The organism is Nonomuraea sp. NPDC001636 (assembly GCF_040298265.1).
GTDB lineage: Bacteria > Actinomycetota > Actinomycetes > Streptosporangiales > Streptosporangiaceae > Nonomuraea.
The window spans coordinates 57,672-114,385 of sequence record NZ_JBEOZT010000021.1; the positions used below are offsets into that span (position 1 = coordinate 57,672).

A 56,714-nucleotide genomic window follows, 5' to 3' on the forward strand; every position below is an offset into this window, starting at 1 on the left:
GTCCCGGTCTGGGCCGAGGGCATCAAGGAGTACTACAGCCCCGAGAAGGCGGACATCGCGGGCGACCTCCTGCTCGGAGAGTCCAGCTGACAGCCGCCACGAGCCGGCGCGTCCGGTCTTCGACGACGAAAAGGGGAGCAGTAGTGGAACCAGTCATCGGACTTGCCATCGGCCGGGGAACGGGCCCCGAGCTCGCGGCCGTCTTCGAGCGGGTGCTGGCCGGGATCGCCGACGCCTGCGGCACGAAGGTGGCCCTCACCCGCTCTGAGCGCATCTATCACTCCTACGTGTCCTTGAAGGCCGGCGCGGGAGCCGACGAGATCCGCGAGAGCACGCGGCAGGACGCCGACCACTACACGCACTTCTGCCGCTCGCTGGCCGCCGCCGGCGTCCCCGCCGTCTTCCGTACGGCGATCAACGCCCAGTCGCTCTACCTGGTCCGCCAGCGCCTCCAGGCGGTGAAGATCGACGCCATCACCACGGCCGGGGCGTCGCTGCTGCTGGTCAGAGATCAGGCCCAGGGCTTCTACACCGGCGAGAACGTGCATCTTCCCGGCGCGCTCGTCCGCACGATGACCTTCAGCAGGGAGATCACCGAGAAGGTCATCGCGCTGGCCGTGCGCCGGGCGCGCCAGGAGTGGCCCGACGGCCGCATCGACGAGATCGTCATGGCCTACAAGTTCCACCTGCTCGACGGAGCGCTCGACGAGTGGGTGGCCGAGAGCGCCGCCCGCCACGGCGTGCAGATCGGCCTGTTCCAGCCCGACACCGTCAACCGCAACCTCATCGAACGCGGCCCGCGCCCCCGCACGGTGATCATCGCGGGCAACGAGTGGGCCGACATCATGCACGTGGTGCTGCTCGACCGCTTCGGCTCCGAGCGGCAGGAGAACCGCTGCACCGAGAACGTCTACCTGCATCCCGACGCGTGCGGCCTGGTCGAGTACCAGACCGTGCACGGCTCCGCCGACGACCTGGCGGGCACCGGGAGGGTCAACCCGGTGGCCACCGTCCGGGCCGCGGCGGCCATCGCCGAGCGGCACGCGGGATGCGCCGGAGCGGTGCGGATGGTCGAACGCGCCCTGATGGCGCTCGACCGCCACGGCGTCGCCACCCCTGACGCCGGCGGACGCCACTCCACCACCGGCGTGGTCGACGCCCTCCTCGACGCCCTGGAGCCCGTGGCCCGGCCGGTCTCGATGGCGGACTCATGACCGACGAGCAGTCACAGCCCCAGAAGGAACGTTCCATTCTGGGGCCGGGGGAACATCAGGAACGTGCCGCCGTCCCGGCCGCCGAGAAGCACCGGCCCGTGCAGCAACGTGCTGGCCTGGCCGCCGAGGAGCGCCCGTCCGTCCAGGAGCGCGTCCTTCCGGCCGCCGAGGAGCGCCCGTCGGTCCAGGAGCGTGCCGGCCTGGGCGTCGAGGTGCGTCAGGCGTTCGCCGAGCGTGCGGCTCTGGTCGTCGTCGATCTGCAGAACGACTTCTGTACCGGCTCCACCGCCCGTGCCCGTTACGGCGGTGACCCGGCGGTTCTGGAGACGGCCGCGGCCAACACGGCCAGAGCCCTCGCATCAGCGCGAGCCCGCGGCATGGACGTGGTGTTCGTCCGGTTCGTCGGTGACGCCGAGCATCAGGGGCCGAGCTGGCGGCGGCGCGACCTCGCCCAGGGCAAACCCCTCAAGTGCCTCGAAGGCACCTGGGGTGCGCAGTTCCACAAGGTCGAGCCCGCGCCTGGGGAGCCGGTCTTCACCAAGTGGGCCTGCTTCGACGCCTTCCTCAGTGAGGGCTTCGAGCGGCACCTGCGCGGGCGCGGCATCGCCCGCCTGGTGTTCGCCGGCCTGTACACCGACGTCTGCGTGGACAGCACCGCCCGCACCGCGTTCCAGAAGGGCTTCCACATCACGGTGCTGACCGACTGCACCGCCAGCCGCTACCTGCCCGACTCGGAGATCCTGCGCTTCATGGCCGCCCTCTACGGCGCCCATCTCACCTCCCACGACGTCCCCGGCTCGTGGATCCCGGAACAGGAGACCGCCGCGGTGTCAGCGGCCGGTCGACCGGCCCGAGAGGAGAGCACGTGCCGGACAACCGACAGCTCGAGATCGACAGCGGCGTCGGCCTGACCGCGCTCATGGTCGCCGCCGCGCGGGCGATCGAGACCCACCGCCCCGACTCCCTGGCCGCCGACCCCTACGCCGAGCACTTCGTCCGCGCCTCCGCCGCCTCGGCCGCGTGGCCGACCCGTCCGCAGGACGTGCCCGGCGGCGACGCCAACCCTCTGTGGGGCAGGCTCGGGCGCTACTTCGGTCTGCGTACCCGGGTGCTTGACGACTTCCTGCTGCGCGCGGCCAGGGCGGGCATCCGGCAGGTCGTCCTGCTCGGCGCGGGGCTCGACAGCCGGGCTCTGCGGCTCGGCTGGCCTCGGGGACAGGTCGTGTACGAGATCGACCGACCGGGTGTGCTGGCGTTCAAGGAGCACGTGCTCGCCTCGCTCGCCGTCGAGCCGTCGTCCCCGGTTCGGGTCGTCCCGGCGGCACGGCGACGGGTGGTCGCGGCCGACGTGGGCGACGACTGGGCCGGCGCGCTGCTGGCCGCGGGCTTCGACGCGAACACGCCGACCGCCTGGCTGGCCGAGGGCCTTCTGCTCTACCTGGATCCGGAGGTCGAACGGCGGCTCCAGCGGACCATCGACGTCCTGAGCGCCGAAGGGAGCGTCCTGGCGTTCGAGGCCAAGCTCGGGCTGGGGTCGCCGGCGGTCCGCGCCAACCCGGTCTACGCGGCGACCAAGGCGCAGATCGGCGTGGATCTGCTCGCGTTGTTCGACCGGAAGCCGCGTCCAGACTCGATCGGGCTGCTGAGGGGGCGGGGCTGGTCCGCCACCGTCCGTACGCCCTTCGACTTCACCCGCGAGCACGGTCGGGGCCCCCTTCCCGAGCCGGACGACGCCTTGGCCACCAACCGCTGGGTGTTCGCCGAGAAACCACGACAAAGCCATGTGTTGGGCGTCTCGGTGCCGACGTTCCGCGACTGCTGACGGCTGGCTCCCGGGCCAGCCACGAACAGCCGGCGAGGTCCCACCCCTCGGCTGCCCCGACCGGTGGCGACCGCGAACGGTCGGGGGGCGGGGCGGCCCAGGTGGCGGGGCCGCTAATCGTGCCGTGTGTGGCTGTCGGGGGGCGGGTTCGGTCGGGGCGGGGCTTGGGGCTTGGTGTCTCACATCCGCCGAGCAGGTGCCGCGGGAGTCGTGGCGTCGGCCATGAGAGAGGCGTTCATCAGAAAGCAGCGGTCGGTCGAGGGGTGGGGGTTCTCAGGTGGTCGGGGCGTGTTCTCGTGCTGAGATCAGGATGTCCAGGATTGCGAGGGTTTCGGTCCATGGCACTGGGTTCGGGGCGCCGTCCACCATGCCGAGGAACGCCTCCATCGTCCGGACGTATCCCAGGTTGTGGACCGGGTCGGGGCCGCTTTCGATCACGATCGACTCGCTGCCGTGCCGGCCGTGGAGGGTCACCGTGTAGGCGTTGTCGTCCGAGACGCCCAGGATCTCGACCGTTCCGACTGTCCCGTTCGCCCACTGCAGTGCCAGGACGCCGGTGTCCTCGGACCTAAGCGTCCGGTAGTGGCGTCTGGTTCCGGCTGCACCGACCAGGCGCACGTCCGGGCCCAGCAGGGCGACCAGCGGCTCGACGCCGTGGATGCCCATGGTCACCATCGTCCCGCCGCCCTCGCCGGGCGTGTCCTGCCAGGCGTTGTAGCCGTCGGCCCACTGGCCCACGTCGTGCCGGACCGTCGCCCGTACCGACAGCACGTCCTGCGCGTCGGCGCGGACCTCGGCGAAGGCGGGCGCGAAACGCAGCACCGAGCCCGACATCACCCGATCGTGCACCGGCAGCCGGCGCAGGGCGTCGAGCTGCTCCCTGGTCGCGGCGGCGGGCTTGTTCACGAAACACGGCACGCCGGTCTCCAGCACCCGGCCGAGGGCGGCGGGCACGTGCGGGTTGGGCAGCGTCAGCACGACGCCATCCGGGTTTCCCGTCAGCAGCTCGTCGAGGTCGCCCGCGACCTTCGCCTCGGGATGTTCCTCGGTGAAGCGCCGCAGCCGCTCGGCGTCGGGCTCCCAGACGGCCAGCTCGGCGTGGCGGGTGAGGGTGCGGGCGTCGGTGTAAGGATGGCTGGTGGCGAGCCCGGCGAGCGCGATGCGCACAGCTTTCCTCCAAATGGGCGATATTTCAGGAAATGATCCACATCATGTCAGGACCATGGGAACCGCCCCGGCCCCCTCAGGGGCGAACCCGTCCCGGGGCACCGGGGCACCCCCATTCCTGGCCCCCACCAGCGAAGCCATTCCTGAAGCACGAGGACCGGCGCCCACGAGCTGGTCTCCGGTACGGGAGCGGCCGTGGAGACGGCGGGCCAGGGGCACACAGCGGGGCTGCCCGTAGTTTGTGGATTCCGGCCGTAATGCATGGGGTGCCGGGGGCTGCTCGGCGTGGACGGGCAACTGTGCCAGCCGTCCTGGTCTCCGGTACGGAAGCGGCCGTGGAGACGGCGGGCCAGGGGCGTGCGGCGGGGCCGCCCATATTTGTGGTTTCCGGTCGTGGTCCCGGGGCGGGCAGTTGGGGCCGGTTGTCCTGGTTTCCGGGTCGGGCGTCATCGTCCTGAGTGCGGAAACTCGGTGGACCGGACGGACGGGCGCTGCGAGCATGGGCGGTGATGTCCCGAGCGTAGGAACACGTCGATCACCGGCAGGGGGACGGCCCAGGAGCCGTCGCCCCCTTGTCGGCAGCTCTCTGACTCTTCCCTCAGACGATCGACGTGCGGGCGCCCGAGCGCGCCCGGAGAAGGACTTTCCATGGACATCCATGAGTACGCCAGGTACGACGCCACCGGCCTCCGCGACCTGATCAGGACGGGCGAGGCCGACGCCGGCGAGGTCGAGACGGCGGCCCGCCAGGCGCTGGCGCAGGTCGACGAACACGTGAACGGGCTGGCCCTGCCGGTGTTCTCGCCGGCGCTCGACCACGCAGCCGACGGCCCCTTCGCGGGGGTGCCGTTCCTCATCAAGGACCACGGGCCGGTGGCTGAAGGGGTGCCGTTCACGCTGGGCAGCCGGGCCTATCCCGGCGTCCTCGCCCGGCGCGACACCGACCTGATGACGCGGTTCCGCGCCGCCGGGCTGGTCACGCTGGGCCTGACCACGGTGCCCGAGCTGTGCGTCAGCTTCACCACCGAGCCGGTGCGCTACGGGCCCGTGCGCAACCCCTGGGACCTCGGCCGCACCGCGGGCGGGTCGAGCGGCGGCGCCGCGGCGCTGGTGGCGGCCGGGGCCGTGCCGGTCGCGCACGCCAGCGACGGCGCCGGCTCGACCCGGATCCCGGCCGCCTGCTGCGGGCTGGTCGGGCTCAAGCTGAGCCGTGGGCGCGGCCCCTGCGGCCCGGACGCCGGCGAACTGGTGCTCGGCATGGCGGACGAGTTCGTGCTCACGCGTACGGTCCGCGACGCCGCGGGCCTGCTGGACGCGGTCCACGGGCCGGGGATCGGCGACAAGTACACCGCGCCTCCGCCGCGCGGGCCGTACGCGCGGGAGCTCGTGACGGATCCGGGCCGGTTGCGGGTGGCGCTGACCACCACCTCCTGGATGGGCACGGACGTGGACCCGGAGGTCGCCGCGGCGGCGGTCGCGACGGCCCGCGTGCTGGAGCAGGCGGGGCACGTCGTGGAGGAGGCGAGCCCGGCGGTCGACCAGGAGGACGCCATGAGGGCGTGGATCATCGAGGCCGTCGGGGTCGCCTCCCCGTGCCTGCTCGCGCCGCGGCTGCCCGACGTGGCCAGGATGGAGGCGGTCTCGCGGGAGTTCCTGAAGGCGGCCAGGCAGGCGACCGCGCTGGACATGCTGGCCGCCTTCGACGCCCAGAACCGGGTCACCCGCTCGGTGGCGGCCTTCTTCGCGGGGTACGACCTGCTCGTCACGCCCACCCTGGGTCGTCTGCCGGTGCCGCACGGCACGTTGCGGTACGACGATCCCGGGCAGACACTGCGGGGATGGCTGGAGACGTTGTCCGGGTTCGGGCCGTTCACGCAGTTGTTCAACACCACCGGGCAGCCGGCGATCAGCCTGCCGCTGGGGCAGAGCGCGGGCGGGCTGCCCGTCGGCGTGCAGCTCGCCGCCGCGTACGGGCGCGAGGACCTGCTGTTCCAGGTCGCCGCGTTCCTGGAACGGGCGATGCCGTGGCGGGACCGGGTTCCGCCGATCTTCGCGGGCGGTCTGTCCGGGTGACGGGTAGGCGGCCGCTCTGAGGCGGTGGGTGCGGGCGGCTCGGCTTCGAGCGGGGGCATGGGGTCATACCCGATCGAGGTCGCGCCGCCCCTGCGGGCCGGTTCCAGGGCCGGTTCCAGGGCCGGTTCCAGGGCTGTTGCGCCGACATGGCGGCGGGCCGTCGCGAGCGCACTGCCGGGTGCCTGCGAACGGCCGCGTCGCGTGAACTCGATCGCCGGCTCGGGTGAAAGACGGGCGACACCACTTCCTCGCAAAGGCTCAACCACATGCCGCCCAGTACAACAATGTCTGACGCAGCCCTGATCGAACGGTCGTGGCGAGATCCCGAGGACTTCGCCCTGCTGTTCGACCGGCACGCAGGACACATCCACCGTTATGTGGCCCGCCGGCTCGGCGACGACACGGCCGACGACGTCGTCTCCGAGACGTTCCTCGCGGCGTTCAGGCAGCGCCGGGACTACGACACCGCCCGCCCGGAGGCTCTGCCCTGGTTGTACGGCTTCGCGACCAACTTCATCCGCCGGCACCAGCGCGCCGAGATCAATCGCTACAAGGCGTACTCGAAGGTGGGCGCGCTGCCCGACGCGGACGACGTCGCGGAACAGGCACTTGAGCGGGCGAGCGCCCAGGCCGTACGCCGCCCGCTCGCACGGGCGCTGGCCGCGCTGAAGGCCCGCGACCGTGACGTCCTCTTACTCGTGGCCTGGGCCGACCTCACCTACGAGGAGGTGGCCAACGCCTTGTCCATCCCGATCGGAACGGTTCGTTCCCGCCTCAGCCGCGCGCGGGCCATCGTCCGCGACGCCCTCGGCAGCACCGACCCCACGATGGAGCAGACCTCATGAACGACCAGACCGACCTGACCGAGCTGCGTGACCTGTTCGCCGACAAGCCGTACCCGACGGCGGATCGCCTCGCCCCCGCCCGTGCCGCGCTCCTGGCCGAAGCCCGTACGAAGCGCCGGTTCCGGCCCCGGGCGGTCGGGGTGCGGCGGCTGGTGCCGGCAGCGGGCCTGGTCGCGGCGATGGCCGCGGGGGTGATCGTCGTCCAGACGGTCAACTCCTCCGCGCCCGCGAGCGCCGCCGAGGTCCTGCGGCTGGCGGCCGAGGCCGCGACCGCCGCGCCCTGGCCGCAGCCCCGCGACGACCAGTACCTCCACTACGAGCGCATCGCGGAGTCGCACAGCGAGAAGGGGGTCCGCAACGTCGTTCCGCGCCACAACACGGGTGAGGTCTGGCAGTCCGTCGACGGCTCCCGCACAGGGCTCCACTGGCACAAGCCGGCGAAGACCGTCCCCCGAGGGGGCGAGTACAAGGAGCTCCTGATCCGGTGCGCCGGACGCGGCTCCGGGTCTCCCACCTACGCCGACCTCCGCGAGTGGCCGGTCGACCGGGAGCAGCTCCGGCGCAAGCTGGCCGAACGCGGTGACGAGATGGTCTCCGGCACGGACATGGCGACCCGGACCTGGTACGGCGTCCGCTCCGTCCTCGGCGGCCCGGTCCCGCCCGCGCAGCAGGCGGCCATCTTCGAGATCGCCGCGACCCTGCCGGGCATCGAGATGGAGGAGCTCAAGGACGTTTCCGGCAAGCCGGGCATCGCCGTGACCCGGGTGGACAACCTGGGGCCCGGAGGCACCGTCTCGCGGGAGTCCCTCATCTTCGACAAGACCTCCTACGTCCTTCTGGGCGGGCAGGACTTCGTGCCGGGGCAAGGGCGTGAAGTGTGGTCCGTCACCCGTCCGCAGCTCACCGACACCCTGCCGGCCTGGTCCAAGACGGTGAAGCGGAAGTCCTGCGCCTGAGCCCGCGTCCAGCGGACCACGGACCACGGACGGACCGCGGACGGACCGCGGTCGGACTACTCCCGGCGGCGTAGCCGGCCGCGCATCGGTCCCCCGGCGGTAGCGGCAGGTCACTCCTCCGGCAGGACGCCACCGGGCGGGCGGCGCGGCCATCATGGCGGGCATGAGATCAGCAGTGAATGACCGGGAGAGGTCGGAGGTCCTGGGTTCCGCGCTGGACGGCGTGCGCCGCGCGGGCGTGCCGGGCGTGTACGCCGAGGTGCGCGACGGCGGCCGGGTGTGGCGGGGCGCCGCCGGGGTCGCCGACGTGGAGACCGGCCGTCCCGTCGAGCCCGGGATGGTGCAACGGGTGGGCAGCATCACCAAGACCTTCGTCGCGGCCGCCGTCCTGCAGCGGGCCGAGCGGGGCGACCTCCAGCTCGACGCGCCGATCGGCCGCTACCTGCCCCGGCTGGTGCCGGGCGGCCGCGGGCAGCGGATCACCGTCCGGATGCTGCTCAACCACACCAGCGGCATCGCCGAGTACCTTCCCGCCGCGTTCCCGTCACTGGGCGGGTTCCCGTCCCTGCCGGACGTCTCGCCGGCGAGCCTGGACGGCAACCGGTTCACGTACTTCCCGCCGGCCGAGCTGATCAGGATGGGGCTCGCGGCGCCTCCGACCGGCGAGCCCGGCGGCTCTTCCGGCGTCTACTCCAACACCAACTACATGATCCTCGGCCGGCTTCTGGAGCACGTGACCGGCGCCACGGCCGAGGGGTACGTCACCCGGCACGTCATCGAACGCGCCGGGCTGCGCAACACCGCCTTCCCGGGCGGGCCGAGGATCGAGGAACCGCACCCGCGGATCTACGAGTCGTTCTTCGGCATGATCGACCCGCCCCGCGACTACAGCGTGTACGACATGTCCTGGGTGCGGACGGCCGCCTCCCTGGTGTCCACCATGGAGGACCTCAACACCTTCTACGGCCTGCTGCTCTGCGGCGAGATCGTCGGCCTGTCCATGCTGGCGGAGATGCACCGCACGGTCCCGGTCCGCGCCCACACCGGGGAGATGATCGACTACGGTCTCGGCCTGCAGAGGGTCGAGATCCCGGGAGGCGGCACCTGCTGGGGCCACGGCGGCACGGTCTGGGGGGCCACGACGATGTCGCTGACCCGCGACGACGGCAGGCGGCAGATGTCCATCACCACGAACCTGGCGAGATGGAACAGGCCGGACTCGTCGGGCAGGCCCCAGCCCCATCCGATCGACGCCGCCCTGGCCGCCTTCAGCCGGCAGGTCATGGGTCCTCGCAGCAGAGGCGGCAGCCGTGCGTGACCGTGCCCCTGCCGCCGCCCGCCGTGGCCGGACGCGGCGGCGGGGTCAGTCCGCGCGCCGGTACTGGAAGTCGTCGAAGTAGTCGCGGAGCCGCTTGTCGTGCCTCTCCACGGCCCCCGGATCAACGATCCAGAACGCGTACGCCTCCGCGAACAGCTCCCCCGCCGAGGTCTGCGCGTACGGGGTGAGGTCCTGTCGCACGTTCTCCTTCTTCACGAACAGCACGAAGTTGCGCAGGCACGGGGTGATGTCGTTCCCCTGCGGCGTCTTGTACTTCGCCCGCCAGCGGGCCTCCAGGATCTGCGCGTCGCACCACCGGACGACCTCGTCCCGGTAGGTCTGCCAGGTCGTCTGGGTCACCTTGGCCGTCACGTCGCGCTTGAGCTGCTGGAAGGCGCTCTCCTGCGGGAAGACGCCCTGCTCGCCGGCCTCGATCCACTCCTGGACCTTCTCGATCGCGTCGAGCAGGGCGTTGTGCTCGGCCTTGGCGGCGGCGCCGGAGAGCGTGGGGCCGAGCTCGTTCAGCGCGGTGTTGTCGGTCCTGAGCTGGAGGGCCTCGGTCACCGCGTCCTGCGGGACGCGCTCGGCCTGGCGGTACTGCTGCCCACCGACGCTCTGGACGGCCCAGGCCGCGTTGTTCCTGGACTCGGCCCGGCACGCGGCGCTCTCCACGACGTGGCCGACCTCGTGCAGGATGTCACGCACGCTCGGCGGGCAGGCGCGCGTGGCGGCGCCGCCGTAGAAGCCGGTCCCGTCGTCCCGGAAGATCGCGTCGGTTATCTTGAGCGTGCCGAGCGATCCGGACCAGGGGCCTCTTTCGTAGACGAACTTGCCCTTGTTGTGACCGTCCGCGCCGGCGAACTCCCGCACCCGCTCGATCTCGACGCCCTGCAGCGCGGACCGGTCGGGGGCGGGGACGAGCCGCAGCGCTTCGTGCAGCTTGACCAGGTGCTCGACGGTCCAGGGGCCGGTGATCGCCGCGAGGTTGTAGGTGTTCGTGAGTGACCGCGTCAGCTCGTTCAGGTCGCGGCTCGGTGGCTCGGCGCCGGCCGGCAGGCCGCGCCCGACCAGGGTCGCGGTCGCGTGGCGGCTCTGGCCGTAGGTGAGGATCACCTGGCCGACGGTGGTGTCCGTGAGGGGCAGGATCTGGTGGTTGGTCTGGGGGCTGTACTCCTGGGGAGCGTACGAAGCGAGCAGCCAGGTCAGGGCGTGCCGTTCCGGATCGGTCAGCTGCCCGTCCGGGAAGGTGACGGTCGCCGAGGCGAGGCCGCGCTGCCTGACCGCGGCCGCGGCGACGTCGGCATTCAGCGGCTGCGGCAGCCGCAGATCCTGCAGTTTCACGAACGTGTAGTCGATCGGCATGGGGTCTGTCCTCCTGATCCCCGCACCCTGCGCCGGGTGCCCTGCCCTGTCCCGGAGCGGCCCTGAGCCGGTTCTGATACGGCCCGGCGCCTTTACAATGTAGATTCCTTACGCCCGGGTAGATCCAGGCCGCCGGGGTTGCTCGCGGGGTGGTCGCGGATGGCTCGCGATCAGATCACGGGAGCGGCCTCGGGGCCGTCGGTCGGCTAGCGTCACCGGCATGCCCCTCGCCTCGATTCCCAGCCCTTCCCAAGGGGTGTGGTATCTCGGATTCGTCCCGATCCGGGCCTACGCGTTGTGCTTCATCGTCGCCATCGGGTTCGGCATCTGGCTGAGCGAGCGCCGCTGGCGCGCCCGTGGCGGCGAGCGGGGCACGATCGGCGACATCGCGATGCCCGCGGTGATCTTCGGGCTGGTCGGCGGCCGGCTGTACCACGTCCTGGTCGACTGGCAGACCTACTTCGGGCCGCGCGCGATCAAGGAGCCGTACCAGGCGCTGTTCGTCTGGGAGGGCGGGCTCGGCATCTGGGGCGCGGTCGCCCTGGGCGGCGTGGGCGTGTGGCTGGCCTGCCGCCGCCGGGGGCTGCCGCTCGGGCCGGTGGCCGACACGATCGCGCCCGGCATCGCGTTCGGGCAGGCCATCGCCCGGTGGGGCAACTGGTTCAACCAGGAGCTGTACGGCAGCCCGACCACCCTGCCGTGGGGCCTGGAGATCGACCAGGCGCACGGCGGCCTGCCGGGCACGCTCTACCACCCGGCGTTCCTGTACGAGTCCCTGTGGGACGTGGCCCTCGGCTTCGCGCTGATCCTGGCCGGCCGGCGGCTGCGGCCGGACCGCGGCCGGCTGTTCGCCCTCTACGTCGCCGGTTACACCGCCGGACGGTTCTGGATCGAGGGGCTGCGCATCGACCCGGTCGGCGGCGTGGACCACGCGGTGACGCTGCTGGGCCTGCGGATCAACCAGTGGACCTCGATCGTGCTGTTCGCCGGCGCGCTGATCTTCCTCTGGGCGACTCGCCACAAGGAGCACGAACCGGCCCTTGAGCCCAGTCGCTGACGGCCGGGACGGCGTCAGCCGGTCGGGACGCCGAGCAGCCGTCGCAGGTCGGCCACCGGCTGGACCCCGGAGACCGGCGGACGGCCGTCGATCACCAGGCTGGGCACGCCGGTGACGCCGTGCCCGGCCGCGCGACGCCGGTCGGCGCGCACCTGCTCGGCGTAGGCGTCACCGGCCAGGACGGCGCGCGCCTCCGCGCCGTCCAGCCCGGACTGAGCGGCCAGCCGCCCCAGGACCTCCGCGTCGGCCACGTTGAGCCCTTCGGTGTGGTACGCGTACAGCAGCGCCTCCAGCATCTCCTCGGCCCGGCCGCGGGCGGCGGCCAGCTTGACCAGCCGGTGGGCGTCGAAGGTGTTCACCGGCCTGGCCAGGTGCAGGTTCAGCTCCAGGCCCTCGGCCGCGCCCACCTCCCGGATGTGGGCGACGCGGGCGGGAGCCCGCTCCCCCCACCAGCCCGCCATGGCCTCGGCGGCGGTCGGGCCGGGGATGCGGCCCTCGTCGGGCGCGAGTTCGTGGCTGCGCCAGACGACCTCGACGCCGTCGCGGGCGGGGTGCCCGGCCAGCGCGCGGGACAGCCGTCGCTTGCCGATGTAGCACCAGGGGCACAGCACGTCGGCGTAGATCTCAAGCTTCATGAACGTCCTGTCCTGATCGGGGAAGCGGTCGGGGGGCCAGGACATCGTGCAATCTCAACCGCGCTTGAGGTCAACCCGGCCGCGGAAGGCCGCGCCGGGAGTCCGGCGCGGCCTCGCTGAGGGGCGGGCTCAGCGGGTCGTGATCTCGCTGACGGACAGGTTGCCCCAGGTGTGGTTGGCGGCCTTGACGACCAGGCGCACCTGGGTGGTGGTGACCGGCGCGGGCAGCGGCACCGAGCGCCGCTCGACCGTGGCGGTGTTGCTCGCCCAGCTGATCGCCGCGCCGGCCGTCCGGGTCACCCAGGCCGAGCCGTCCCAGGTCTGGACGTCGAGGGAGGTGATGCCCTGGCCCTGGCCGAAGTGGGTGGCCAGCACGACCTCGCCGACCGTCCTGGGGTTGGGGAAGGTGAGCGTGATGGTCCCCGGATAGGTGACGCCGGAGGACGGGCTGGCCCAGGTCGTGTAGTCCCAGCCGTCGGTGAGGGCGGCGGGGGTGGTGCTCTGGCCGTCGCCGAAGGAGGTGGTCACGGTCGCGGCCGGCTCGGACCGGCCCGCGCCCGCCGTCCGCTGGACGGCGCCGAGGTCGGGCATGCCCGAGGGCAGGGCCGTGCCGGAGACGTCGCGGCCGCCGTCGGAGGCGATCTCCAGGCCCTGCCGCAGGACCGGGGACGACGCCGTCGGCAGGTAGCCGGACAGGTCGGCGAGCGTGGTGGCGGCGCCGGGCGCGGTCAGCAGCGGGTTGCCGGACAGGGCCGCCCGGTCGCCGCCGGGGACCGGGCCTGAGTAGTAGAGGTTGCGGTCGTACTGCACCGCGCCGCCGTCGTTGTAGGGCAGGTTGGCGCCGTTGTGGATGACGTTGTTGCGCAGCCGGACGTTGCTCACCGAACTGCTCCACACCTTCACCAGGCTGAAGGAGGCCCGGTCCGGATGGTTCTGGATGAACGGCGTCAGCGGCACCCAGATGGTGTTGTTGTAGGCGTCGATGTTCCTGGTGTTGGTGGAGAAGGCGAAGACCTGGTTGGCGTCGTTCTGGCTGACGTTGTAGCGGATGGTCGCCTCGGCCGGTCCGGTGCCGGTCGAGACGGCGATGAAGAAGCCGCCCTCGTTGTCGTGGCTGAGGTTGTACTGGACCAGGCTGCGGTGGACGGAGGCGTCGGCGTCGAAGGCGTTGCCGTCACTGGCCAGGCCCCAGTACTTCGTCCCGGACACCTCGTTGAACTGGACCACGGTGTCGTCGGCCCCGGCCCACCAGATGCCGACGTTGCCGTGGTTCTGGGCGGTCCTGGCGACCCGGTTGCGTTCGACGAGCGCGCCCCGGGCCTGCATGACGGTGATGCCGCCCGCCGAGATGTCGTGCACGTCGTTGCCGCGGACGACGACGCCCGTGCTCGGCGTCCAGGGCCGGTAGTCGGCGGCGGGGATGCCCATGAGGTCGCTCCACAGGGACGTCCAGCCTTCGCGCTGCATCCACTGCGACCAGGTGACGATCCCGTACGAGCGGGAGTCGGCGACCTCGTTGCCCTCGATGAGCAGGTCCTGGTAGTAGGTGGCGGTGTTCTTGCCCAGCGCGCTGACGATGATCCCGCCCGCCGACGGGTTGGAGGACTGCGAGCCGGAGGTGGCGCCCTGGATGGCGTGCACGTAGTTGCCGCGCACGGTGATCCGGGGGACGGCGCCGAGGTCGGTCGCGGTGACCGCGATGCCGATGCGCGGCGTGCTCCCCGACCCGGTGTTGGTCACCTCGAAGCCGTCCAGGACGACGTCGTGCAGGTCGGCGAGCTTGACGGCCGCGTCCACGACGCCGCCGCCGGCGATGGAGGGCCGGGCGCCGGCGCCGTAGGAGGTGAAGGTGACCGGGCTGCCGGCCGAGCCCGAGCCGCGCGGCGCGAGCCGCCCGGTCCACTGGCCGCCGGCCTTGAAGCGGACGGTGTCGCCGGGCTGGAAGGTCTGGGCGTTGATCTTGTCCAGGGTCCGCCACGCGGTGGACGGGGAGTGCCCGTCGGCGGCGTCGTCGCCGGCGGGGTCGACGTAGTAGGAGGTGGCGGCGTAGGCCGGGGCGGGCGCGGCCACGAAGGTCAGGACCAGCGCGGCGCACGGTAAGAGAACTCGGAACACGGCAACTCCTTGGGAGGTGACGGTCGGGCGCCCGAGTTACTAATTAATCAAGGTTTAATATCTTGCCTGAAGAGGGTCAGGTCAAGAGGGAGATCCACGTCGTAGAGAAGCTCGTCCACGTGGTTGAGCGCGTGCCGTACGGCGCCGAGCACGACGGCCTGGTCGGCGAGGGTGGAGATCTCCAGGGCGGGCGGTTCGAGGCAGAGCGGGTCCAGGTGCCGGCGCAGCGGCTCCATGAGCACGTCGCCCGAGCGCGAGACGCCGCCGCCCACCACCACCAGGTCGGGGTCCACGGTCAGCACGATGGCGGCGATGCCCTCGGCCAGGTCGTGCGCGTACTGCTCGACCGCCCACCGGGCGGCGGGGTCGCCGTCCCTGGCCGCGGCGAAGACCAGCCCGGCCACCTCCTCCGGCGCGGCGCCGGGGGCGAAGCGCGCCAGGTGGTCGGGGGCGCGGTGCCAGCCGACCAGGTGCAGCGCGCCGATCTCGCCCGCCATGCCGCGCCCGCCGCGGTGCAGCTCGCCGCGCACCAGGATGCCGGCGCCGGTGCGCACGCCCGACAGCACGAACACCACGTCGTCCACCTCGCGGGCCACCCCGACCCACCGTTCGGCCAGGGCGGCGAGGTTGCAGTCGTTCTCCACCAGGATCCGGCAGCGGTAGTCGCCGCCCACCTCGGCGGCCAGGTCCAGGCCCGTCCACTCGGGCAGCCCCACGCACAGGCGGACCGTCCCGGACGGGCTCACCACGCCGGTGGTGCCCACGGCCACCGACAACACCTGGTCGGCGGTGACGCCGGCGTCCCGCAGCGCGGCCGCCATCGTCGCGCGGACGGCCGCCAGCCGCTCGGCCCTGCCGTAGTCGGCCTGCACGCGGGTGAAGCCGAGGCCGACGGGGTCGCCCTCCAGGTCGGTCACCTGGGCGCGGACGCTGGAGGAGCCGATGTCGACGCCGACGACGTAACCGGTCGTGGCCCGGAACCGGTAGAGGCGGGCCGGCCGGCCCATCTGGCCGGCCTCGGGGGCGACCTCCTCCAGCCATCCGTGCCCGTGCAGCTCCTCGACCAGGCCCTCCACGGTCGGCCTGGACAGCCCGGCGCGGCGGGCCAGGTCGGTGAGCGGGACGACGCCCGCCGCGCGGATCGCCCGCAGCGTCGCGATCATGTTGATCCGCCGCAAGCGATGTGCGTCGCTTCCTTGGAGCGCGACCTTCCGCATGGACCCCCCTTGACAGTGCTGCCTGGCGACCAATACAAACAGGGACTAATAAAAACAGCTTTAATTACTAAGTGGCAAACCGGAAGGACATCGATGTCGGAACCCGTCGTCACGCTCGCCGTCGCGGGCGCGGGGCTGCGGAGCACGCTGTACGCCCGCCGGGCCCTGACGACCGGCCGCGCGAGGATCGTGGCCGTCGCCGAGCCTGATCCGCGACGCCGCGCCGCCTTCGCCGCCGAGCACGGCATCGCACCCGGCAACGTCTTCGCCGACTGGGCCGACCTCGTCGCGGCGGGCCGGCTGGCCGACGCCATGATCATCGGCACCCAGGACCGGATGCACGCCGAGCCCGCCGTCGCCGCGGCCGACCTCGGCTACCACATCCTGCTGGAGAAGCCGATGGCCCCGACCGAGGAGGAGGCCGCGCGCATCACCGAGGCCGCCGAGCGCAACGGGGTCATCCTGGCCGTCTGCCACGTCATGCGGTACACCGACTACACCCAGGCGCTCAAGTCGCTCGTCGACCGGGGCGCCGTCGGCCAGGTCATGAACATCCAGCACCTGGAGCAGGTCGGCTGGTGGCACCAGGCGCACTCCTTCGTCCGCGGGAACTGGCGCAACGAGGCGGAGTCGGCTCCGCTGCTGCTGGCCAAGGCCTGCCACGACCTCGACTGGATGGCCTACATCAAGGGCAGTCTGCCGCACCGGGTGTCCTCCTTCGGCGATCTCGTCTATTTCCGCGAGGAGCAGACCCCGGCCGGTGCCACGGCCAACTGCCTCGACTGCCCGGTGGAGGCCACCTGCCCGTACTCGGCCAAGCGGCTCTACCTGGGCTGCCTGGGCGACCCGGACAAGGAGTGGTGGCCGCTGTCGGCGGTCACCGCCGACCACACGGAAGCGGGCGTGCTGACCGCGCTGCGCGAGGGCCCGTACGGCAGGTGCGTGTTCGCCTGCGACAACGACGTGGTCGACAGCCAGGTGGTGAACCTGGAGTTCGCCGACGGCGCCACCGCCTCCTTCACCGTCACCGCCTTCGCCGCCCTGGAGCACCGCAAGACCCGGATCTTCGGCACGCACGGCTCCATCGAGGGCGACGGCGTGCGCCTGCGCCTGCACGACTTCCTCACCGACCGGATCACCGAGATCGACACCCGGACCGGCGCCGGGGCATCGATGGCCGGCGGCCACGGAGGCGGCGACGACGGCCTGATGGACGCCTTCCTCGACGCCGTGGCCTGCGGCGACCCGGCGCTGATCCGTTCCAGCGGTCACGAGAGTTTGGCCACGCACCGCGTGGTCTGGGCGGCCGAGCGCGCCCGCCTGTCCGGCACGGTGATCACTCTCGCCGAGCCCTCCCCCCTTGAAAGGTGACAACCATGACCAACGTCCTCTCCCGGACGGCCGCGCTGGTGGCGGTCGGCGCGCTCGCGTTCGGTGTGACCGCGTGCGGCAACAAGAACAGCGGCGCCCCGGCCGGGCAGGCCGGGCAGAAGTCCCTCGTCTACCGCTCCTCCTGGGGTGAGCAGGAGCCGCAGGCCAAGATCTTCAAGGCGATTCTGGACGACTTCGCCAAGCAGAACAACGTCAAGGTGGACGCGAAGTTCGTCGGCCGCAAGGGCACCGAGAACCTGCCCACCGAGATGGCCGCCGGCCAGGGCCCCGACCTGTTCGACGTCGCGACCGACAACCTGCCCGGCTGGCGGGCCCAGAACCTGAACGCCCCGCTGGACGACCTGCTCACCAAGCAGGTGCCCGGCGAGGGCAAGACCGTCGGCGACGTGCTGCCCGACTCGGTCCGGCAGGCCGCCTCCGACGACAAGGGGCTGGGCTTCCTCCCGCACACCGTGATCTCCACCGCCGTCTGGTACGACGCCGCCAAGCGCCCCGAGCTGGCCGCCAGCCCGCCGCGCAGCTGGGCGGACCTGATCGCCTTCCTCGACAAGGAGAAGGCCGCCGGCCGGACCGGCATCGGCCAGGACGGCACCATCCCCTTCTACAACGTCTACTGGTTCTACTCGGCCCTGGTCCGCGCCAACGGCGCCGGCAGCCTGCTGGCGCTGTCGAAGGACGCCGCCGCCTGGGACAAGCCCGAGGTGCTGGCCGCCGCCAAGCAGGTCGAGCAGCTCACCAAGGGCGGCTACTTCCAGAAGGACCACATGGCCACGAAGTACCCGGCCGCGCAGGACGACTGGGCGCAGGGCAACTCCGCCCTGAACATCAACGGCACCTGGCTGGCCAGCGAGGTCAAGGCGAAGACCCCGGCCGGCGCCAAGATCCGCTCCTTCCAGCTCCCGGCCGGCGGCAAGGACTCCGTCGAGGTCGGCGCGCTCGGCTGGGGCGTCAACGTCAAGGGCAGGAACGTGGAGACGGCCAAGGAGTTCCTGGCCTTCGCGCTGCAGAGCAAGTACCTGAGCCGGATCTCCACCGAGGCGCTCAACATCCCCTCGCGCCCCGACATCCCCGCCCCCGACTTCCTCGCCGACGTGCAGAAGGCGATCGCCGAGGCGCCCGCCGTGCACAAGACCTACGACACCCTGGCCGCCGACAAGGCGTACTGGGTCGACCTCCTGCTGCCCCTGGACGACCAGCTGCTGGCGGGCAAGATCGACGCCGCCGAGTTCGTCGCGCAGGGCAAGAAGAAGACCGCCGACTACCTCGCGAACAAGGGCTGACATGGCATACGGCTCCCTCGTTGCGGAGACGGCGCTCCCGTCGCGGGATCCGTACCGCGGCAAGATCCTGCGGCCGGCGCGGGAACGGGCCTTCTGGCCCTTCCTGCTGCCCGCGCTCGCGCTCTACACGCTGCTGTTCGTGCTGCCCTCCTTCTACGGCGTGTGGGTCAGCCTGTACCGCTGGGCCGGTCCGGGCGCCGAGATGGAGTGGCGCGGCCTGCGCAACTACCAGGCGCTGCTGCGCAACGACGCGTTCCTGCAGTCGTTCGCCAACACGTTCCTCCTGGCGGTCGCGGGCGGCGCGCTGGTCTTCGGGATCACGTTCCTGTCGATGATGGCGCTGCGCCACCTGAAGGGACGGGCCTTCATCCGGTCCGTCGTCTTCCTGCCGATGATCATCTCGGCGATCGCGGTCGGCGCCGCGGTCGGGTTCCTGCTCAACCCCGGCGGCGTCGTCAACCAGGTGCTGGGCTGGGCGGGCATCGACGGGCTCCCCTGGCTCGGCCCCGACCTGGTCTTCCGGTGCGTCATCGGCGGGCTGGTCTGGTCCTCCACCGGCTTCTACATCGCGCTGATGATGTCGGCCGTGGACGGCATCCCGCCCCACCTGTACGAGGACGCGGTGCTCGGCGGCGCGACCAAGTGGGAGCAGTTCCGCCACATCACGCTGCCGCTCACCTGGGACGTGTTCGCCGTCGCCGCCGTGTTGTGGGTGGTCAACAGCCTCAAGGTGTTCGAGATCGTGATCGCCTTCACCACCGGCGGCACGCCCGGCGCCCCGCCGCTGCAGGCCAGGACCGTGGCCGTGCAGCAGTACACGGTGATCACCGGGGGCGGCGTGCCCGAACTGGGGTCCGGCGCCGCGATGGGGGTGGTGGTGACCCTGATCACCATCGTGCTGATCGTCCTGGTGCGCCGCATCACCCGCCGAGAGAGCGTGGAGCTGTCATGACGACCGTCCCGGTGAGGCGTCCGCTGGCCCGGCTGCTGGGCGACCTGCTGCTGCCCCGGCTGACCGCCGTCGCGCTGTGGGCGTGGGTGGTCTTCAACCTGGCCCTGGTCGCCTGGGTCGGCCTGCAGTCGCTGAAGTCCTCCGGCGAGGTGTGGCTGCACCCGTTCGCGCTGCCCGACTCCCCCGCCTGGGAGAACTACGACTCGGCCTGGCAGGCCGGCCAGTTCTCGATCGCCGCGCTCAACAGCGTCGTGCTGACCGCGCTCGGCGCGTTCCTCATCGTCGTGATCGCGGCGCCCGCCGCCTACGCGCTGTCGCGGTCGTCGCGGCGGATCGCCGGGCCGATCACCGGGTTCTTCGCCGTCGGGCTGAGCATCCCGCTGCAGACCATGGCGATCCCGATCGTGGTGGCCAAGCTGTCGGTCTACACGTTCATGGAGGACTGGGTCACCGGCTGGTGGGACAACCGCATCACGCTGCTGGTGTTCGAGGTCGTCCTGTCGCTGCCGTTCGCGGTGTTCGTCCTGACCGGCTACTTCCGGTCGCTGCCCAGGGAGGTCGAGGAGGCCGCCGAGCTCGACGGCGCCGGGCCGCTGACGGCGTTCGTCCGCGTGATCGCGCCGCTGGCCCGGCCGGGCCTGACCACCGTGCTCGTGCTCAACGTGATCGGCCTGTGGAACTCCACCCTGCTGGTGCTGCTCATCACCCCGCTGCCCGAGGAGCGCACGCTCCCGGCGGCCCTGCTCAACCTGTACTCGACCATGCAGTACAGCTCCGACTGGGGCGGCCTGTTCGCCGGGATCGTGATCCTCATCTATCCGATGGTCATCCTCTACATCTGGCTCGGCCGGCGGGTCGTCGAAGGCATGACGGCCGGTATCGGCAAATGACCTGGAAAGGACGCCCGCTCTTGCGCGTCATCGTCACCGCTTTAACGCTGTTCGCCGGACTCCTGGCCGCCACCCCCGCGCAGGCCGCGACCGGCACCACCTACTACGTCGACGCCTCGGCCGGCGACGACGCCGCCGACGGGTCGAGCCCGGCCACCGCCTGGCGGAGCCTGGACAAGGCGAGCGGGCTGCGGCTCGGCCCCGGCGACCGGCTGCTGTTCCGGGCCGGGCAGCGCTGGACCGGCCGGCTCACCCTGAAGGGCGCCGGCAGGCCCGGCGACCCGGCGACGGTCGGCTCCTACGGCCAGGGCGCCAAGCCGCTGATCGAGGGCGGCGGGCTCGACGGCGCCGCGGTCACGATCGCCGACGTGCACGACTTCGTCGTGGACGGCCTCCAGGTGACCAACAGCGACGGCCGGGCCGTCTACCGCACCGGCGTCAACCTGTACGCCAAGGACTCCGGCAGGCTGGCGAACGTCACCCTGCGCAACCTCGACATCCACGACGTGGACGGCGCCGGCGGCCACAGCGTCGCCACGGCCGGGCTGCTGATCTCGATCAGGGGCAACCGCACGCCGACCTGGTTCGACCGGCTGGTCATCGAGGACAACGAGATCTCGAAGATCGGCTCCTACGGGATCATCATGTGGTCCACCTGGTCCCGCCGCAACGGCATGACCAGCCTCTACCCGGTCGAGACCGGCATCCCCGACAGCGAGGTGGTCGCCTGGACGCCGAGCACGGGCGTCGCCATCCGCGGCAACCACGTCCACGACGTGACCGGCGGCGGCATCACCCCGATGCACACCAAGGGCGCGCTCGTCGAGGGCAACAAGGTCGAGCGGGCGGTGACCGGCCGCACCAAGCCGACCGGCGGCAACGTCGGCATCTGGTGGCAGGGCAACGACGACCTCGTCGTCCAGCGCAACGAGGTCAGCGGCACCGGGTTCAACGGGCCGGGCTCCGACGGGCACGGCTTCGACTCCGACGCCGACAACAACCGCAGCGTCGTGCAGTACAACTACAGCCACCACAACGACGGCGGGTTCTTCATCGCGGTGTCCTTCGCCGGCGCGCCCACCCGCGACACCGTGGTCCGCTACAACGTCAGCGAGAGCGACGGCTACGAGGTGTTCGGGCTGTCCACCGCCACCCACGGCACCGACATCCACCACAACACCGTCTACGCCGACGGCCGGGTGGTCGAGGTCAAGCCGCCGCTGGCCGGGGCCGGCAGGTACCCCCTGGGCAAGGTCGTGCGGATCTACAACGACGCCGCGGGCGTCACGGTGCGCGACAACGTGTTCCTCAACGCGGCCGGCGCCGGGTTCGACGGCAAGAACGGCGCGATCTACGACCACAACCTGTACTGGGGCACGCCGCAGCCGCCGACGGGGCCCGACCACAAGGCGATCGTGGCCGACCCCCGGCTGGCCTCGCCCGGCTCCGGCGGCCTGGCCGGCTACCGCCCGCTGGACGGCTCGCCGGTGTTCGACGCGGGCGTGAGCGTGCCCGCCGGCTCCGACCTGGCCGGCACGCCCGTCCCGGACGCGGCGCCCGACCTCGGGGCCTACCAGCGGGCCGTCCCGCTCCCCCGGGTGAGCAGCACGTTCACGCCCAGGGGGCACCTGGAGCGGCTGGCCGACCGTGACCCGGACACCTTCTGGCAGAGCGTGCCCCGGCCGCGGTTCCCCGGCACCGTGGACCTGACCTACGCCGTGCCGCGCACCTTCGGCCGCGTCGAGGTGAGCGGCTCGCCGGACATCGCGTTCGACGTCCAGACCTCCGCGGACGGCCGTACCTGGCAGACCAGGGCGAGCGGCGCCAAGCAGGCGGTGACGCTGCCCGAGACGGTCACCACCCGCCGGGTGCGGCTGGTCGTCACGGGCGAGGGCCGCTTCCGGATCGGCGAGGTGCGGCTGAGCGTGCCCGCCGCGACCGAGCCGTACCTGCCGCCCGGCGGAGTGCCGGTGGCCACCTCGTCGTTCGTGTCTGCGTCGGCGCTGGAGAACCTGATCGACGGCGACCCCGGCACGCCGTGGGCCTCGGCCTCGACCGGGGTGACCTTCCCCGGCGACATCACCGTCGACTACCGCACGCCGCGGACCGTCTCCGAGGTCACCCTGCACACCGCCTGGGCCAAGGGCCAGGGCGTCACGGACGTCTCGCTCCAGACCTGGGACGGCGACTCCTGGGTCACCCGGGTCGACCACCATCTCATCGACTGGCCGTCCAGCAGCGCCACCGTCGAGACCAGCACGATGCGGCTGCCCGCGCCGGTGTCCACGCAGAAGATCCGGCTGATCGTCCACCAGGCGAACCTCGAATGGGGCAACCTCGCCCTCTACGAGATCGTCACCCGCTGACCGGATCAGGAGAGTGAAGGCATGACTCAGGTGCTGTCGGGAGCGATGCATTACTTCCGGGTCCTTCCGGAGCAGTGGCGGCAGCGCCTGGCCATGCTGCGGGCCATGGGCCTGGACACCGTCGAGACGTACGTGGCCTGGAACCTGCACGAGCCGCGGCCCGGCCGTTTCGACTTCACCGGACGGGCCGACCTGGGCCGCTTCCTGGACCTGGCGGCCGAGGAGGGGCTGCGGGCGATCGTGCGGCCGGGGCCCTACATCTGCGCCGAATGGGACAACGGCGGCCTGCCCTGGTGGCTGCTCGCCGACCGGGACGCCCCGCTGCGCTGCCACGACGAGACCTTCCTCGGCCACGTCGGGCGCTTCTTCGACGAGGTGATCCCGATCGTCGTCGCCCGGCAGGTCACCCGCGGCGGCAACGTGAGCATGGTCCAGGTCGAGAACGAGTACGGCTCCTACGGCTCCGACCGGCGCTATCTGGCCTGGCTGGCCGACGGGCTGCGGGAGCGCGGCGTGGACGTCCCGCTGTTCACCTCCGACGGCGCGATCGACCACATGCTCTCCGGCGGCACGTTGCCGGGCGTGCGGGCGACGGTGAACTTCGGCTCCGACCCCGAAGGCTCCTTCGCCGAGCTGGCCCGCTTCCGGCCCGAGGACCCGCCGGCGTGCATGGAGTTCTGGAACGGCTGGTTCGATCACTGGGGCGACACCCACACCACCCGGGACGCCGCCGAGGTGGCCGGCATCCTGGAGCGCATGCTCGCCGCGGGCGCGTCGGTCAACCTCTACATGGCCCACGGCGGCACCAACTTCGGCACCTGGGCCGGCGCCAACCTGGGCGGCGACCTGCAGGACGGCGCGTACCAGCCGACCGTCACCTCCTACGACTACGACGCCCCGATCGACGAGCGGGGCGCGCCGACCGAGAAGTTCTGGGCCTTCAGGAAGGTGCTGGCCGCCCACCGGGGGGGCCGGGTGCCCGAGCCGGAGCCGCTGCCGCCGACGCTGCCGCCCGGCGCCGTCGAGCTGACGCAGTCGTTGCGGCTGTTCGACGCGCTGCCGCCGGTCGCGGCCCGCTCGGCGCGTCCGCCGACGTTCGAGGAGCTCGGGCTGGCCCACGGCCTGGTGCTGTACCGGGCCACCGTGCACGGGCCGCGCGGTCCGTACGAGCTGCACGTCGACGGCCTGGCCGACCGGGCCCACCTGTTCGTGGACGGCGACCCGGTGGCGGTGCTCGAACGGGACCGGCTGACCGGCGTGCCCGTGGCGGTGCCCGGCCCGTCGGCGGTGGTGGAGCTGCTGGTCGAGTCGATGGGCCGAGTCAACTACGGCCCGCGGCTGGGCGACCGCAAGGGCATCGTCGGCGGCGTGCGGCACGAGCGGCAGTACGTGCACGGCTGGGAGGCCGTGCCCATCCCGCTGGACGACGTGTCCGGGCTGCCGTGGGGCCGTACGGGCGCGACGACCGGGCCGGTCTTCCACCGCGGCACGCTCACCGTGGCCGAGCCGCGCGACGCCTACCTCGCCCTGCCCGGCTGGACCAAGGGGTACGTCTGGGTCAACGGGTTCTGCCTGGGCCGCTACTGGGACCGGGGCCCCCAGCGCACCCTCTACCTGCCCTGGCCGCTGCTGCGGGCGGGCGGCAACGAGCTCGTCGTCCTCGAACTGGACGGCTGCCGGGAACCGGTCGTGGAGATCCGCGAGGAGGCCGGCCTTGGCTAACCCGTGCCCGGTCGTCGTGCCCCGCCTGCAGCAGTGGGACGGCGGCGCCGGCGTCCTCCCCCGGGCCGCGCTGGCCAGGGTCGTGAGCGACGAGATCGGCCTGCGTGACCGGCTCGTCCGGGAGATCGGGCAGGTCGCCGGCCTGACCCTGGCCGCGGCCGGCGGGCCGGCGGGCGCCGGTGACGTCGTCCTGACCCTCGACCCTGCGCTCACGTGCGAGGCTGGCGGCGCCCGCTTCGCCGAGGAGGGCTACCTGCTCGCCGTCACCGGCGAGCAGGTCCGGATCTCCGCGCCCACGCCCACCGGCCTGTTCTACGGCACGCGCAGCCTGCTGCAGATCCTGCGCACCACCGCCGGCCTGCCGGTGGGCGCCGCCGCCGACTGGCCCGACTACCCGGTGCGCGGCTTCATGCTGGACGTGGGCCGCCGCTTCTTCACGCCGGGCTTCATCCGCGAGCAGCTGGCCGTCATGGGCTGGTTCAAGCTCAACGAGCTGCAGCTCCACCTCAACGACAACGGCTTCCTGGCCCCGGACGGAACCTGGGCGGAGGTGCAGGCGGGCTTCCGCCTGGTGCCGGAGGACCCCGCGCTGGCCGGGCTGGCCTCGGCCGACGGCGCCTACGACCGGGCGGACTGGGACTCCTTCGAGGAGGCGGCGGCGGCCGAGGGCGTCACCCTCGTCCCCGAGATCGACGCGCCCGCCCACTCTCTGGCGTTCGTCCGGTTCCGTCCCTCGCTGGGGCTGGGCGACGACCATCTGGACCTGTCGAAGCCGGAGTCCACGCAGTTCGTCAAGGACGTGTTCACCGAGTTCGTCCCCTGGTTCCGCGGCCCGCACGCGCACTTCGGCGCCGACGAGTACCTGGCCGACGAGCCGCGCTACCGGGAGTTCTTCAACGCGATGGCGGCCCACCTGCGGGCGCTGGGCAAACGTCCGCGCGCGTGGGGCAGCCTGACCAGGATGGCGGGCGGCGTCCCCGAGGGCTACGACCGCGACGTGGTGATCAACTGCTGGGCCACCGTCTGGTACGGCCCGCACGAGGCCGCGCGGGACGGCTACTCCTTCGTCAACACCAGCGACTCCCTGCTCTACATCGTCCCGGCCGCCACCTACTACCACCCCGACGGCCTGGACGGCGAGTACCTGTACGACCACTGGGCGCCGCACGTCTTCCCCGACGGCCAGAGCGTGGCCCCCGGCGATCCGCGGCTGCTGGGCGCCATGTCGGCGGTGTGGAACGACATCACCGCGGCGCCCTACACCGAGGACGACGTGCGCGACCTGGTCGAGCCCACCTTCGCCGTGCTGGCCCAGAAGATGTGGAGCGGCGCGGGCGGCCTGCCGTACGACGCCTTCATGGACGCCGTACGGCAGGCCGGGCGCGGGGACATGCGGCCCTGACGGCGGCACGGGGTACGTCAGGGGTGGACGGCGGGCACGATGCGCCAGTCGCGCTGGAAGACGAGGTTGTGCAGGTCGGCGGCGGCGACGGCGCGCAGGACGGGGACGAGTTCCGCCGCCTGCTCCGCGTCGGTGACGTTGAGCGGCCACTCCCCCACGGTGGCGCCCCGCAGGTGCGGATGGTGGAATCCGGCGCCGTAGTGGGCGGTCAGGGTGATCGGCGCGAGGCCCGCCGCCCGCTGCGCCGGCCACGACAGCGTCCAGGCGGCGAAGCTGCCGCCCGCGGCGTCGGCCCGGGTGCCGGTGGCCTCGACGGTGCCGGCGCCCAGCAGGAGGTGCCGGTCGAACTCGGCCAGCACCTGCCGGGCGGGCGCGTCGAGGAGTTCGACGGCCCGCCGGAAGGCGTCCTGCTTGCCCCGGCGGGTGACGTGCCCGGCGTGGGTGCCGTCGCGCAGGTCGGCGAAGTGGCGGACGAGCGCCTCAAGGGGGGCGGGGGGAACGTTCATCGGTGGTCCTCTCGATGGTCGGACGGGTCCGGCCCGCGCAGAGCCCGCGCGAGCAGCCGGAGAAGGGGACGGCCGGGGCGCAGCACGTCGCCGTGGACGGCGCCCGGCGGGCGGAGCAGCCGCACCGGGACGCCGTCCGCGCGCAGCCGTCGCGCGTAGGACTCGACGTCGTCGTGCACGGGGTCGTCGCGGCCGACGGCGAGCACGGCGGGGGCGACCCCGGCCAGGGTGGGCGCCTCCCAGTGCGTGGTGTACAGGCGGGTGCCGTCGGCGTCGCGGACGGCGGCCGGCCGGTCGCCGCGCCAGGCGCGCCAGGCCCGGCGCAGCGGCTCCGCCTGCGGGAACGCCGACGGCGAGCGCTGGTAGGACGCGCCGGCGCAGTCGGGGTCGAACGGCGGGTAGGCCAGCACCTGCGCGGCCAGCGGCAGGCCGCGGTCGCGGGCGGCCAGGGCGGCGACGGCGGCCAGCGTGCCGCCCGCGCTGTCGCCGCCCACCGCGAGCGGGATCCCGGCCGCCCGGCCGCGGGCCCAGGCGAGGGCGGCGAGCACGTCCCGCACGGCGCCGGGGTGGCGGTGGCGCGGCGCGAGCCGGTAGTCGACGCTGATCACCGCCCAGCCGGACCAGGCGGCCAGGGCCGCGGTGGCGTCGTGCCAGCCGGCGGCCGAGCCGCGCTGCCAGCTGCCGCCGTGCGCCCAGACCAGCAGCCCGGCGGGCGGCAGGCCCCGCGGCCGATGGACGCGGACCGGCACGGGATGCGAGCCGGGAAGGACGAGACGCGACCACGACGGCTCCCGGCGTCCGCCGGTCACGGCGATCACCGCGCCGCTGGGCTGAGGATCCATGAGGTGCTCCGCGGAGAGAGGGATCGGCGGGTCAGGCGGGCGCGCGGTCGCGCCGGCCGCGCAGGAAGATCGCCGCGACCAGGACGCCGAGCAGGACGAGCGCGGCGTTGACCGCGATCGCGACGGTGACGCCGTGCAGGACGGCCGCGCCGGTCACGGCCCCGGCCGTGACGGCGGTGACGATCGCGGACATGATCGGGGTGCCCATGGTGATGCCGATCTGCTGGGACATCGAGGCCAGACCGGTGGCCAGGCCCTGCTCGCGGTCGGGCAGGCCGGTGGTGGCGGTGACCATGAAGCCGACGATGACCAGCATGTTCCCCACGCCGCCCAGGAAGGTGGCGGGCAGCAGCAACGCCATCGAGCCCGAGGTGCCGCCGAGGAGCAGCAGCGCGCCGGTGCTGACCGCCTGCAGCAGCCCGCCGCCGACCAGCACGGTCACGGTCGAGGTGCGGGCGATCGCCTTCGGGGCGAGCAGGCCGCCGGCCACGGTGCCGAGACCGAGCACGCCGAACGACAGCCCGGCGGCCAGGGCGGTGAAGCCGAGGGTCTTCTGCAGGTAGAGGGTGAGCAGGTACACCAGGGACGTCTCGGTGACGAAGGCCAGCAGGCCGAGCAGGTTGCCCCACGCCACAGTCGGCTTGCGCAGCACGTGCAGCGGCACGAGCGGCGCGGCGGCGCGCCGTTCGACCAGGTGGAACAGGCCGAGCAGGACGGCTCCGCCCAGCAGCCCGGCCAGGGCGAGCGGGTGGGTCCAGCCGTGCTCGCCGGCCTGCGTCAGGCCGTAGACGACGCCGAGCAGCCCGAGGGTCACGCTGAGCGCGCCGGGCAGGTCGAGCCGGGGACGGTCGGCGGGCCGGGACTCGGCGATGACGGCGGGCGCGACGATCAGCACGGCGAGGGCGACGGGCACGTTGACGAAGAACGCCCAGCGCCAGGAGAGCAGGTCGGTCAGGACGCCGCCGAGCACGGCCCCCGCGGTGAACCCGGCGGACATGAGGGCTCCGTTGAGGCCGAGCGCCTTCTGCCGCAGCGGCCCTTCGGGGAAGGACGTGGTGAGCAGGGCGAGCCCGGCCGGGGTGGCGGCGGCCGTCGCGAGGCCCTGTGCGATGCGGGCCACGATGAGGACGTCGGGGGTGGGGGCGAGCCCGCCGGCGAGCGAGGCCGCGCCGAGCAGCGCCAGACTGCCGAGGAAGATGCGCTTGCGGCCGACCAGGTCGCCGATGCGGCCGAAGAAGAGGGTGAAACCGGCCGCGCACAGGGCGAAGGCGGTGGCGATCCACTGGAGGCCGGACAGGGAGAAGCCGAGGTCGTCGCCGATGGCGGGCAGGGCCACGTTGAGGATCGAGAAGTCGACGGCCAGCATGAACTGGGCGACCAGGAGCACCGCGAGGACGAGGCGCAGGCGGCCGGTCAGGCGCGGTGGCGGGGCCTGGGCGGCGGACGTGGGCAGGGGTGTGGTGGTGGTCATGGCGGGGCTTTCTCTCGGGCGTGCCGGTCGGCATGCCGCCGTAAACGGTTCTTTAGTTCCGTTAAGATGCGAGAACAGTAGCACCGAATCGCCGTTAAGGGAACTATGGTTCCGATAAGGGTTCGCACGAGGAGGAGTCCGTATGGCCGCCGTCCCACCGCCGGGTGCCGTCCGTCCTGGTGGGCGTACCGCCCGCGTCCGCGAGGCCGTCCTGCGGGCCGCCGGCGACACCCTGGTCGAGAAGGGCTTCGCCGGGCTCGACCTCGCCGACATCGCGCGCCTCGCGGAGGTCGGCAAGACCACCGTCTACCGCCGCTGGGGCACGCCCGGCGCGCTCGCCGCCGACCTCCTGAAGGACATGGCGGAGACCTCGCTGCCCCGCGCCCGCAACGGCGACGTGCGGGCCGACCTGCGCGACAACGCCCGCCTGGTCGTCAAGACCCTCACCGACCCCCGCCAGGGACGCCTGTTCAGGGCGCTGATCGCCGCCTCGCTCTGCGACGGGGAGGCCGCCCGGGCGCTGCACCGCTTCTACGCCGTCCGCATCGAGGAGTGGGCCGGCTGCGTCACCGACGCGATCGAACGCGGCGAGCTGCCGCCCGGCACCGACCCGCGCCGGGTGATCGCCGCCGTGTCCGCGCCCCTGTACTACGCCCTGCTCAACACCGGGGAGGCCCTCGACGAGGCCGCCGCCGACCGCGCCGCCGCGGCGGCGCTGGCCGCGGCCCGCGCCGGAGCCCTGTGAGCCCCGTGAGCCCTGTCAGATCTTGAGCTCGGCGTAGACGGTGTCGAGGTAGCCGGTGAAGTCCGCGGTGTACTCCCGGTACCGCCTCCGCCAGCGCTCCAGGTCGGCGGCCGACACCGCGGAGCCGAGCACCGCCGTCAGGTGGGCGATGAGGAAGGTGTCGTCCTGGCCCGCCTCGAACCGCACCCGGCTCTCGACGATCTCGAACCGGCGCATGAGGTCGAGGCGGAGCAACTGGTAGAGGAAGGACTCGGCGGCGAACCTGAGGGACTCCGGCATCTCCTTCGAGATCGACTGCGGGCCGTGGTACCAGGACAGGTAGACGGCGTCGTCGAAGATCTCGAACCGGTACGTCGCGGTGTCCTCGATGTAGGCCAGGTCCACCGGGCAGATGTGCCGGTAGTCGAACAGCGCGACCGTGCTCATGACGAGCTCCTCGCGCAGCTCCTCCGACAGGGTGGAGTTGTCCTTGCCCGCCAGCCTGGCCCAGCTGGTGCGGTCGGTGGCGCGGCGTGAGATGGCCAGCTTGTCGCCGGGGTTGAGCATCGCGACCCGGACCTGGTGGGGGAAGTGCCGGGACCTGGTCAGCCGGGCCGACACGTAGCGGGCGCTCGGGCCGCAGAAGGCGTAGAAGCCGGTGGCCTCCAGGCTCGCGGTCACGTTGAGGCCGAAGGCGTACCAGCTGAGGGTGTTGCGGAGCTTGCGCGGGGGCGTAGGCATGCACAGATCTCGCTTCGTCGCCGAGTGTCGCCACGATCCCCGATCCCGTTCCATGCTAACCGCACCGTCGGCGCCGTGTCGCAATCACGACATGGCAGACAAACGGCACGGGTGACACCTGGCGCGGCGCGTGTCCGATCACCCACTCTCATGTGCACTGGTTGTTGCTACGAGAGGTTTCACCCCCATGCACTGGTCCGCCCATGTGACGGTGGCAGGAGTCACCACGGCCGCCCTGTTGAGCTCCCCGTTGGCGGCGGCCTCGGCCGCGGCCGAGCCCGGCGGCGGGAGCGTCCACCGCGTCACGCTGATCACCGGGGACGTGGTGACCGTCAGGCAGGCCGGGCCGGGCAGGCAGGCGGTGGAGGTGAAGCCGGGGCCGGGCCGTGAGCGGATGGCGTTCAGCACCACCGAGGAGAACGGCGAGCTGCGCGTCCTGCCCAAGGACGTCGTGCCCCTGCTGGCGGCCAAGCGGCTGGACCCGGCCCTGTTCTCGGTCACCCGGCTGATCGCCCAGGGGTACGACGACGCCAGGTCCGACAAGCTGCCGCTGCTGTTCCTCTACGACGGCGCCGCGCCGAAGAGCGCGTCCGCGCCCGAGCTGGAGAGCGTCAACGGCCGGGTGGTCGCCGCCGACAAACGCACGATCGGCGGGTTGTGGAAGTCGCTCGACGGGCAGCGGGCCACGCTGTCGCAGGGCGTGTCGAAGATCTGGCTGGACGCCAAGGTCAAGGCCACCCTCGACCACAGCGTGCCGCAGGTGGGCGCGCCGGAGGCGTGGCAGGCCGGGTTCGACGGCAAGGGCGTCAAGGTCGCCGTGCTGGACACCGGCGTCGACGCCACCCACCCCGACCTGGCCGGACGCGTCAAGCAGAGCAAGGTGTTCACCGGCGAGCCGAGCGTCCAGGACGGCAACGGGCACGGCACCCACGTCGCCGCCACCATCGCCGGCGGCGACGGCAGGAAGGGCGTCGCCCCCGGCGCCGAGCTGATGGTCGGCAAGGTGCTCGGCGACGACGGCTCGGGCACCCTGTCCGGCGTCATCGAGGGCATGGAGTGGGCCGCCGCCGAAGGCGCGTCGGTGATCAGCATGAGCCTCGGCGGCAGCCCGACCGACGGCACCGACCCGCTCAGCGAGGCCGTGAACACCCTCACCGAGCGCACCGGCGCGCTGTTCGTGGTCGCGGCGGGCAACGACGGCGCGGCCTACTCGATCGGCACGCCCGGCGCGGCGACCTCGGCGCTGACCGTCGGCGCGGTCGACGGCAAGGACGCGCTCGCGGAGTTCTCCAGCCGCGGCCCGCGCCTGGACGACGCGCCCAAGCCCGACCTGACCGCCCCCGGCGTGGCCATCGTCGCGGCCCGCGCGGCGGGCACCAGCATGGGCGAGCCGGTGGACGAGCGATACACGGCCGCGTCCGGCACCTCGATGGCCACGCCGCACGTGGCCGGGGCCGCCGCGATCGTCAAGCAGCGCCACCCCGCCTGGACGGCCGGACAGATCAAGGACGCGCTGATCGGCTCGGCCAAGCCCGTCCCCGGCCAGCAGATCGACGACGCCGGCGCCGGCCGCCTGGACGTGGCCCGCGCGGTGCGCCAGGGCGTGACCGCGACCGGCGTGGTCGACCTCGGCAAGCACCAGCAGGGCCAGGGCCCGGCCACGGCGCAGGGCGCCATCACCTACGCCAACGGCACGGCCGCCCCGGTCACGCTGCAGCTGGCCGCCACCCTCGACAAGGCCGAGCTCAGCGCCGCGTCCGTGACGGTCCCGGCGGGCGGCACCGCCGACGTCAAGGTCACGGTGGACCTGGCCGGGCTCTCCTTCGGCCGGTACGGCGGGCTGGTCACCGCCACGGCGGGCACGGAGCAGGTGCACACCACGCTGGCGCTGACCTGGAAGGGACCGCAGCACAAGGTCCGCTTCACCGCCGTCGACGCCGCGGGCAGGCCGACCGGCGCCGACACGCTGTCGATGTTCGGCGCCTCGCAGCAGGACGACCTGTTCACCTGGCTGCCCCAGGAAGGGCTGACCGTGGAGGTGTCCGAGGGCACCTACATGACGCAGTCGCTCAACCTGGGCAGCGGCTGGGGCCGCACGCACCCGCGGGACGGCATGGTCGTCATCCCCGAGCTCAAGGTCGACCGCGACCTGGACGTGGTGCTCGACTTCCGCAAGACCACCCCGGTGACCATCAGGACCAGGGAACCCGCCGAGCAGGTGGGCATCTACACCTACTTCACCTACCGCGCGTTCGGCTCGCGCAAGATCTCCCAGGGCGTGATGAACTTCGACGTCATCGAGGGGCTCAACGTCTCGCCGACCCAGCCCGTACGGGACGGCTCGTTCGAGTTCGCCTCGCGCTGGCAGCTCGTCGCGCCGAAGCTCACCGCCCGCGTGCCCGGTTCCGGCGAGCCGTACCCGATGGGCTTCCTGGGCCGGTCGCCGGGCGTGGACGGGCGGCACATGTGGCGGCTGGCCGACGGTGCCGCCGGGTCCAAGGGCAAGGCCGCGGTCATCCGCAGCGAGGACATCGACTGGTCCGACCCGTCCGGGGCCGCGATCAAGGCGGGCGCGGTCGCCGTGATCCTGGTGCTCTCCCCCGACGACGCGTTCGGCCACGGCTGGCGGCCGGTCGGCGCCGACCTGCCGATCCCGGCGCTGGTGGTCGCCAGTGACGACGGGCAGCGGATGCTGGAGCGGATGCGGAAGGGCAACGCCAAGCTGGAGGTCACGGGACAGATGGACTCGCCCTACCTCTACGACGTCATGCAGGTCTCCGACGGCCGGGTGCCGGACAAGATCGTGCATGAGGTGAACGACGGCAACACCGCCCGGATCACCACGACCTATGCCGACAACGGCGGTTTCGGCTGGGCCAAGGAGCAGCGCTTCGGCTGGCGTCCCTGGCAGTCGTACGCGCTGGGCCAGCAGATGGAGACCCAGCGGATCGTCAGGACGCCGCTGCGCCGCACCGAGTACGTCAGCGCCGACGGCTCCTTCTGGCAGCACCTCGTCAACCACCAGTACGTCTGGGACGAGATGGGCCGCCTGCTCGACGGCATGACCGAGCAGCCGCGCAGCTACCAGCCCGGCGCGCGGATCAGCGAGAGCTGGCACGCCCCGGTGGTCCGCCCGGCGATCCCCGGCTGGCTCAAGCCGTCCACCCGGGAGGGCGACACGATGGAGATCCGCGTCCCCGAGTTCGTGGACTCCTCCGGGCACGTCTCCCGCGCGGGCGTCGACAACGACACCGCCTCGGCCCGGTTCTTCCGCGACGGCACGCTGGTGGCCGAGCGCGACGCCGCCTGGGGCGCGTTCCCCGCGGCGCCGCAGGAGGCCGCCTACCGGCTGGAGCTGTCCACCAGGCGCACCTCGGAGGAGTGGACCACGGCCACCGCGACCGAGACGGCCTGGACGTTCCGCTCCAAGCCGGGCGACCGGGTGCTGCCGCTGCTGCAGGTCGACTATGACGTGCGCCCGGAGCGCCCCGGTCTGGTGGGCTTCGCCGTACGGCATCAGGAGGGCGTGACCGGGGCGCGCGCGAAGGACCTGAAGCTGGAGCTGTCCTACGACGACGGCGCGACGTGGCGGCGGCAGCCGGTGATCCCGCTCGGCGACGGCCGCTACGACGCGATCGTCCTGCGCCCGCACCCGTCGCTGCGGGTCACCGCCACCGACTCGGCCGGCAACACGGTCCGGCAGACGGTGATCAGGGCCTACTGATCGGTCAGAGCCAGTTCTCGCGGGCGGCGTGCCAGGCCAGTTGCATCCGGGTCTGCGCACCCGCCCGCTCCATCAGGTAGGCGATCCTGCGCTGCACCGTCCGCTGGGAGATCTTGAGCTGGGTGGCGATCGACTTGTCCGGGACGCCGGCGACCAGCAGCGACAGCAGGTAGAGGTGGTCGGCGTCGAGCGGGCTGCCCGGGCTGGTGAGGCTGACCGGGGTGGCCCGCTCCCACAGGCTCTCGAACAGGGCCTTGAGGGCGTCGAGCAGGCTGCTGGGCCGGATCAGCGCGGCGGTCAGCTGGGTCAGGCCGTCGGTGTGCTGGATGAGCGGGAGCACGCCGAGCTCGCCGTCCGCGATGATCATCCGTACCGGCAGGACGGGCAGCGCGCGGGCCTGCTCCCCCAGCGTGATGCCGTCGGCGAGGTTGACCAGCATGCCGGGTTCCTCCAGCAACGCCCCTTCGTAGATGACGCGGTAGCCGACGCCGCGCCGCAGCGCCGCCAGCTCCTCGCCGTTCTCCTGCGAGCTCATCGCCACGTGCCCGGCCCGGCACAGGCTGAGCACCTCGTGCCGGGCGCCGTCCTGGAGCAGCCGGAGCTGCTCGCGCAGCGCCGCCCGGCTGGTGATCACCTCGATGAGCTGCGCGGCCTCGCGCCGCCTGGCGTGCGCCAGGTACTCCCCCGTGAGCTGCTCCATGGCGTGCCGCGCCCGGTCGACCTCGGCCTGCCGCCGGTGCAGCCGGGCCGCGAGCGCGACGTCGGGGGCGACCGCCGTGAACCGGCCGGGCTCGCCGGGAACGGCGCGCGCCAGCCCCTTGGCCAGCAGCGCGCCGAGCGCCTGCCGCGCCGTCTCGACCGGCACGCCCAGCTCCTCGGCCAGCGCGTCGGGCTCCACCTCGGTGGTCCTGACCAGCAGCCGGTAGGCGGCCTCCTCCTCCGCGCCCAGCCCCGCCGCGCTCAGCACGTGCCGCACACGGCCCGATCAAGATTCATCCGGCCATTGTAGGGAGCGGCCGCCGGGGCGACGGCCGGGCCTGTCACGTCACCAGTTCGGTGCGCAGTTCATGGCTGTCGTCGGGGAGCCGGGCCTCGTAGAAGATCCGGTGGCTGCCGTCGGGGAGCGGGAGCACGTCGAGGTAGCGGACGCCGGCCACCGGCGGCCCGTCCGCCGGCGCCAGCAGCGGCGCTCCGCCGGCCCCGGTCGCGCCGGCGGGCGTGGCGAGGCCGGTGCGTTCGCGCCAGTTCTCCGCCGCCGAGGCGCGCCCGTCGTAGCAGGCCCGGCCGTCGGGCAGGACGCTGGTCAGCCGGGCGCCGCGGGCGTCCCACGAGCCGGGGCGGCCGGTGAGGACGGTGCCGCGCGGCCGCCAGTTCAGCCCGTCGTGGCTGGTGGCGTACGCGGTGCTCATCCGGTCCTCCGCGCCGGGCGTCTCCAGCGGGTGGCAGCAGATCCAGGCCCGCCATCCGGTGCCGTCGTACCGGATCACCGGGTCCTTGACGCCGGTCCGGGCGTCGCCGGTGAGCACCGGCCGGACGTCCGCCCCGGCCAGGCCCTCCGGGGACGCCGCCTCCACGACGCCGATCCACCAGTGCCTGGTCCCCGGCGTGGCGCAGCTGACGTACAACCGCCACCGGCCGGAGGGCAGGCGTACCAGGGCGGGGCGCTCCACCATCGCGGCGCCGAACCGGCCGCGCGGCAGGACGGCGACCGTGGTGAACCGCTCGCCGTCCGCGGAGCGGGCCACCGCGTTGTGGTCCTCGCCGCCGGCGCGTACGCGGTAGGCCAGGACGTACGTGCCGTCGGCGTCGAGCGTGGCGCTCGGCGCGCCGGCCCACTGCTGCGGCCCGCGACCGGGCGCCGGAACGGCGACGACGTGCCGCTCCTTCCCCGGGTCGGGCAGCGGGAAGGAGGGCACGAGCGGAGAACGGGGGCAGGCGCTTGCGGTCATGGTCCGAGTCTGCGCGGGAGCGGGATCGCGCGGCAGTGGCAGTACTGCTCATGTACGGGAATTTCCTGCCATACTCGGTGACCGGGATCCGGCATCCCTCACGAAAGGGCGACATGACGGCACGATCGGCACGACAGCCCGCTCCGGCCCGCGCGGGCAGAGCGGCGGACAGGCCGGTTCCGCCCGGCTGCCACCTCCCCACGGCGGGCGCGTCCGCCGGGCGTGGACGGTCGTCGTGACCGCGGGCCTCGACGTGCCCGACGGGCGTGGCCGTACCGGCCTGGACCAGGCGGGCCGCGACCTGACCGGCAACCCCCGGGTGCGGGTGCGCGACGTGCGGCTCCTGGCCTGCAACTGGTACGTCCTGCGCACCACCACCTTCGACTACCAGCACGCCGACGGCCACTGGAGCACCCAGCAGCGGGAGACCTACGACCGCGGCAACGGCGCCACCGTGCTGCTGTACGACCCCGCCCGCCGCACCGTCCTGCTGACCCGGCAGTTCCGCTACCCCGCCTACGTCAACGGGCACCCCGACGGGATGCTCCTGGAGACCGCGGCCGGGCTGCTGGACGACGACGCGCCGGAGGAGGCGATCCGGCGCGAGGCCGCCGAGGAGACCGGCCACACCGTCGGCGAGGTCGAGCCGGTCTTCTCCGTCTACATGAGCCCGGGATCGGTCACCGAACGCCTGCACTTCTACGCCGCGCCGTACAGCGCCGCGACCCGCACCTCGGCGGGCGGCGGGGTCGCGGCGGAGGGCGAGGACATCGAGGTCGTGGAGCTCGACTTCGACCACGCACTCGACCTGATCGGGCGGGGCGAGATCGCCGACGCCAAGACCATCATGCTGCTGCAGTGGGCGGCGCTGAGCGGCCCCTTCTCCCCCGCCCGCACGCCGGACCGGACCGCCGCGCGGCCGTAGGGATCGGCGTCACGGCAGGCGGCGGAAGGCGCGGCGGTAGGCGGCGGGGGCGACGCCGCGGCGGGCGGCGAAGTGGTGGCGCAGGGTGTCGGCGCCGCCGAACCCGGCGCGGACGGCCACGGCCTCCACGCTCAGCTCGGTGGTCTCCAGCAGCTCCTCGGCCAGCTGGAGGCGGCGTTCGAGCAGCCAGCGGTGCGGGGTGGTGCCCGTCAGATCCTTGAACCGCCGGGCGAACGTGCGCGGCGACATGGCCGCGCGCGCCGCGAGCGTGTCCACCGTCAGCGGCCGGTCGAGGTGCTCCTGGATCCAGTCGAGCAGCTCCGCCAGTTCGTACGGGGTGCGCCGCGGCGGCATGGGCGCCTCGACGTACTGGGCCTGCCCGCCGGCGCGATGGGCCGGGACGACCAGGCGCCGGGCCAGGGCGTTGGCCGTGGCGGCTCCGTACTCCAGCCGGATGAGGTGCAGGCAGGCGTCGATCCCGGCCGCGGCTCCGGCGCTGCTGAGCACGGGGCCGTCCTCGACGTACAGGACGCCGGGCTCGACGGTGATCCGGGGATGACGGCGGGCGAGCAGGCCGGCGAACTGCCAGTGGGTGGTGGCGCGCCGGCCGTCGAGCAGCCCGGCGGCGGCCGGCAGGAACGCGCCGGTGCAGACGGTCAGCACCCTGGCGCCGCGCCCGACCGCGTCCCGCAGCGCCGCCAGCAGGGCGGCGGGGACGGGCGCGTCGAGCCGCGGCCAGGCCGGGACGGCCACCAGATCCGCCTCGGCGAGCCGGTCGAGCCCGTGCTCGACGTGGACGGCGAACCCCGAGGTCGTGGGGATGGCGCCGGGCTCCGCCGCGCAGACCGCGAAGTCGTGGACGGGCAGCCCGTCGTCGGTGCGGTCCAGCCCGAACACCTGGCAGACGATCCCGAGCTCGAACGCGGCGACCACGTCCCCGACCACGGCCGCGACCCTGCGCATCACGCCCGCCAGTATGGCAGGAACTTCCCGGACCCCGGCATTTCCGCCGCGCGGCCAGGTGAGTGCCCGCACTGCCCGGACATAGCCCCCGGACCACCGGCGGGCGGCTCGGCGTTTGCGGCGCGCTTCCTCGGGCATGGCGTGCTGACCCAGGAGAACGTGAGTTCGAGGAGAGTCAGCATGAGTCACGGACCGGTGGAGAAGGACCCCGACGAGTGGACGACCGGTGACGAGCCCATGACCGGCCCGCAGGAGTCCTACCTGCACACCCTGGCCAGGGAGGCGGGCAGGGAGGTGCCCGGCGGGCTGAGCAAGGCCGAGGCGTCCCGGTTGATCGACGAGCTCCAGGAGAACAGCGAGCGCCTGCGCGCGTCCGGCGCCTCGCCGGAGGGCGCCGGCTGATCCGCCGGGCGCTGCCCCGCCAAGGGGAGGCGGTTCCCCCGCGAGAGGGAGATCGCGGGCGGGCCGCGCGGCCTACCGTGGGCGGCCATGAGATCACTGACACGGCCCGCGCTGCTGGCCGCAGGCTGGGCGGCGGCGGCCGCGCTCGTGCTGGTGGCACCGGGGAACCTGGTCATGCGGCTGGCGTTCGGCAAGCTCGACGACCCCGCGCTGGCCCGGCAGTCGCTGCTCGCCGCGCTGGGGGTGCTGCTGGCGCTGGCGGCCGTCCGCTTCGGGACGCGTACCGCCGCGCGGCCGCACCGGCGGCGGGCCGACGGGACGGTCCGGCCCGCCCGCTGGGCCAGGGCGGCGACCTGGACGGCGGCCGTCCTGCCGGTGCTCGGCTTCTCGGTGCCGCACCTGGCGTGGGGGCTGGGCCTGCCGCTGGGCGTGGCGGAGGGCTCCCGCGCGGGCCTGGCCGAGCTGGGCGGCTCGGCGGTGTTCTGGGTGCTGCTCGTCGCCGGGCCGGTGGCCGGGGGCCTGCTCACCCTGGGACTGATCGCCCGATGGGGACAGATCGTCCCGCGGTGGGTGCCCCTGGCGGGGGGACGGCGGGTGCCGCGCGCCCTCGCGGCGGTCCCTGCGGCGGCCGTGGGCATGCTGGTCGGCCAGTACGGCGCGATGATGACGAGCTGCCTCGCGTTCGGCGTCACCCGCAGGTGCGCGCCCGGCGGCGGCGTCGAGGTCCTGGACGGGAGCTGGGGATTCGCCGGGACCTACCCGGTCTTCCTGCTCTGGGGGACGTCGCTGCTGGCCGCCGCCGCCGGCTACCTGGACACGACCGCGCGGGCGCCGGTCAGTGGCTCATCCAGTGGCTCATCCAGTGGCTCATCCAGTGGCTCATCCAGTGGCTCATTCAGTGGCTCATGACGTGCCGGCGCTTCGGGGGCTTGCCGTAGCCGAGCAGGCCCATCATGCCCTGCTCCTGGTGGTAGAGGTTGTGGCAGTGGAACATCCACTCGCCGGGGTTGTCGGCGTGCACGTCGATACTGATCCGCTTGTACGGCATGACGTTCACGGTGTCCTTCCGCGGCCCGCCGCGCTCGGTCGTCCGGACCTGGAAGGTGTGGCCGTGCAGGTGCATCGGGTGCCACATGTGCGTGTCGTTGTGCATGACGATCCTGATCGTCTCGCCCCGGTCGACCCGCAGGCGCAGCGGGTCGTCGCCGAGGTGCCCGTTCATGGGCCACTCGCTGCCGGAGGTGCCCTGACGCCAGCCGAGCGTGACGGTGACCGTCCTGGACGGCGGGCGCAGCTGGTCGCGGCGGCGCGCCTGGAGGTCCTGGTAGGCGAGCTGCCGCCGCTGGAGCTCCGGCACGGCGCCGTCCGCTGACGGCGTGCGCGCGCCGGGCGTGGTGCGCACCACCGCGAACGCCCGCCCGGCCTTGCCCTCCGCCATCGCCATCAGCGGGAACGCCCCCGCGTCGAGCGTGACGACGAAGTCGTAGCGCTCCCCCATGCCGATCACGACCGTGTCCACGGTGACCGGCTTGACCGGGAAACCGTCGGTGTGGGTGATGGTCAGGCGGTGGTCGCCGAGCGCCACCCGGAAGGCGGTGTCGGCGGCCGCGTTGATCACCCGGAACCTGGCGCGCACGCGGGGACGGCTCATGAAGACGGTGGGCTCGTCGGCGGTGCGGCCGTTGACCAGGTAGTACGGGTAACGCGCGTGCCCGGACGTGCCGCCGAGGACGTGGCTGCTCAGGGTGTCGTCGTGCGGGGTGGTGCTCAGGGCGCGCAGCGTGTCGTCGGGCGTGCCGTTGACGCCGTCCTGCCAGTCGTCGAGGACGACCGTGAACTCCTGGTCGTATTCGAGCGGCTCGTACGGGTCCTCCACGATCAGCGGGCCGTACAGGCCGCGGTCGCTCTGCATGCCCACGTGGGAGTGGTAGAAGTAGGTGCCCGGGTCGGGGACGGTGAACACGTAGTCGAACGTCCCGCCGGGCTGGGTCGGCCGCTGCGAGAGGCCGGGCGCGCCGTCCATGTCGGCGGCGATCCTGATGCCGTGCCAGTGCACGGTGGTCGGCGCGGGCAGGTCGTTGACGAGCCTGGCCCGTACCGTGCCGCCGGCCGTGGCCCGGATGGTCGGGCCGGGCAGCAGGCCGTCGTAGGCCCAGGTGGACACCGTCCGTCCGCCGAGGGACACGGTGGCGGGCGCGGCCCGCAGCACCCTCCGGCCGGCCGTCTCGGCGGCCCTTCCCGCCGACGGCCCGGCGGACGCGCCGGCGACGGCCGACGGAACGGCGCCCAGGGCGGCGAACATGCCGCTGACGAACAACCTGCGGGACACGGTCCCACGCGAATCAGTCACTACGGATCCCCCTCATCCACCTCGCAAAATAACGGAGAGTCACCGCGGAAGGACGACGCCACGCGCGGCGGGCGGTTCAAGATCGCCGTACTCCGGCCGGGGACGGCCCGCACCCCGGCCCCGGCGCCGTCGCGACGCCGAGATCCCGGCATACTGGGCCACCGGATCGTCACTTTCCAGGGAGATCATGCGCATGAGCACCCCGTCGCCGCAGCCGGGGACGAGCGGGCCGTCCGTCCGGATCGGCGCGCTCGTCCCGCTCACCCCGCCCGGCTGGGTCGAGGCGGGCCGCCACCTGCTGGCCGGGCTGGAGCTGGCCGCACGGGACGTCAACGACGCGGGCGGCATCGGCGGACGGCCGCTGGAGCTGGTGGTCCGCGACACCGCGGCCGACCCGCGGAAGGCGGCGGCGGCCGTGGACGAGCTGGCCCGGCTCGGGGTGGCCGCGCTGGCCGGCGAGTACCACAGCGTGGTCGCCCGCGCCGCCGCCGCCCGCGCCGAAGCCGTCGGGCTGCCGTTCCTCTGCTCCTCGGCGGTCCTCGACGCGCTCACCGAAGAGCCCGCGACGTGGGTCGCGCGCCTGGCCCCCGCGCAGTCGCGCGGCTGGCGGATCTTCGCGGACTTCCTCCTCGGCGCGGGCCACGAGCGCGTCGCGGTGGCGACGCAGCCGAGCCTCTACTGGGCGTCGGGGCTCGGCGTCCTGCGCGACCGCCTCGCCGCCCGCGGCGGCACGGTCACCGAGCTCGACCTGACCGCGCTCACCCCCGCGGCCGTGTGCGACGAACTCGCCCGCGACGGCGCGACGGCGCTGCTTCTCCTGGCCGGCCACCCGGAGCCGGCGGTGCCGGTCGTCCGGGCCGTGCGCCGCGACCGGCGGCTGGCCGGCACCCTGATCGGCGCGCCGGCCGGGCAGCCGGAGTTCCCGGGATGGGCCGAGTCGCTGGGCGACGACGGCGCCGGGATCCCGTTCCTGCGCTACCTGCCCGAGAGCCTGAGCCCCCTCGGCGGCCGGGTGGCGGCGGCCCTGCGCGAGCGGCTGGCCGCGACGCCGTCGTTCGTCGCCTTCGAGGGCTACGACACGGTCACCGTGGTGGCCGAGGCGCTGCGGTCGCACGGCGTGGACCGGGCGGCCGTCGCCGGATCCTGGCCGCACGTCGCGGTCGAGGGCACCCGGGGGACGATCCGGTTCTCCCGCGCGCCGGGCGTCGGCGTCTGGCAGTGGGCCTGGCCCCCGATCCAGGTCGCCGACCGCGACCCGGCGAACCCGGCGCGCTTCCGCACCCTGCACACCGCCTGACCGTCGCGCGGGATGCCTCAGGAGGGGTGGCGGGACACGTCGTGTCGCTCCGTCAGCTGTTCGAGGCCGGCCGACCGGTAGGTGGCGACGCCGCCGGTGTTGGAGCTCGGGCAGCACACGAGCACGCTGGACGAGCCGGCCTCCCGCAGCGCGCGCGCCGCGGCGACGGTGATCGCCCGGCCGTGCCCGCGCCCCCGGTGGGCTTGGTGCACCCCCATCGGCTCGATCAGCCCCGGCCTGCCCGCACCGGCCGACCACACCGCCACGGCCGCCACCGCCGCGCCCTGGTCGTCGCGGGCGAGCAGGCACCGCGCGCCGGTGTACGGGACGCCCGCCGCCATCGCGTGCCAGCGCTCCTCGGTGAAGGTCGAGCCGTCGAACGACGCCCGGATGACGGCGGCCCACTCGTGCGCCTGCTCCGGCCCGGCCGTCTCGACGTGCACGCCGGGATCCGGGACAGGCGCGGCGAGGTCGCGACCGAGGACCGTCCACGGGTCGTCGGCCGCCCAGCCGTCCTTCAGCAACAGGTCCCGGACCAGCGCGCCCGGCGGCGACTCGAGGTACACGCGCCCCTCGGGCAGCACCCCGCGTCCGGGCTCCGACACGTCGCCGGCAATCCGGCGGGCCAGATCCTCGTCCTGCGAGGCCCCCGGCGCGAACGCCAGCCGCAGCAGGTCGGCGCCGTCCAGCAGCCCGGCCGCGACGACCTGCCCGGCCCGGCGCCAGGTCAGGGTGGCCGCCGCCGTGCGCTCCGGGCCGAACCGCCAGAACCATCCCAGGTCACCCGGATGCAGTTGCACGGGCTCTCCTTCGCGCTGCCACTCCCCCAGCAGCCGCACCACGTCGCCGAGCCCGTCGATCCCCGCCCTGCCCGTCTCGATCGTCATCCCCCGATCACACACCACCCCGCCCGCCGCCCGCACCCGGTTTTCCCGCGGGCCGGCCGGGCGGTTCTGCCGGCTCAGGCCACGTCGGGGTGGACGCGGAAGCGGTCCCAGACCCGGTGCAGGGGCAGCAGGGCGAGCACGTCGCGCAGCACCCCCTCGCCGTCCTGGCCGGTGACGACGCCCGGCGCCTGCGCGGGGATCCCGGCGGCCTGCAGCGCCTGCGCGGCCGTGCCCCAGCCGCCGACGGCCTTGGCGTGCCGGTACGCCTCCCCGACCAGGAGCAGCACGCGCGGGTCGACCGGGGTGCCGCCGTCGCCGGCCTTGGCGTCGCGGGCGCCGTACGCGTCGTCGCCCGGGGCCGGCGCCCCGGCCAGCAGCACCGCGTCGAACTCGACCGAGCGGGCCGTGGCGAAGGTGCGCTGGACGGCCAGCGTGCCGCCCAGCATGCCGCCCTTGGGCGCGATGACGAGCGGCGTCATCCCGCCGTCGAGCACGGCCTGGCGGACGGCGCCCACGACGCCGAGGTCGCTGGCCTCGTCCGCGACGATGCCGATGATCCGGCCGTCCAGCGGCCACTCCCGGCCCACCTGCGACAGCGCCGGGCTCGGCGCCTGGTCGGCGAGCGGCACGGTGGGCTCGGGGACGGGCAGCCCGAGGCCGTCGGCGACCTCCCGGCACAGGACCGGGTCGATGTTGGCCAGCACCCGGAGCTGGCGTTCCTTGACCGCCTGCTCGTAGCACTTGCCCAGCTCGAAGGTGTAGGCGCTGATCAGGTGCTCGCGCTCGACCGGGGACAGGCTCAGCCAGAACAGCCGCGGCTGGCTGTAGTGGTCGGAGAAGGTCGCCGGCGCCTCGCGCACCTTGCGTCCGGCGACCTCCAGCGGCACCTCGACGTAGGCGCCCTGCTCGGCGCCGGCCTGGAAGGGGCAGCCGCCGTCCAGGGAGTTCGGCCGGTACGGGGCCACCCCGCGGTGGACGGCCGTCTGGTGGAAGCCGTCGCGCAGCATGTCGTTGACCGGCGCGTGCGGCCGGTTGATGGGGATCTGCGCGAAGTTCGGGCCGCCCAGGCGGGTGATCTGCGTGTCGAGGTAGGAGAACAGCCGCGCCGCCAGCAGCGGGTCGTCGGTGATGTCGATGCCCGGCACGAGGTGCCCGACGTGGAAGGCGACCTGCTCGGTCTCGGCGAAGAAGTTCGACGGGTTGGCGTTGAGCGTCATCAGGCCGACCGGGTGGACGGGGGCCAGCTCCTCGGGCACGATCTTCGTCGGGTCCAGCAGGTCGATGCCCTCGAACATCTGCTCGGGCGTGTCCGGGAAGACCTGGATGCCCAGCTCCCACTGCGGGTGCGCGCCGGCCTCGATGGCGTCGGCGAGGTCGCGCCGGTGGAAGTCGGGGTCGACGCCGCCGGCGATCTGGGCCTCCTCCCAGGTCAGGGAGTGCACGCCGAGCTTGGGCTTCCAGTGCCACTTGACCAGCGTCGTCTCCCCCGCCGCGTTGACCAGGCGGAAGGTGTGCACGCCGAAGCCTTCCATCATGCGGAACGAGCGCGGGATGCCGCGGTCGGACATGTTCCACATCGTGTTGAAGGTGGCCTCGGTGTGCAGGGAGACGAAGTCCCAGAACGTGTCGTGCGCGCTCTGCGCCTGCGGGATCTCCCGGTCGGGATGCGGCTTGCCGGCGTGGATGACGTCGGGGAACTTGATGCCGTCCTGGATGAAGAAGACCGGGATGTTGTTGCCGACCAGGTCGAACACGCCCTCGGCGGTGTAGAACTTGGTGGCGAAGCCGCGGGTGTCGCGGACGGTGTCGGCCGAGCCGCGCGAGCCGAGCACGGTGGAGAAGCGGACGAACACCGGGGTCCTGGCGCCCTCGGCGAGGAAGGCCGCCTTGGTGATGTTCGAGGCGGTGCCGTACGCCTGGAACACCCCGTGGGCGGCGGCGCCGCGGGCGTGCACCACCCGCTCGGGGATGCGCTCGTGGTCGAAGTGCATGACCTTCTCGCGCAGGTGGTGGTCCTGCAGCAGCACCGGGCCGCGCGGGCCGGCCTTCAGCGAGTGGTCGGTATCGCGCAGCCGCACCCCCTGGGCGGTGGTCAGGTACTCGCCACCCTGGGCCATCTCATCCTGCGAGGCGCCGGTGGGCTGCCCGGTGGGCGAGACGGTGTCGGGCCCGGTCTGGTCCGGCTTGGGCGGCAGCGGTTCCCGCGGTTCGGTCGGCTCCTCAATCTGGGGCGGCAGGCTGTTGGGCACTCCGGGGATCTCGGCCGGCTGCACCGCGTCGTGATCGGTGACGGCGCCGACGACCTTGTCCACGGCGGACTTGAGCGGGTGAGAGTCGTTCATGCTTGGTTCCTTAGGAAGGGCCACAACGGATTGACCAGGTCTGGCGCCTCCCTACCCATGCTCAGCCGTATAACCCGAATCGCCGCACTTCAGGGCGGTTCGCGACCCCGCGCGACCACGATCGGAGCCCCTCCGGAGCAGCACGGGCACCGCCGATCCGGTTTTCGCGTTCTTTGCCCTGCGTTGGGGTGTTCTTGGTTTGGCGGAGGCCGTCCGGGTAGCCACAGGCGGCATCAATCCCACGAGGAGGGCACCCATGAGTGAATACCCGACGGGGACCGGCCAGGAGGGAACGCTCCAGCAGGGCAAGGCCGCCGCGCAGGAGGTCGCCGGGACCGCCAGGCAGGCCGGCGTCCAGGTGGCCGGCGAGGCCAGGGCCCAGGCCAGGAACGCCGTCGACGAGCTGCGCGACCGGGTGCGCGCCCAGTCCGAGCAGCAGAGCCGGCGGGCCGCGCAGAGCCTGCGCGAGTGGTCGGAGGACCTGTCGGCCATGCACGAGCAGGCCAAGCCCGACTCGCCGGTGACCAACGTCGTACGCCAGGCCGCCGACCAGGGCCGGCGCGCGGCCGACTACCTCGACAGGCACGGCCTGGCCGGGGTGGTCGGCGAGGTGCAGAGCTTCGCCCGCCGCCGTCCGGCCGCGTTCCTGGCCGGCGCCCTGGCCGCGGGCTTCCTGGTGGGCCGCGTCATCAAGGCCTCCGGCGACGGCTCGGGGACGGCGTCCCAGCCCGCGACGCCGTCGCCGCCCGCCGACCCCACCCTGCCGAGCGTCGCGCAACCCGGAACGGCGCCGCCGCAACCGCTCCACCGGCCGCTCGGCGACCCCCTCGGGCAGGACGACACCCGCCCGGTGCCGCCGCTCACCACGCCACCGGCCGCCCCCGCCGCTCCCGCCTACGGCGCCGGGAGTGACCTGCCGTGACCGCGCAGCCCGAGGAACCGACGCTCGGCCAGCTGGTCGGCGAGATCGGCGAGGACATCTCCAAACTGTTCCGCCAGGAGGTGGAGCTGGCCAAGATCGAGCTCCGCCAGGAGGCGACCAAGGCGGGCAAGGCGGCCGGGATGCTCGGCGGCGCCGGCTTCGCCGGTTACATGATCGCGCTGCTGGTGACCCTGGCCGTCATGTTCGGCCTGGGCGAGGTGATGGGCCTGGGCTGGGCCGCGCTCGTTCTCGCGGTCGTCTGGGCGGTCATCGGCGCAGTGCTGTACGTCAACGGGCGCAACCGGCTGCGCGAGATCAACCCCAGACCCGAGCAGACCATCGAGACGCTCAAGGAGGACGCGCAATGGGCACGCGACCTGAGGAAGTGAGAAACGAGATCGCCGCCACGAGGGCCGAACTCGCGGCCGACGTGGACCGGCTGGCCGACCGGACGAGCCCGGCGCGGATCGCGCGCCGCCGTACCGAACGGGTGCGGGAGGCGGCGCGAACCTTGCGGGAGCGGGTGATGGGAACCCCCTCCCATGGCGTGCCCCATGCCCCGGGCCGGGCCCGGCACGGCGTCGCCGCCACCGCCGGCTCGGTGGGCGAGGGGGCGCACCAGGCCGGCCAGGCGGTGATGGAGGGCGCCCACCAGGCGGCCGGCACCGTGCGGCACGGCGCCCACGTGGCGGCCGAGACCGTCCGGGCCGCGCCGGAGCAGGCCAGGCGGGGCACCCAGGGCAACCCCCTGGCGGCCGGGCTGATCGCCTTCGGCGCCGGTCTGCTGGCCGCCACGCTCATCCCCGCCACCGAGGCGGAGGAGCTGGCCGTCGGCCAGCTCCGCGACCAGGTCGGCGACGTGCTGGAGCCGGTCGTGGAAGCCGGCCGCGAGTCGGCGCAGCAGCTCGGCCAGGACGCCAAGGAGCTGGCGGGGCAGGCCGTCCAGCAGGTGAAGGACAGCGCGTCGGAGGCGGCCGCCGCCACCGCCGACCAGGCCCGCGAGCAGGCCCGCCAGGTGGGCGGCCACCACTAGACGCCCGCCCGGACGTGCCCGGGCCCGCACAGCCGCGTCAGGCCGTGCGGGCCTGCGCCGTTGTCCGGCGGGTCACCTGGCGTCCCCGGCCTCCTCCGTGGCCGCGGTGTCCGGGGGCTCGAAGGCCAGGGGCAGGCACAGGCCGATCTGCGCGTAGATCTCCAGCTGGTCGTAGTAGAGGCGCTGGCTGGCGACGAGCCCGTCGCGCAGGTCCCAGAACCAGCAGGCCCGCACGGTGATCTGGCGGCCGGTCGCGGCCAGCACCTCGCCGCCGACCGTCAGGTAGGGGCCGGAGTGCGTCCCGGTCGCCGTCAGCTCGGTGGCGATCGTGTCCCCCAGGGCGACGGTGTCCCACAGCGTGAAGTGCAGGTCGGGAAAGCCGTCCCAGATCTGGGTGAAATAGGAGGCGATCTCCTCACGGCCGCCGGCCTCCATCTCGGGGGTCACGACGACCGCGTCCGGCGTGTAACACCGCGACACCGCCTCGACGTCGTGCGCGTTGGCCGCGCCGAGCAGCCGGTGCACGATGTCGTCCGGCGGCGGCGGCACCTCTTCCATGCCAGGGACCGTACCCGGGACAGGGCAGCGCACCGTCAAACGGTCGTCGGCAGCGGCTCATGGATGGGTGGCCGCCGCCGGGGCCGCGGGCCTCCGGAGGGTGCGCAGCTCGCCGAGCAGGTCGCGGATCAGCGCGGAGCCGGCCAGTTCGCGGGTGGTGACGTAACCCACCCGGCGGCGGGGGGCGCCCTCGCCGAGTTCGGCCGTGGCGACCTTGGCCGGGGCGTCCACCGTGGACAGGCGGGGCACGATCGCCGCGCCGAGCCCGTGCCCGACCATCGACATGACGACGCCGTCGTCCTCGACCGTGAGGTCGCCGGGCGGGATCCACTCCTGCGCGGCCAGCCAGCGCCGGGTCTCGCCCGAGCAGTTCTCGTGCCAGTCGATCATGGGGAGCGACCGCGGGTCGGGATGCCCCAGCGGATGGGCCAGCACGTACGGCTCCTCGTACAGCTCCTGGCAGACCAGGCCGTCCACGTACGTCGGCAGGGTCAGGACGCCCACGTCGGCCCGGCCGTCGGCCACCTCGCCCGCGATGCCCCTGCCCAGGTCCGGGACGATGCGCACGTCCACGGTGACCTTGGGGTGCCGCTGCCCGAACCGGACCAGCACGCGCGGCAGCAGGTGGAAGGCGGCGCTGCGGAAGGCGGCCAGCCGGATGGTCCCGGTGGCCTCGCCGCGGGCGGCGGCGCGCGTGTCGGCGCGCATGACCTCCATGAGCCGCAGGATGTGCCGGGCGTGCCCGACCGCGGCCCGTCCCGCCGCGGTGGCCCGCGCGCCGGCGCGGCCCCGCTGGAACAGCACGGCTCCCGTCTTCCGCTCGGCCGCGCGCAGGGCGTGGGAGACGGCCGACTGGGTCAGCCCCAGCCGTACGCCGGCCGCCGTGACGCTGCCCTCCCCGTCGACGGCGACCAGGACGCGCAGTTCCGCGGGGGTGAGATCGTCCACGGCGGCCACAACGTATGAGGACCTCTCATGCATTCCGCGCCGACCCGCCGTCGGTCCGGGCTACGCGATCAGCAGGCGGAGGCCGAGCTCGGCCTCGTCGAGATCGAGCAGGTCCCGGTTGCGTGCGGCCCACCGGCCGGAGTCGAGGTCGGCCCGCAGGTCGCGCACCGCGCGCCGCTCGACGTCCGGCCCGAGCCTGGCCCAGACCGACATCCCGCGGCGGACGTCCTCCTCCAGGTACGCCTCCGGCCGCCGCCAGAAGGCCTCGAACAGGCCGTCGGCGCAGTCCCACGGGATGGGCACGGGTTCCAGCCGGGCCCCGATCGCCGCCGCCAGCTCGGTCACCGAGGGCCGGCCGGCCACGAGGGCGGCGACCTCGGGCAGGTAGTCGCGGGACAGCCAGAACCGGTCGCGCCAGCCGGCGTCGCCGGTGTCGTGGGTGAACACCACCACCCGCCGGGCGACGCGCCGCATCTCGCGCAGGCCGCCGAGCACGTCCGGCCAGTGGTGGACGGAGGAGACGGCCATCGCGGCGTCGAAGGACCGGTCGTCGAACGGCAGGCGCTCGGCCGACCCGGCCAGGCACGGCGCCGCCCCCGCCGGGCGCTGCGAGCGCATGAGCGCCGACGGCTCCACGGCCAGGACGTAACGATCGGGCGGCTCGTAGGACCCGGTGCCCGCGCCGACGTTCAGCACGGTCCTGGCGTCGCCGAGGGCGGCCCAGATGCGCGCGGCGATGCGCGGATCGGTGCGCCGGGTCGTGGTGTAGGCCGCTCCGATGGTGTCGTACAACGGCGCTCCGGACATTCGGCACCGCCTTCCCGGCCGTCACCGTCCGACGGGAGGCCGCTTGATCGTTGTTTTCGAATCGATCGGCAGGTGAAACCTCTTCACGGCCCTGGCTCGGCCGTCCTCACAACCGCCGGACGCGCAACACGGCCGTCAGCATCGGCAGGGTGAACTCGCCGTCGGCGGTCTCGGGCCGGCCGGCGAGGTAGGCGCGGATCCGGCCGAGCCGGGCCGCGCGTTCCCCTTCGGGCATGACGAGCATGCCCGCCCTGGTCGCGAGCGTCTCGGTGAGGGAGTCCGCGGTGCGGCGCTGGCCGTGCGGGAACAGCTCCTGCTCCGGCGTCCCGAACCGGGCGGGCGCGCCCGACCTGGACAGGTGCATCCCGGCCGTCTCGGCGCGCCAGGCGGCGGGCGTGTCGCGCGGGCCGACCGCCTCGCCGCCGCCGGCCCGCGCGAGCCCGGCCACCCAGCCGACGCCGTCGTCGAGCACGTTCCACAGGCCGGCCAGGACGCCGCCGGGCGCCAGGACCCTGGCGATCTCGGGCCCCGCGACGGCCATGTCGAACCAGTGCATGGCGTTGCCGGCCAGCACCGCGTCGACGGACGCGGCCGGCAGCGGGATCGCCTCGGCGCTGCCCGGCAGGGCGCGGACGTCCGGCAGCGCCCGCCGCAGCTCGGCCAGCATCGCCGGGTCGGGCTCGACCGCGACGACCTCGACGCCCAGCTCGACCAGCGTCGCGGTCAGCTTGCCGGTGCCCGCCCCGAGGTCGAGCACCCGCCGCCCCGGCGCCGCCGCCAGCGCCCAGCGCACGGCGGCGTGCGCGTAGTCCGGCCGGTGCTCGGCGTACGCGGCCGCCGCGGCTCCGAATGACGAGCTGTGACGTAGCCGTTCGTCCCGCTCCACGCGCTCTCCTTCCCCGCCCCGCCGCCCCGGCGGAGCCCTGAGTCACCCGCATCCTAAGATCACCGATCCCGGAACGCGCGGCGGCGTCTAGGACCGGGCGGGATCGGTGGCGCCGGTGTAGGCGGGGACGGGCAGCGGGCGGTCGAGGAGGAAGGCGCGGATCAGGCCGCGGTAGAGGTCGGGACGGCCGTTGGCGATCGAGTGGCCGGCGCCCGGGACGTACACCAGGGTCGAGTCCGGCAGGGTGCGCCGGTAGTCGTAGGTGACCTCCCACTTCAGGTAGTCGCACTGCCCGCGCATGATGAGCACCGGCACCCGTACCCCGCGCAACCGGGGCCGCGGGTCGGGGACGGCGGCGGCGTCCTCGGCGGTGATCTGGTTGCTGTAGAAGCCGGGCGGGTTCCCGTGCACAGGGGCGGGTCTCGCGTCCGCGCAGCCGGTGGCGTCCTTGGCCACCAGCAGCAGCGCGCGCATCCGGGCGTCGGCCTCGGCGTCGGGCACCAGCGTCCGCGCCGCGGCCGGGTTCACCCCCAGAAGCAACGACTGGACCAGCATGCGCGGGGAGCTCGTCAGCGCGTCGGCCTCGGCCTGGAGGGGGGCGGGCAGGCCGTCCCACGGGCTGCCGACGCCGCCGGGGAAGGCGGGCTCCCAGATCGCGCCCGGCGAGGTGAACACGGCCTTGGCCACCCGGTCGGGGTGGGCGGCGAGGTAGGCGGCCGACAGGGTGCCGCCCCACGACCTGCCCACCAAGACGATCTTCGGGGCGCCGATGGCCTGGCGGACGGCCTCCAGGTCGGCGACGTGGCGGGCGACCGTGTACCCGGCCGGGTCGGCCAGCCGGGTCGAGCGGCCGGCGCCGAGCTGGTCGTAGGCGTAGACGTCGAACCCGGCGGCGGCCAGCTCCTCGCTGCCCTCCGGCAGCCCCTCCCCGGGCGTGCCAGGCCCGCCGTGCAGGAAGATCACGGGCGGACGGCCGGCCGTGCCGGATCCGGCGAGCTTGACGTAGGCGAGCCGGGACCCCGTCGGGAGCTGCCAGTACGCGACCCCGGCGGGCGTCGGGGCCGGCGGCGGGACGGGGAAGGGCCGGAAGACCGCCGGCCCGGCGAGGGCGGCGACCGCCACGGTGTTCACCACCACGTAGGGCGGCACCAGCCGGGGCAGCCCCAGCAGCCGGAGCGCGGGACGCCCGAGCAGCCAGGTGACGGCGGCGACGGCGAGCACCCCCGCCCCCGTGAACAGCGGCACGGCGGCCGTCACGGCCGCCACGAGCAGGAAGACCAGAGCCCCGGCGGCGACCGCGGCGATCTCGGCGCCCACCAGCAGGATCGCGCCTGACACACGTTTCATGTGCCACAACGTTAGGAACGCGCGCGCCGCGTCTCCTCCTGCCGGCGACCGAACCGGGCCCCCGCCACGCGGCGGGGGTCAGCCGGCCCCGGGACGGATCAGGCCGGACTCGTAGGCGTGGATGGTCGCGTGCAGCCGGTCGCGCACGCCCAGCTTGGCCAGGATCGCGGCCACGTGATCCTTGACCGTGGCGGGGCTGAGCGCCAGGACGGCGGCGATCTCGGCGTTGGACAGCCCGCGGGCGACGTGCCCGAGCACCTCGCGCTCGCGGGCGGTGAGCCCGTCGGGCCGCGCGGGCGGGCCGGGGTCGGCGGCCGCGGCGAAGCGTTCGAGCAGCCGCCGGGTGATCACCGGGTCGAGCAGCGCGTCGCCGCGCGCGATCACCCGCACCGCGTCCACGACCCGCGCCGGCTCGGCGTCCTTGAGCAGGAACCCGGACGCGCCCGCGCGCAGCGCGCCGAACACGTACTCCTCCAGGCCGAACGTGGTCAGCACGACGATCCGGGTGCCCGGCGTGCCGGCGGTGATGCGGGCGGTGGCGGCGAGCCCGTCGAGGCCGGGCATCCGGACGTCCATGAGCGCCACGTCCGGGCGCAGCTCGGCGGCGAGCGCCACGGCGGACGCACCGTCGGCGGCCTGCCCGACCACGTCGAGGTCGGGTTCGGCGGCCAGCACCGCGGCGATCCCGGCCCGGACCACCGCCTGGTCGTCGACGACGATCACCCTGATCATCTGGGCAACCATACCCGCACGTCGTCCGGGCCGCCGGTGTCGAGCGTCCCGCCGTACCCGTCGGCCAGGGTGTGCAGCCGGCGGCGGGCGCGCCGGGCCGCCGTGCCCTCGACGAGCACGCCGTCGGGCAGGTAGGACACGGTGATCCGGTCCCCGGCCAGCTCCTCGACCGCCCTGAACACGCCCACCTCCAGCTCGGGGGCCAGGCCGCCGGGGTCGCCGACGTGGTGCACGCCCGCCTGCCGCCGCGCGGCCAGCAGCTCCAGCCCGGCGAGCGTCGGCGGGGGGCCGTCGGCTCCGGCGGGGCGGCGCAGCTCGTCCAGCAGCCGCCGGAGCGTGTCGATCGCGGCGCGGGCGGCGTCGCGCACCGCCGCCAGGTCGCCCTTCCCGGCCGCCGCGACGACCGCGTCCGCGTGCCGGGCCGCCGTGCTGCGCAGGCCCTCGACGATCCGCCGGCGTTCGCCGCGCGCCACGTCCGCCAGCCGGCCGGCCAGCAGGTCGCGTTCGGCGGTCGCGGCCGCCCGCCGCCGCGCCCGCCCCCGGGCGACCAGGACGCCCGCCGCCCACGCCGGAGCCGACAGCAGCGCCACGGCCGTGGCGAGCACCGCCCAGGCGGCCGTCCGGTCGCCGGCGATGCCCGGCCCGAGGGCCAGCGCGAGGCCGCCCACCAGGCCGACGGCGAGGATCGCGAGCACCCCCCGGCGCCGGGGGTGGTGGGCGCCGAAGGCGTAGAGCTGGGCCAGCTCCACCCACCACGCCCAGAGGAACAGGTCGCCCGCGGGGGTCGGGGTCAGGCCCGCCATCGCCACCGGATGGATCGACAACATCGCGGCCAGGCTCCACGCGGGCCGCCGCACCCGCCACCACAGAGGCAGGGCGTGCAGGACGAAGAGGGGGCCGAGCACGAGGAACTCGCGCGGCGCCGGAGTGCCTCCCGGCAGCAGGCTCGCCCCCATCGTCAACGCGACGGCGAGCCCGGCCAGCGCCGCGTCCCAGGCCCGCCGCCCGCGCCACCACGACCGCCGGAACGGGGGCGGCCCGGCGGGGGCGGGGAAGACGGCCCGGACCGTCCAGCCGCCGGCGTCCGGGCCCGCCGTGAGCGTGCCGCCGCCGGCCGCCACGGTCGTGGCCAGCCCGGACAGGCCGTGGCCGGTGCCCAGGTCGTCGTGCTCGCGCGCGCCGCCGGAGTCGCGCACCTCGACGGTCAGCCGGCCGGGCTCGCCGAGGACGGCGACGTCCAGCCGGGCGCCGCCGGCGTACCGCGCGGCGTTGGTGAGGCCCTCCTGGACCACCCGGTAGGCGGCCGCCGCGATCTCCGGCGGGGCGGCGGCGGCCGTCCTGCGGTAGCCGATCCGGGCGGGGTCAGCGCCGGGGCCGGGCCAGGCGGCGACCAGGGCGTCGATCGCCGGCAGGTCGCGGACGGCGTCCCGCGCGCCCGCCAGTTCGGCGCGGGCCAGCCGGGCGGCGTCCCCGGCGTGGCGCAGGGCGGACTCCCGCATCGCCGGGTCGGCCACGTGCAGCGCCGACGCCGCGGCCACCGCGATGCCGGTGAGCCGGTGGGCGGCGGTGTCGTGCAGCTCGGCGGCCATCCTGAGGCGCACGGCGTCCGCCACGGCCGCGTCCGCCTGCGCTCGCGCCGCCCGGTGCGCGGCCAGGGCCGCCCGCCGCGTCCGGCCCCGCCGGTGCGCCCGCCCGAACGCCCAGACGACCGCGCCCACGCCGCCCGCCACCAGCGCCACGCCCGCCAGCGCCTGCGGCGGCCAGCCGCGGGCCGCCGCGACGGCCGTCGCCGCCGCCACCAGGGCCGCGGCGACCGCGATCGTGATCCCGGCCGTGCCGCGCACGGCCGCGCCGTACAGGAGGGCGACGCCGACGAGCGCGCACCACAGCAGAACGGAGCTCACGGCGTCAGGCTAGCTGCCGCGGATCGGCCGCGCCCATGCCCGCGTTCGTGCGGGGTTGCGCCGACCTCGCGCGGATCGTCGGCCGCGACTAGCGGCGCACCTTGTACCGCAGGTGCAGCACCCCCTCGCCCTGGACGACCACGTGGGGGTCCGCCAGGAGGTGCCGCCCGGCGACGCGGCCGAAGTAGGGCTTGCCCGAGCCGAACACCACCGGCACGACGTCCATCGCCACCTCCTCCACCAGACCGGCGGCGAGCAGCTGGCCGCCGACGTCGCCGGCGTTCACGCTGACGACCCGGTCCCCGGCGAGCTCCTGGGCGCGGGCGACGGCGGCCGTCACGTCGGCGGCGAAATGGTAGGACGCCTCGGGGTGCCAGCCCTCGGGCTTGGGCCGGTGGGACACCACGACCACGTGCTCACCCGCGGGCGGCCGTCCTTCCCAGCCGTTCACCAGGTCGAACAGGGTGCGGCCCATGATGATCACGCCGACCGACTCCCAGATCGGCCGGACGTACTCCGCCGACGCCTTGGACACCCTGAAGCCGCCGCCCGCGCCGGAATGGTCGTAGTCCTGATCGTCGCCCGGCGTGAGGGGGGTGTCGCCGTTCCAGTACCAGTCGTGCAGGGGGCCGACGTCGTCGTTGCCGTCGGCGATGAAGCCGTCCACCGACACCGAGCTGTTCATGATCACTGCGCCCACGGGGTCTCCTCGGTCCTCGTCAGAAGTACGCCTGTGATCCTGCCGCCTCGCGGGGCTGCCGGGCTTGTAGAAAATCAATCGGCGGGCATCGGGCCGTCGTCCGGCGGGAAGCCCGGCTCGGCGGGGAAGCGGCGCCGCAGGGCCAGGTACTCGGTCGGGGTGTGGCCGGTGAAGTCCTTGAACTCCCTGCTGAAGTGGGCCTGGTCGAAGTAGCCCGCCGTGTGGGCGAGCGCCGTCCAGTCGACCGGGCGCACCGCGTCCACGGACACGATCAGCCGGGCGAAGCGGTAGATCCGGGCCACCCGCTTCGGGGTGACGCCGACATGGGACTTGAACTGCGCCGCCAGGTGGTTGCCGCTCACCCCGGCGGCGTCGGCCAGCGCGCCGACCGGGACCGCGCCGTACGTGGCCGCCAGGCGTCCGCCCGCGTGCCGGACCAGGTCGAGGTTGCGCGACGCCGCCCCCGCGAACCGCGCCCGCAGCTCCTCCTCCACCACCCGCAGGACACCGGCGGCCGAGGCGAGGTCGCCGGCCCGGTCGCGGATCCGGTCCAGGGACCGCTGCCAGAGGGCGTCGGCCGGCACCCACCGGTCGCGCAGCTCGCCCGCCGGCACGCCGACGAACGGCGTCATCCCCCATGGCTTGAAGTGCACCCCGACCAGCCGCACCCGCGCGGGGTACTCGTAGCGGAACCGCCTGGTCCACATCCCCATGAACCAGCCGTCGGCGAACACCGCCGGCGGCACGGAAGGGTCGGAGTCCCACAGGCGGGCGGGGTCGCCCAGGTTGACGAACAGGTGGCCCGACGGCATCGGCGGGACGTTCATCAGCCGGTGCCGCGGCACCCCGGTCAGGCAGTAGATGTCGTCGATGAACCGGTCGAGCGGCGGCGCGGGCACCCGTCCGACGTATTCCATGGGACCAGTGTGGCCGAGGTGATCGGGTCCCTGCACCGAATCTTCACCTCGGGTGCGCATCGGCCGCAAACCGGTCTGCTTCGATGTCGGCGTGACCGATCGGAGCAGGCTCTCGTCCGGGGCCGGGGACGTTCGCTGGGCCTTCGGCTGCGCGTTCCCGGCCGTCGCCGCGATCGCGTGCGCGACCGTGGGCACCTGGTACGAGACCTCCTTGGTGGCGCACGCGCACGTCTACTGCGAGGGTGACCTGAGCGCGGGTGAGGGCTTCGCCGGCACCGGCTGCCCTGGTGGCCTGCGTGGCTGCCCACGTAGGGACGCTCGCCGGGGGCTCGGCGGGCCGGGCCGCGCGCCTAAGGTAGGGGCTTGTGCTCTACGGCAGATCTGCGGAAATCAGCGTTCTCGACGAGGTGATCGCGCGCGCCCGCGACGGCGCCGGCGGCGCGGTGGTGTTGCGCGGCGAGGCGGGGGCGGGCAAGACGGCCCTGCTCGACGCGGCGGCCGCGCGCGGCGGCGCGATGCGGGTGTTGCGGCTCACCGGCGTCGAGTCGGAGTCCGACCTGGCGTTCGCGGCGCTGCACCAGCTCCTGTGGCCGGTGGCCGGTTCGCCCGGCGCGCTCGACGCGCTGCCCGAGCCGCAGCGCCTCGCCGTCCACGCCGCCCTGGGGCTGGCGGCCGGGGGCGCCGGCGACCGGTTCCTGCTGGCGGCCGGCGTGCTCTCGCTGCTGGTCGAGGCCGCCGCGCCGGACGGGCTGGTCTGCGTGGTGGACGACTTCCAGTGGGTCGACCGGGCCTCGGCCGACGCGCTGCTGTTCGCCGCCAGGCGGCTCGCGACCGAACGCGTCGCGATGCTGCTCGCGGTGCGCGGGGACGCCGTGGTCAAGGGCGTGCCGCTGACGGTGGAGGTGCGCGGCCTGGCCGAGACCGCCGCGGACGAGTTGCTGGCGTCCCGCCACGGCGCGCTGCCCGTCCAGGTGCGGCGGGAGCTCGTCACGCTGACCGGCGCGAACCCGCTCGCCCTGCGCGAGATCGCCGCCCGCCTGACGCCCGCCCAG

50 protein-coding genes (2 of these 50 cut by a window edge) are annotated in these 56,714 nt (G+C 73.7%); 26 read left to right on the forward strand and 24 right to left on the reverse strand.

Annotated elements, in window-relative coordinates:
• The 4 genes in view from ABT158_RS32835 to ABT158_RS32850 are tightly spaced (at most 53 nt apart) and all read left to right on the forward strand, a layout consistent with a single transcriptional unit that may run on beyond the window.
• On the forward strand, window positions 1-90 hold the 3' end of the coding sequence (locus ABT158_RS32835; RefSeq protein WP_352360094.1) for an EF-hand domain-containing protein. Its footprint begins 441 nt before the window's first position; the window shows 90 of its 531 coding nt (coding positions 442-531); its start codon lies off the left edge, out of view; the stop codon is at window positions 88-90.
• A 53-nt stretch (window positions 91-143) separates the two neighbouring features.
• Window positions 144-1,214 carry an isocitrate/isopropylmalate family dehydrogenase gene (locus ABT158_RS32840; RefSeq protein WP_352360096.1) on the forward strand — a complete coding sequence of 357 codons (1,071 nt, stop codon included), beginning with the start codon at window positions 144-146 and terminating at the stop codon, window positions 1,212-1,214.
• Window positions 1,211-2,125, forward strand: coding sequence for a cysteine hydrolase family protein (locus tag ABT158_RS32845; protein ID WP_352360098.1), 915 nt, complete (start codon window positions 1,211-1,213; stop codon window positions 2,123-2,125). Before ABT158_RS32840 ends, ABT158_RS32845 begins: the two co-directional genes overlap by 4 nt.
• Window positions 2,080-3,036 carry an SAM-dependent methyltransferase gene (locus ABT158_RS32850; RefSeq protein WP_352360100.1) on the forward strand — a complete coding sequence of 319 codons (957 nt, stop codon included), beginning with the start codon at window positions 2,080-2,082 and terminating at the stop codon, window positions 3,034-3,036. The genes ABT158_RS32845 and ABT158_RS32850 overlap by 46 nt, the downstream gene beginning before the upstream one ends.
• A 273-nt stretch (window positions 3,037-3,309) precedes the next feature.
• On the opposite strand, the gene ABT158_RS32855 is transcribed toward ABT158_RS32850, so the two are convergent.
• Window positions 3,310-4,203 (reverse strand): Gfo/Idh/MocA family protein, encoded by an 894-nt coding sequence (locus tag ABT158_RS32855; RefSeq protein ID WP_352360102.1) that lies wholly within the window; start codon window positions 4,201-4,203, stop codon window positions 3,310-3,312.
• A gap of 648 nt (window positions 4,204-4,851) precedes the next feature.
• Here ABT158_RS32855 and ABT158_RS32860 point away from each other — a divergent pair.
• The 4 genes from ABT158_RS32860 (at window position 4,852) to ABT158_RS32875 (ending at window position 9,395) form a co-directional block, all read left to right on the forward strand.
• Window positions 4,852-6,276: an amidase gene (locus ABT158_RS32860; RefSeq protein WP_352360104.1), complete on the forward strand. Its 1,425-nt coding sequence runs from the start codon at window positions 4,852-4,854 to the stop codon at window positions 6,274-6,276.
• Window positions 6,277-6,560: 284 nt separating this feature from the next.
• On the forward strand, window positions 6,561-7,121 hold the full coding sequence (locus tag ABT158_RS32865) for an RNA polymerase sigma factor (RefSeq protein ID WP_352360106.1): 561 nt from the start codon (window positions 6,561-6,563) through the stop codon (window positions 7,119-7,121).
• On the forward strand, window positions 7,118-8,077 hold the full coding sequence (locus tag ABT158_RS32870; RefSeq protein ID WP_352360108.1) for a CU044_5270 family protein: 960 nt from the start codon (window positions 7,118-7,120) through the stop codon (window positions 8,075-8,077). The genes ABT158_RS32865 and ABT158_RS32870 overlap by 4 nt, the downstream gene beginning before the upstream one ends.
• A 163-nt stretch (window positions 8,078-8,240) precedes the next feature.
• Window positions 8,241-9,395 (forward strand): serine hydrolase domain-containing protein, encoded by a 1,155-nt coding sequence (locus ABT158_RS32875; RefSeq protein ID WP_352360110.1) that lies wholly within the window; start codon window positions 8,241-8,243, stop codon window positions 9,393-9,395.
• Between the two features lie 45 nt (window positions 9,396-9,440).
• Here ABT158_RS32875 and ABT158_RS32880 read toward each other — a convergent pair whose 3' ends face one another.
• Window positions 9,441-10,757 (reverse strand): hypothetical protein, encoded by a 1,317-nt coding sequence (locus ABT158_RS32880; protein ID WP_352360112.1) that lies wholly within the window; start codon window positions 10,755-10,757, stop codon window positions 9,441-9,443.
• 220 nt (window positions 10,758-10,977) lie between these two features.
• Between ABT158_RS32880 and lgt the strand changes: the two genes are divergently transcribed.
• Entirely contained in the window at window positions 10,978-11,814 is an 837-nt protein-coding gene (gene lgt, locus ABT158_RS32885) for a prolipoprotein diacylglyceryl transferase (RefSeq protein ID WP_352360114.1), read from the forward strand.
• A gap of 14 nt (window positions 11,815-11,828) precedes the next feature.
• On the opposite strand, the gene ABT158_RS32890 is transcribed toward lgt, so the two are convergent.
• The 3 genes from ABT158_RS32890 to ABT158_RS32900 form a co-directional block, all read right to left on the reverse strand.
• Complete coding sequence (locus ABT158_RS32890) at window positions 11,829-12,449, reverse strand: DsbA family oxidoreductase (RefSeq protein ID WP_352360116.1); 621 nt, start codon at window positions 12,447-12,449, stop codon at window positions 11,829-11,831.
• A 129-nt stretch (window positions 12,450-12,578) separates the two neighbouring features.
• Window positions 12,579-14,564 (reverse strand): right-handed parallel beta-helix repeat-containing protein, encoded by a 1,986-nt coding sequence (locus ABT158_RS32895; protein ID WP_352360118.1) that lies wholly within the window; start codon window positions 14,562-14,564, stop codon window positions 12,579-12,581.
• A gap of 47 nt (window positions 14,565-14,611) precedes the next feature.
• Window positions 14,612-15,727: an ROK family transcriptional regulator gene (locus tag ABT158_RS32900; RefSeq protein ID WP_352360120.1), complete on the reverse strand. Its 1,116-nt coding sequence runs from the start codon at window positions 15,725-15,727 to the stop codon at window positions 14,612-14,614.
• 147 nt (window positions 15,728-15,874) lie between these two features.
• Here ABT158_RS32900 and ABT158_RS32905 point away from each other — a divergent pair, with 147 nt between their 5' ends.
• The 7 genes from ABT158_RS32905 to ABT158_RS32935 are packed head-to-tail and all read left to right on the forward strand — an operon-like array spanning window position 15,875 to window position 25,785.
• Entirely contained in the window at window positions 15,875-17,152 is a 1,278-nt protein-coding gene (locus ABT158_RS32905; RefSeq protein WP_352360122.1) for a Gfo/Idh/MocA family protein, read from the forward strand.
• A gap of 5 nt (window positions 17,153-17,157) precedes the next feature.
• Window positions 17,158-18,453: an ABC transporter substrate-binding protein gene (locus ABT158_RS32910; protein ID WP_352360124.1), complete on the forward strand. Its 1,296-nt coding sequence runs from the start codon at window positions 17,158-17,160 to the stop codon at window positions 18,451-18,453.
• Window position 18,454: 1 nt separating this feature from the next.
• Window positions 18,455-19,405, forward strand: coding sequence for a carbohydrate ABC transporter permease (locus ABT158_RS32915; RefSeq protein WP_352360126.1), 951 nt, complete (start codon window positions 18,455-18,457; stop codon window positions 19,403-19,405).
• Window positions 19,402-20,295: a carbohydrate ABC transporter permease gene (locus ABT158_RS32920; protein WP_352360128.1), complete on the forward strand. Its 894-nt coding sequence runs from the start codon at window positions 19,402-19,404 to the stop codon at window positions 20,293-20,295. The genes ABT158_RS32915 and ABT158_RS32920 overlap by 4 nt, the downstream gene beginning before the upstream one ends.
• A 20-nt stretch (window positions 20,296-20,315) precedes the next feature.
• A complete protein-coding gene (locus tag ABT158_RS32925; RefSeq protein ID WP_352360130.1) occupies window positions 20,316-22,661 on the forward strand; it encodes a discoidin domain-containing protein in 2,346 nt (781 codons plus the stop codon).
• 21 nt (window positions 22,662-22,682) lie between these two features.
• Window positions 22,683-24,383 (forward strand): glycoside hydrolase family 35 protein, encoded by a 1,701-nt coding sequence (locus ABT158_RS32930; RefSeq protein ID WP_352360132.1) that lies wholly within the window; start codon window positions 22,683-22,685, stop codon window positions 24,381-24,383.
• Complete coding sequence (locus ABT158_RS32935) at window positions 24,376-25,785, forward strand: beta-N-acetylhexosaminidase (RefSeq protein ID WP_352360134.1); 1,410 nt, start codon at window positions 24,376-24,378, stop codon at window positions 25,783-25,785. The genes ABT158_RS32930 and ABT158_RS32935 overlap by 8 nt, the downstream gene beginning before the upstream one ends.
• A 17-nt stretch (window positions 25,786-25,802) precedes the next feature.
• Here the strand turns inward: ABT158_RS32935 and ABT158_RS32940 are convergent, their stop codons facing one another.
• Genes ABT158_RS32940 through ABT158_RS32950 form a run of 3 tightly spaced genes read right to left on the reverse strand, consistent with a single transcriptional unit; the run spans window position 25,803 to window position 28,604 of the window.
• Window positions 25,803-26,291, reverse strand: coding sequence for a hypothetical protein (locus ABT158_RS32940; protein ID WP_352360136.1), 489 nt, complete (start codon window positions 26,289-26,291; stop codon window positions 25,803-25,805).
• Entirely contained in the window at window positions 26,288-27,133 is an 846-nt protein-coding gene (locus ABT158_RS32945) for an alpha/beta hydrolase (protein ID WP_352360138.1), read from the reverse strand. The genes ABT158_RS32940 and ABT158_RS32945 overlap by 4 nt, the downstream gene beginning before the upstream one ends.
• 31 nt (window positions 27,134-27,164) lie before the next feature.
• Complete coding sequence (locus ABT158_RS32950; RefSeq protein ID WP_352360140.1) at window positions 27,165-28,604, reverse strand: MFS transporter; 1,440 nt, start codon at window positions 28,602-28,604, stop codon at window positions 27,165-27,167.
• Between the two features lie 142 nt (window positions 28,605-28,746).
• On the opposite strand from ABT158_RS32950, the gene ABT158_RS32955 reads away from it, so the two are divergent.
• Window positions 28,747-29,349 carry a TetR/AcrR family transcriptional regulator gene (locus ABT158_RS32955; protein ID WP_352360142.1) on the forward strand — a complete coding sequence of 201 codons (603 nt, stop codon included), beginning with the start codon at window positions 28,747-28,749 and terminating at the stop codon, window positions 29,347-29,349.
• Between the two features lie 15 nt (window positions 29,350-29,364).
• Here the strand turns inward: ABT158_RS32955 and ABT158_RS32960 are convergent, their stop codons facing one another.
• Window positions 29,365-30,069: a hypothetical protein gene (locus ABT158_RS32960; RefSeq protein ID WP_352360144.1), complete on the reverse strand. Its 705-nt coding sequence runs from the start codon at window positions 30,067-30,069 to the stop codon at window positions 29,365-29,367.
• Between the two features lie 238 nt (window positions 30,070-30,307).
• Here ABT158_RS32960 and ABT158_RS32965 point away from each other — a divergent pair, with 238 nt between their 5' ends.
• Window positions 30,308-33,793 (forward strand): S8 family peptidase, encoded by a 3,486-nt coding sequence (locus ABT158_RS32965; protein WP_352360146.1) that lies wholly within the window; start codon window positions 30,308-30,310, stop codon window positions 33,791-33,793.
• Window positions 33,794-33,797: 4 nt separating this feature from the next.
• Here the strand turns inward: ABT158_RS32965 and ABT158_RS32970 are convergent, their stop codons facing one another.
• Together ABT158_RS32970 and ABT158_RS32975 are read right to left on the reverse strand one after the other, a co-directional pair.
• Entirely contained in the window at window positions 33,798-34,769 is a 972-nt protein-coding gene (locus tag ABT158_RS32970) for a helix-turn-helix domain-containing protein (protein ID WP_352360148.1), read from the reverse strand.
• A 64-nt stretch (window positions 34,770-34,833) separates the two neighbouring features.
• Complete coding sequence (locus ABT158_RS32975) at window positions 34,834-35,742, reverse strand: glycoside hydrolase family protein (RefSeq protein WP_352360150.1); 909 nt, start codon at window positions 35,740-35,742, stop codon at window positions 34,834-34,836.
• 235 nt (window positions 35,743-35,977) lie between these two features.
• Here ABT158_RS32975 and ABT158_RS32980 point away from each other — a divergent pair, with 235 nt between their 5' ends.
• On the forward strand, window positions 35,978-36,667 hold the full coding sequence (locus tag ABT158_RS32980; protein WP_352360152.1) for an NUDIX domain-containing protein: 690 nt from the start codon (window positions 35,978-35,980) through the stop codon (window positions 36,665-36,667).
• Window positions 36,668-36,676: 9 nt separating this feature from the next.
• On the opposite strand, the gene ABT158_RS32985 is transcribed toward ABT158_RS32980, so the two are convergent.
• Window positions 36,677-37,630, reverse strand: a complete 954-nt coding sequence (locus ABT158_RS32985; RefSeq protein WP_352360385.1) for a helix-turn-helix domain-containing protein — start codon at window positions 37,628-37,630, stop codon at window positions 36,677-36,679.
• A gap of 180 nt (window positions 37,631-37,810) precedes the next feature.
• On the opposite strand from ABT158_RS32985, the gene ABT158_RS32990 reads away from it, so the two are divergent.
• A complete protein-coding gene (locus ABT158_RS32990; RefSeq protein ID WP_352360154.1) occupies window positions 37,811-38,032 on the forward strand; it encodes a DUF3072 domain-containing protein in 222 nt (73 codons plus the stop codon).
• A gap of 87 nt (window positions 38,033-38,119) precedes the next feature.
• A complete protein-coding gene (locus ABT158_RS32995) occupies window positions 38,120-38,941 on the forward strand; it encodes a hypothetical protein (RefSeq protein ID WP_352360156.1) in 822 nt (273 codons plus the stop codon).
• On the opposite strand, the gene ABT158_RS33000 is transcribed toward ABT158_RS32995, so the two are convergent.
• Window positions 38,928-40,361, reverse strand: a complete 1,434-nt coding sequence (locus tag ABT158_RS33000; RefSeq protein ID WP_352360158.1) for a multicopper oxidase family protein — start codon at window positions 40,359-40,361, stop codon at window positions 38,928-38,930. The genes ABT158_RS32995 and ABT158_RS33000 overlap by 14 nt on opposite strands.
• A 214-nt stretch (window positions 40,362-40,575) precedes the next feature.
• Between ABT158_RS33000 and ABT158_RS33005 the strand changes: the two genes are divergently transcribed.
• A complete protein-coding gene (locus tag ABT158_RS33005; protein WP_352360160.1) occupies window positions 40,576-41,679 on the forward strand; it encodes an ABC transporter substrate-binding protein in 1,104 nt (367 codons plus the stop codon).
• A 17-nt stretch (window positions 41,680-41,696) separates the two neighbouring features.
• Here the strand turns inward: ABT158_RS33005 and ABT158_RS33010 are convergent, their stop codons facing one another.
• Entirely contained in the window at window positions 41,697-42,566 is an 870-nt protein-coding gene (locus ABT158_RS33010; protein WP_352360162.1) for a GNAT family N-acetyltransferase, read from the reverse strand.
• A 74-nt stretch (window positions 42,567-42,640) separates the two neighbouring features.
• Window positions 42,641-44,908: a catalase gene (locus tag ABT158_RS33015; RefSeq protein WP_352360164.1), complete on the reverse strand. Its 2,268-nt coding sequence runs from the start codon at window positions 44,906-44,908 to the stop codon at window positions 42,641-42,643.
• A 256-nt stretch (window positions 44,909-45,164) separates the two neighbouring features.
• On the opposite strand from ABT158_RS33015, the gene ABT158_RS33020 reads away from it, so the two are divergent.
• From ABT158_RS33020 to ABT158_RS33030, 3 genes are read left to right on the forward strand one after another with little or no spacing between them, the layout of a single operon-like run.
• Window positions 45,165-45,830 carry an ATP synthase subunit B family protein gene (locus ABT158_RS33020; RefSeq protein WP_352360166.1) on the forward strand — a complete coding sequence of 222 codons (666 nt, stop codon included), beginning with the start codon at window positions 45,165-45,167 and terminating at the stop codon, window positions 45,828-45,830.
• Window positions 45,827-46,219, forward strand: a complete 393-nt coding sequence (locus tag ABT158_RS33025; protein ID WP_352360167.1) for a phage holin family protein — start codon at window positions 45,827-45,829, stop codon at window positions 46,217-46,219. Before ABT158_RS33020 ends, ABT158_RS33025 begins: the two co-directional genes overlap by 4 nt.
• Window positions 46,216-46,863 (forward strand): DUF3618 domain-containing protein, encoded by a 648-nt coding sequence (locus ABT158_RS33030; protein ID WP_352360169.1) that lies wholly within the window; start codon window positions 46,216-46,218, stop codon window positions 46,861-46,863. The genes ABT158_RS33025 and ABT158_RS33030 overlap by 4 nt, the downstream gene beginning before the upstream one ends.
• 72 nt (window positions 46,864-46,935) lie before the next feature.
• Here the strand turns inward: ABT158_RS33030 and ABT158_RS33035 are convergent, their stop codons facing one another.
• The 9 genes from ABT158_RS33035 to ABT158_RS33075 all read right to left on the reverse strand — a co-directional run bounded on the left by ABT158_RS33035 (window position 46,936) and on the right by ABT158_RS33075 (window position 55,662).
• A complete protein-coding gene (locus tag ABT158_RS33035; protein WP_352360171.1) occupies window positions 46,936-47,421 on the reverse strand; it encodes an ester cyclase in 486 nt (161 codons plus the stop codon).
• A 57-nt stretch (window positions 47,422-47,478) separates the two neighbouring features.
• Entirely contained in the window at window positions 47,479-48,369 is an 891-nt protein-coding gene (locus ABT158_RS33040; RefSeq protein ID WP_352360173.1) for a LysR family transcriptional regulator, read from the reverse strand.
• Window positions 48,370-48,429: 60 nt separating this feature from the next.
• Window positions 48,430-49,161, reverse strand: a complete 732-nt coding sequence (locus ABT158_RS33045; RefSeq protein ID WP_352360175.1) for a class I SAM-dependent methyltransferase — start codon at window positions 49,159-49,161, stop codon at window positions 48,430-48,432.
• A 121-nt stretch (window positions 49,162-49,282) separates the two neighbouring features.
• Complete coding sequence (locus tag ABT158_RS33050; RefSeq protein ID WP_352360177.1) at window positions 49,283-50,062, reverse strand: class I SAM-dependent methyltransferase; 780 nt, start codon at window positions 50,060-50,062, stop codon at window positions 49,283-49,285.
• A gap of 87 nt (window positions 50,063-50,149) precedes the next feature.
• Window positions 50,150-51,409, reverse strand: a complete 1,260-nt coding sequence (locus tag ABT158_RS33055) for an alpha/beta hydrolase (protein ID WP_352360179.1) — start codon at window positions 51,407-51,409, stop codon at window positions 50,150-50,152.
• 78 nt (window positions 51,410-51,487) lie between these two features.
• Window positions 51,488-52,141 carry a response regulator gene (locus tag ABT158_RS33060; protein ID WP_352360181.1) on the reverse strand — a complete coding sequence of 218 codons (654 nt, stop codon included), beginning with the start codon at window positions 52,139-52,141 and terminating at the stop codon, window positions 51,488-51,490.
• Window positions 52,138-54,045 carry a sensor histidine kinase gene (locus ABT158_RS33065; RefSeq protein ID WP_352360183.1) on the reverse strand — a complete coding sequence of 636 codons (1,908 nt, stop codon included), beginning with the start codon at window positions 54,043-54,045 and terminating at the stop codon, window positions 52,138-52,140. The genes ABT158_RS33060 and ABT158_RS33065 overlap by 4 nt, the downstream gene beginning before the upstream one ends.
• An 88-nt stretch (window positions 54,046-54,133) precedes the next feature.
• Window positions 54,134-54,745: a dihydrofolate reductase family protein gene (locus ABT158_RS33070; RefSeq protein WP_352360185.1), complete on the reverse strand. Its 612-nt coding sequence runs from the start codon at window positions 54,743-54,745 to the stop codon at window positions 54,134-54,136.
• Window positions 54,746-54,819: 74 nt separating this feature from the next.
• A complete protein-coding gene (locus ABT158_RS33075) occupies window positions 54,820-55,662 on the reverse strand; it encodes a helix-turn-helix domain-containing protein (protein WP_352360187.1) in 843 nt (280 codons plus the stop codon).
• 365 nt (window positions 55,663-56,027) lie between these two features.
• Between ABT158_RS33075 and ABT158_RS33080 the strand changes: the two genes are divergently transcribed.
• Window positions 56,028-56,714, forward strand: the start of a protein-coding gene (locus ABT158_RS33080; protein WP_352360189.1) for a helix-turn-helix transcriptional regulator. 1,998 nt of this gene lie beyond the right edge of the window; 687 of the gene's 2,685 nt are visible here — the first part of the coding sequence; the start codon lies at window positions 56,028-56,030; the stop codon falls past the right edge of the window.

What these genes read in the sequence shown, in the direction of transcription:
- ABT158_RS32910 (WP_352360124.1), top strand. Translation starts at nt 17,158, where the DNA reads ATGACCAACGTCCTCTCCCGGACGGCCGCGCTGGTGGCGGTCGGCGCG.
- ABT158_RS32945 (WP_352360138.1), bottom strand. Translation starts at nt 27,133, where the DNA reads ATGGATCCTCAGCCCAGCGGCGCGGTGATCGCCGTGACCGGCGGACGC.
- ABT158_RS32870 (WP_352360108.1), top strand. Translation starts at nt 7,118, where the DNA reads ATGAACGACCAGACCGACCTGACCGAGCTGCGTGACCTGTTCGCCGAC.
- ABT158_RS32960 (WP_352360144.1), bottom strand. Translation starts at nt 30,069, where the DNA reads ATGCCTACGCCCCCGCGCAAGCTCCGCAACACCCTCAGCTGGTACGCC.
- ABT158_RS32845 (WP_352360098.1), top strand. Translation starts at nt 1,211, where the DNA reads ATGACCGACGAGCAGTCACAGCCCCAGAAGGAACGTTCCATTCTGGGG.
- ABT158_RS33015 (WP_352360164.1), bottom strand. Translation starts at nt 44,908, where the DNA reads ATGAACGACTCTCACCCGCTCAAGTCCGCCGTGGACAAGGTCGTCGGC.
- ABT158_RS32905 (WP_352360122.1), top strand. Translation starts at nt 15,875, where the DNA reads ATGTCGGAACCCGTCGTCACGCTCGCCGTCGCGGGCGCGGGGCTGCGG.
- ABT158_RS32880 (WP_352360112.1), bottom strand. Translation starts at nt 10,757, where the DNA reads ATGCCGATCGACTACACGTTCGTGAAACTGCAGGATCTGCGGCTGCCG.
- ABT158_RS32875 (WP_352360110.1), top strand. Translation starts at nt 8,241, where the DNA reads ATGAGATCAGCAGTGAATGACCGGGAGAGGTCGGAGGTCCTGGGTTCC.
- ABT158_RS33060 (WP_352360181.1), bottom strand. Translation starts at nt 52,141, where the DNA reads ATGATCAGGGTGATCGTCGTCGACGACCAGGCGGTGGTCCGGGCCGGG.
- ABT158_RS33020 (WP_352360166.1), top strand. Translation starts at nt 45,165, where the DNA reads ATGAGTGAATACCCGACGGGGACCGGCCAGGAGGGAACGCTCCAGCAG.
- ABT158_RS32990 (WP_352360154.1), top strand. Translation starts at nt 37,811, where the DNA reads ATGAGTCACGGACCGGTGGAGAAGGACCCCGACGAGTGGACGACCGGT.
- ABT158_RS32900 (WP_352360120.1), bottom strand. Translation starts at nt 15,727, where the DNA reads ATGATCGCGACGCTGCGGGCGATCCGCGCGGCGGGCGTCGTCCCGCTC.
- ABT158_RS32865 (WP_352360106.1), top strand. Translation starts at nt 6,561, where the DNA reads ATGTCTGACGCAGCCCTGATCGAACGGTCGTGGCGAGATCCCGAGGAC.
- ABT158_RS32930 (WP_352360132.1), top strand. Translation starts at nt 22,683, where the DNA reads ATGACTCAGGTGCTGTCGGGAGCGATGCATTACTTCCGGGTCCTTCCG.
- ABT158_RS32995 (WP_352360156.1), top strand. Translation starts at nt 38,120, where the DNA reads ATGAGATCACTGACACGGCCCGCGCTGCTGGCCGCAGGCTGGGCGGCG.
- ABT158_RS32940 (WP_352360136.1), bottom strand. Translation starts at nt 26,291, where the DNA reads ATGAACGTTCCCCCCGCCCCCCTTGAGGCGCTCGTCCGCCACTTCGCC.
- ABT158_RS33005 (WP_352360160.1), top strand. Translation starts at nt 40,576, where the DNA reads ATGAGCACCCCGTCGCCGCAGCCGGGGACGAGCGGGCCGTCCGTCCGG.
- ABT158_RS32890 (WP_352360116.1), bottom strand. Translation starts at nt 12,449, where the DNA reads ATGAAGCTTGAGATCTACGCCGACGTGCTGTGCCCCTGGTGCTACATC.
- ABT158_RS32985 (WP_352360385.1), bottom strand. Translation starts at nt 37,630, where the DNA reads ATGCGCAGGGTCGCGGCCGTGGTCGGGGACGTGGTCGCCGCGTTCGAG.
- ABT158_RS32975 (WP_352360150.1), bottom strand. Translation starts at nt 35,742, where the DNA reads ATGACCGCAAGCGCCTGCCCCCGTTCTCCGCTCGTGCCCTCCTTCCCG.
- ABT158_RS33075 (WP_352360187.1), bottom strand. Translation starts at nt 55,662, where the DNA reads ATGGAATACGTCGGACGGGTGCCCGCGCCGCCGCTCGACCGGTTCATC.
- lgt (WP_352360114.1), top strand. Translation starts at nt 10,978, where the DNA reads ATGCCCCTCGCCTCGATTCCCAGCCCTTCCCAAGGGGTGTGGTATCTC.
- ABT158_RS33055 (WP_352360179.1), bottom strand. Translation starts at nt 51,409, where the DNA reads ATGAAACGTGTGTCAGGCGCGATCCTGCTGGTGGGCGCCGAGATCGCC.
- ABT158_RS32920 (WP_352360128.1), top strand. Translation starts at nt 19,402, where the DNA reads ATGACGACCGTCCCGGTGAGGCGTCCGCTGGCCCGGCTGCTGGGCGAC.
- ABT158_RS32955 (WP_352360142.1), top strand. Translation starts at nt 28,747, where the DNA reads ATGGCCGCCGTCCCACCGCCGGGTGCCGTCCGTCCTGGTGGGCGTACC.
- ABT158_RS33035 (WP_352360171.1), bottom strand. Translation starts at nt 47,421, where the DNA reads ATGGAAGAGGTGCCGCCGCCGCCGGACGACATCGTGCACCGGCTGCTC.
- ABT158_RS32950 (WP_352360140.1), bottom strand. Translation starts at nt 28,604, where the DNA reads ATGACCACCACCACACCCCTGCCCACGTCCGCCGCCCAGGCCCCGCCA.
- ABT158_RS33010 (WP_352360162.1), bottom strand. Translation starts at nt 42,566, where the DNA reads ATGACGATCGAGACGGGCAGGGCGGGGATCGACGGGCTCGGCGACGTG.
- ABT158_RS32860 (WP_352360104.1), top strand. Translation starts at nt 4,852, where the DNA reads ATGGACATCCATGAGTACGCCAGGTACGACGCCACCGGCCTCCGCGAC.
- ABT158_RS32915 (WP_352360126.1), top strand. Translation starts at nt 18,455, where the DNA reads ATGGCATACGGCTCCCTCGTTGCGGAGACGGCGCTCCCGTCGCGGGAT.